36 protein-coding genes and 2 pseudogenes are annotated in these 53,999 nt (G+C 41.5%); 23 read left to right on the forward strand and 15 right to left on the reverse strand.

Translation table 11 applies throughout. From position 1 onward, the window contains the following. Positions 1 to 185 precede the first annotated feature (185 nt). On the reverse strand, positions 186 to 539 hold the full coding sequence (gene patD, locus V7K76_RS16515; RefSeq protein WP_334778751.1) for a heterocyst frequency control protein PatD: 354 nt from the start codon (positions 537 to 539) through the stop codon (positions 186 to 188). A 295-nt stretch (positions 540 to 834) separates the two neighbouring features. Here patD and V7K76_RS16520 point away from each other — a divergent pair, with 295 nt between their 5' ends. Further along, positions 835 to 3,102 carry a RelA/SpoT family protein gene (locus V7K76_RS16520; protein WP_334778750.1) on the forward strand — a complete coding sequence of 756 codons (2,268 nt, stop codon included), beginning with the start codon at positions 835 to 837 and terminating at the stop codon, positions 3,100 to 3,102. 344 nt (positions 3,103 to 3,446) lie between these two features. Here V7K76_RS16520 and V7K76_RS16525 read toward each other — a convergent pair whose 3' ends face one another. Further along, complete coding sequence (locus tag V7K76_RS16525) at positions 3,447 to 3,827, reverse strand: nuclear transport factor 2 family protein (RefSeq protein WP_334778749.1); 381 nt, start codon at positions 3,825 to 3,827, stop codon at positions 3,447 to 3,449. Positions 3,828 to 4,412: 585 nt separating this feature from the next. Between V7K76_RS16525 and V7K76_RS16530 the strand changes: the two genes are divergently transcribed. From V7K76_RS16530 to V7K76_RS16550, 5 genes are all read left to right on the forward strand, one after another. Further along, complete coding sequence (locus tag V7K76_RS16530) at positions 4,413 to 4,667, forward strand: TIGR02450 family Trp-rich protein (RefSeq protein WP_099103731.1); 255 nt, start codon at positions 4,413 to 4,415, stop codon at positions 4,665 to 4,667. Positions 4,668 to 5,670: 1,003 nt separating this feature from the next. After that, entirely contained in the window at positions 5,671 to 6,537 is an 867-nt protein-coding gene (bchL, locus tag V7K76_RS16535; RefSeq protein ID WP_012410753.1) for a ferredoxin:protochlorophyllide reductase (ATP-dependent) iron-sulfur ATP-binding protein, read from the forward strand. 32 nt (positions 6,538 to 6,569) lie between these two features. After that, positions 6,570 to 7,355 (forward strand): DUF5331 domain-containing protein, encoded by a 786-nt coding sequence (locus V7K76_RS16540; RefSeq protein WP_334778748.1) that lies wholly within the window; start codon positions 6,570 to 6,572, stop codon positions 7,353 to 7,355. 176 nt (positions 7,356 to 7,531) lie between these two features. After that, the gene (locus V7K76_RS16545; protein WP_094349187.1) at positions 7,532 to 8,935 is read left to right on the forward strand and encodes a ferredoxin:protochlorophyllide reductase (ATP-dependent) subunit N; all 1,404 of its coding nucleotides are present in this window, start codon (positions 7,532 to 7,534) and stop codon (positions 8,933 to 8,935) included. A gap of 377 nt (positions 8,936 to 9,312) precedes the next feature. Then, positions 9,313 to 9,960, forward strand: a complete 648-nt coding sequence (locus V7K76_RS16550) for a GNAT family N-acetyltransferase (RefSeq protein ID WP_334778747.1) — start codon at positions 9,313 to 9,315, stop codon at positions 9,958 to 9,960. Between the two features lie 151 nt (positions 9,961 to 10,111). Here V7K76_RS16550 and V7K76_RS16555 read toward each other — a convergent pair whose 3' ends face one another. Continuing rightward, the gene (locus tag V7K76_RS16555; RefSeq protein WP_334778746.1) at positions 10,112 to 10,294 is read right to left on the reverse strand and encodes a hypothetical protein; all 183 of its coding nucleotides are present in this window, start codon (positions 10,292 to 10,294) and stop codon (positions 10,112 to 10,114) included. Between the two features lie 5 nt (positions 10,295 to 10,299). On the opposite strand from V7K76_RS16555, the gene V7K76_RS16560 reads away from it, so the two are divergent. Continuing rightward, entirely contained in the window at positions 10,300 to 11,484 is a 1,185-nt protein-coding gene (locus V7K76_RS16560; RefSeq protein WP_334778745.1) for a DUF2252 domain-containing protein, read from the forward strand. 146 nt (positions 11,485 to 11,630) lie between these two features. Here the strand turns inward: V7K76_RS16560 and V7K76_RS16565 are convergent. Beyond that, a pseudogene (locus V7K76_RS16565) lies at positions 11,631 to 12,149 on the reverse strand (AIPR family protein); the annotation flags it as partial. A gap of 56 nt (positions 12,150 to 12,205) precedes the next feature. Here V7K76_RS16565 and V7K76_RS16570 point away from each other — a divergent pair. After that, positions 12,206 to 12,409, forward strand: coding sequence for a hypothetical protein (locus V7K76_RS16570; protein ID WP_334778744.1), 204 nt, complete (start codon positions 12,206 to 12,208; stop codon positions 12,407 to 12,409). 26 nt (positions 12,410 to 12,435) lie between these two features. After that, positions 12,436 to 14,190: an Rqc2 family fibronectin-binding protein gene (locus tag V7K76_RS16575; protein WP_334778753.1), complete on the forward strand. Its 1,755-nt coding sequence runs from the start codon at positions 12,436 to 12,438 to the stop codon at positions 14,188 to 14,190. Between the two features lie 429 nt (positions 14,191 to 14,619). Here V7K76_RS16575 and V7K76_RS16580 read toward each other — a convergent pair whose 3' ends face one another. Then, entirely contained in the window at positions 14,620 to 15,210 is a 591-nt protein-coding gene (locus tag V7K76_RS16580) for a response regulator transcription factor (protein ID WP_334778743.1), read from the reverse strand. Between the two features lie 143 nt (positions 15,211 to 15,353). Between V7K76_RS16580 and V7K76_RS16585 the strand changes: the two genes are divergently transcribed. The 4 genes from V7K76_RS16585 (at position 15,354) to V7K76_RS16600 (ending at position 19,965) form a co-directional block, all read left to right on the forward strand. Further along, positions 15,354 to 16,085, forward strand: a complete 732-nt coding sequence (locus V7K76_RS16585; protein ID WP_334778742.1) for a sensor histidine kinase — start codon at positions 15,354 to 15,356, stop codon at positions 16,083 to 16,085. A gap of 766 nt (positions 16,086 to 16,851) precedes the next feature. Further along, on the forward strand, positions 16,852 to 17,031 hold the full coding sequence (locus tag V7K76_RS16590) for a PEP-CTERM sorting domain-containing protein (RefSeq protein ID WP_334778741.1): 180 nt from the start codon (positions 16,852 to 16,854) through the stop codon (positions 17,029 to 17,031). Positions 17,032 to 17,033: 2 nt separating this feature from the next. Continuing rightward, positions 17,034 to 18,158, forward strand: a complete 1,125-nt coding sequence (locus V7K76_RS16595) for an O-antigen ligase family protein (RefSeq protein WP_335029876.1) — start codon at positions 17,034 to 17,036, stop codon at positions 18,156 to 18,158. 79 nt (positions 18,159 to 18,237) lie between these two features. Continuing rightward, on the forward strand, positions 18,238 to 19,965 hold the full coding sequence (locus V7K76_RS16600; RefSeq protein WP_334778752.1) for a hypothetical protein: 1,728 nt from the start codon (positions 18,238 to 18,240) through the stop codon (positions 19,963 to 19,965). Positions 19,966 to 20,043: 78 nt separating this feature from the next. Here the strand turns inward: V7K76_RS16600 and V7K76_RS16605 are convergent, their stop codons facing one another. From V7K76_RS16605 to V7K76_RS16645, 9 genes are all read right to left on the reverse strand, one after another. Beyond that, positions 20,044 to 21,270, reverse strand: a complete 1,227-nt coding sequence (locus V7K76_RS16605; RefSeq protein ID WP_334778739.1) for a hybrid sensor histidine kinase/response regulator — start codon at positions 21,268 to 21,270, stop codon at positions 20,044 to 20,046. 709 nt (positions 21,271 to 21,979) lie between these two features. Next, complete coding sequence (locus V7K76_RS16610) at positions 21,980 to 22,483, reverse strand: hypothetical protein (RefSeq protein ID WP_334778738.1); 504 nt, start codon at positions 22,481 to 22,483, stop codon at positions 21,980 to 21,982. A 913-nt stretch (positions 22,484 to 23,396) separates the two neighbouring features. After that, complete coding sequence (locus V7K76_RS16615) at positions 23,397 to 24,674, reverse strand: glycosyltransferase (protein WP_334778737.1); 1,278 nt, start codon at positions 24,672 to 24,674, stop codon at positions 23,397 to 23,399. Between the two features lie 409 nt (positions 24,675 to 25,083). Further along, on the reverse strand, positions 25,084 to 26,370 hold the full coding sequence (locus V7K76_RS16620; RefSeq protein ID WP_334778736.1) for a glycosyltransferase: 1,287 nt from the start codon (positions 26,368 to 26,370) through the stop codon (positions 25,084 to 25,086). 158 nt (positions 26,371 to 26,528) lie between these two features. Beyond that, positions 26,529 to 26,996, reverse strand: coding sequence for a DUF2141 domain-containing protein (locus V7K76_RS16625; protein ID WP_334778735.1), 468 nt, complete (start codon positions 26,994 to 26,996; stop codon positions 26,529 to 26,531). A 34-nt stretch (positions 26,997 to 27,030) separates the two neighbouring features. Then, on the reverse strand, positions 27,031 to 27,993 hold the full coding sequence (locus V7K76_RS16630; protein WP_335029878.1) for a glycosyltransferase family 2 protein: 963 nt from the start codon (positions 27,991 to 27,993) through the stop codon (positions 27,031 to 27,033). Between the two features lie 184 nt (positions 27,994 to 28,177). Further along, entirely contained in the window at positions 28,178 to 29,182 is a 1,005-nt protein-coding gene (locus V7K76_RS16635; protein WP_335029879.1) for an NAD-dependent epimerase/dehydratase family protein, read from the reverse strand. Between the two features lie 94 nt (positions 29,183 to 29,276). Then, a complete protein-coding gene (gene devC / locus V7K76_RS16640; RefSeq protein ID WP_335029880.1) occupies positions 29,277 to 30,455 on the reverse strand; it encodes an ABC transporter permease DevC in 1,179 nt (392 codons plus the stop codon). A gap of 106 nt (positions 30,456 to 30,561) precedes the next feature. Beyond that, positions 30,562 to 31,770, reverse strand: a complete 1,209-nt coding sequence (locus V7K76_RS16645; RefSeq protein ID WP_334778731.1) for an ABC exporter membrane fusion protein — start codon at positions 31,768 to 31,770, stop codon at positions 30,562 to 30,564. A 2,078-nt stretch (positions 31,771 to 33,848) separates the two neighbouring features. Here V7K76_RS16645 and V7K76_RS16655 point away from each other — a divergent pair. The 6 genes from V7K76_RS16655 to V7K76_RS16680 all read left to right on the forward strand — a co-directional run bounded on the left by V7K76_RS16655 (position 33,849) and on the right by V7K76_RS16680 (position 51,132). Then, on the forward strand, positions 33,849 to 39,305 hold the full coding sequence (locus V7K76_RS16655; RefSeq protein ID WP_335029881.1) for a beta-ketoacyl synthase N-terminal-like domain-containing protein: 5,457 nt from the start codon (positions 33,849 to 33,851) through the stop codon (positions 39,303 to 39,305). A 112-nt stretch (positions 39,306 to 39,417) separates the two neighbouring features. Further along, on the forward strand, positions 39,418 to 41,145 hold the full coding sequence (locus tag V7K76_RS16660) for an SDR family NAD(P)-dependent oxidoreductase (protein WP_334952165.1): 1,728 nt from the start codon (positions 39,418 to 39,420) through the stop codon (positions 41,143 to 41,145). A gap of 230 nt (positions 41,146 to 41,375) precedes the next feature. Then, positions 41,376 to 46,127: a PfaB family protein gene (locus V7K76_RS16665; protein WP_334952163.1), complete on the forward strand. Its 4,752-nt coding sequence runs from the start codon at positions 41,376 to 41,378 to the stop codon at positions 46,125 to 46,127. 200 nt (positions 46,128 to 46,327) lie between these two features. After that, positions 46,328 to 48,004: a PfaD family polyunsaturated fatty acid/polyketide biosynthesis protein gene (locus tag V7K76_RS16670; RefSeq protein WP_334778727.1), complete on the forward strand. Its 1,677-nt coding sequence runs from the start codon at positions 46,328 to 46,330 to the stop codon at positions 48,002 to 48,004. Positions 48,005 to 48,006: 2 nt separating this feature from the next. Continuing rightward, positions 48,007 to 49,521 (forward strand): thioester reductase domain-containing protein, encoded by a 1,515-nt coding sequence (locus tag V7K76_RS16675; protein WP_334778726.1) that lies wholly within the window; start codon positions 48,007 to 48,009, stop codon positions 49,519 to 49,521. An 807-nt stretch (positions 49,522 to 50,328) separates the two neighbouring features. Further along, the gene (locus tag V7K76_RS16680) at positions 50,329 to 51,132 is read left to right on the forward strand and encodes an SDR family NAD(P)-dependent oxidoreductase (protein ID WP_334778725.1); all 804 of its coding nucleotides are present in this window, start codon (positions 50,329 to 50,331) and stop codon (positions 51,130 to 51,132) included. Between the two features lie 114 nt (positions 51,133 to 51,246). Here the strand turns inward: V7K76_RS16680 and hetI are convergent, their stop codons facing one another. After that, complete coding sequence (hetI, locus tag V7K76_RS16685) at positions 51,247 to 51,966, reverse strand: 4'-phosphopantetheinyl transferase HetI (protein ID WP_334778724.1); 720 nt, start codon at positions 51,964 to 51,966, stop codon at positions 51,247 to 51,249. A gap of 93 nt (positions 51,967 to 52,059) precedes the next feature. On the opposite strand from hetI, the gene V7K76_RS16690 reads away from it, so the two are divergent. The 4 genes and pseudogenes from V7K76_RS16690 to V7K76_RS16705 form a co-directional block, all read left to right on the forward strand. After that, entirely contained in the window at positions 52,060 to 52,803 is a 744-nt protein-coding gene (locus tag V7K76_RS16690) for a PsbP-related protein (protein ID WP_334952159.1), read from the forward strand. Positions 52,804 to 52,828: 25 nt separating this feature from the next. Beyond that, positions 52,829 to 53,161 carry a hypothetical protein gene (locus V7K76_RS16695; RefSeq protein WP_334778721.1) on the forward strand — a complete coding sequence of 111 codons (333 nt, stop codon included), beginning with the start codon at positions 52,829 to 52,831 and terminating at the stop codon, positions 53,159 to 53,161. Then, entirely contained in the window at positions 53,125 to 53,520 is a 396-nt protein-coding gene (locus V7K76_RS16700) for a hypothetical protein (protein ID WP_334778719.1), read from the forward strand. The genes V7K76_RS16695 and V7K76_RS16700 overlap by 37 nt, the downstream gene beginning before the upstream one ends. 213 nt (positions 53,521 to 53,733) lie before the next feature. After that, positions 53,734 to 53,904 (forward strand): annotated as a pseudogene (locus tag V7K76_RS16705) (IS5/IS1182 family transposase); the annotation flags it as partial. Positions 53,905 to 53,999 lie beyond the last annotated feature (95 nt).

Consider the following 53,999-nt stretch of genomic DNA (forward strand, 5'->3'; position numbering starts at 1 on the left):
CCCAGTCCCCAGTCCCCAGTCCCCAGTCCCCAGTCCCCAGTCCCCAGTCCCCAGTCCCCAGTCCCCAGTCCCCAGTCCCCAGTCCCCAGTCCCCAATCCCCAGTCCCATCTTGTTGCCAAAATAACTTTCCACTATAGGTCATAAATGAGATGATGGAAAAATTAGAGAAAAAGGTAAACAATTGTTATTTTTCTCCTTCCGCTTCTGGTTGCAGAATAGCATCACAGTATTGAATGAGGGTTGTCAAGCGATCGCTAATCGTTTGAAGTCTCGTTTGTGCAGTCGATGCTTGCCGCGCTCCTTGCAAAAACATCACATCTATTGCCAACAGGCGCAATTGCTTGCTCATCTCCGTTTGATAAGACTGCACTCGCCAGTTTTCATCAGCCAAAGGCACAATCTGCTGTCCAAAAAATTGCTGCAACGAGGCTATACGCTGTCGCAGTTCGGGCGCAGCGATTTGGGTAGTTGTGGCATCAGAGCGTAATTGCTCTAGCAAGGTTACGAGTGCCAGATATTTCTCACGGTTTAAAGACATCCAGTGCTAGTTAAGATAGTATTAATGTCAAGTAATTTTTCTTCTACAATAAACTTCTCTTTTAGACTTATCACCATTAAAAGCCTCAAATCATGGTTTGAGGCTTTGTTTGCCATCAATGGATTTTCTTTTTTATGATCCTTGAAACCCAAACTGGAGACTACCATAAGCAATTGGAGAATCATCCTGACACTGCTTTTTCTACCCTTCTCTGGGTGACAGCATCTTCTTAAGGCAATGCTGCCAGTTTTATTTATTTTTCACTTATCTACCGATCCACTCTAAACCCTATTTTATGAGCAGTCTAGCTATTAATTCATCAGTTGATCTAGCCATTCCGGAATGGTTGAAAAAATGTTTGAAGGAGTCATCGACAAGTAGCGGCGCAGCTGAAGATGACCGAAGGCATAGTGATGCAGTATTAATTGGTCGCGCTTTTGAATTTGCTTACCAACTGCATCAAGGTCAATACCGCAAATCTGGAGAACCATATATTGCTCATCCCATCGCTGTAGCTGACTTACTGCGTGACTTGGGGGGTAGTGCTGCTATGATAGCAGCTGGATTTCTCCATGATGTCGTCGAAGATACAGAAGTCACAAGTCAAGAAATAGAAGAACGCTTTGGCCCAGAAGTACGGCAATTGGTGGAAGGTGTCACCAAGCTTTCTAAGATTAATTTCACCAGCAAAACCGAAAGCCAAGCCGAAAACTTCCGGCGGATGTTTTTGGCAATGGCGCAAGATATTCGGGTAATTGTGGTCAAATTGGCAGATCGTTTGCATAATATGCGAACTTTACAATATATGTCAGAAGCCAGCCGCCGCCGCAGTGCCCAAGAAACGCGAGATATTTTCGCGCCTTTAGCCAATCGCCTGGGGATCTGGCGGATAAAATGGGAACTGGAAGATTTGGCTTTTAAGTATTTGGAACCGGAAGCCTTTCGCCAAATGCAAGAGCATGTTTCCGAAAAACGGACGGCGCGAGAAGAGAAACTGGCCAAAGCTACAGACATTTTGCGAGAACGTTTGCAGCAAACCGGAATCGTCTTTCAGGATATCAGTGGTCGTCCCAAACACCTTTATAGCATTTATCAAAAAATGCATCGGCAGCAAAAGGAATTTCATGAAATTTACGATTTGGCGGCGCTGCGAATTATTGTCCAAACCAATCAAGATTGCTATCGGGCGTTGGCGGTGGTTCATGATGCTTTTCGCCCAATTCCTGGAAGATTTAAGGACTACATTGGACTACCAAAGCCTAACCGTTATCAGTCGTTGCACACTGGGGTGATTGGATTAACTGGCCGTCCTTTAGAGGTGCAAATTCGGACAATCGAAATGCATCACATCGCCGAGTACGGGATTGCCGCCCATTGGAAGTATAAAGAAACAGGTGGTTCTAGTATTAGCCATTTGACAGGGACAGATGACAAGTTTACTTGGCTGCGGCAACTGCTGGAATGGCAAACCGATCTCAAGGATGCACAAGAATATCTTGATAGCGTCAAAGATAATTTATTTGAAGATGATGTCTATGTCTTCACCCCTAAGGGGGATGTTGTTCCTTTAAGTCCTGGTGCTACAACTGTAGATTTTGCTTATCGCATTCATACAGAAGTCGGAAACCACTGTTCAGGGGCGCGGGTGAATGGGCGAATGGTGCCACTATCAACGCGGCTGCAAAATGGCGATATTGTCGAGGTTCTAACCCAAAAGAACTGCCATCCGAGTTTAGATTGGTTGAACTTTGTCAGGACTTCGGCGGCGAAATATCGGATTAAACAATGGTACAAGCGATCGCGCCGAGAAGAAAATATCGCCCGTGGACGGGAGTTGTTAGAAAAGGAACTTGGTAAAACTGGTTTTGATAGTTTGCTGAAATCGGATGCGATGCAAATTGTCGCCGAAAAGTGTAACTACCACAGTGTTGACGATTTACTCGCTGGTTTAGGTTACGGAGAAATTACCTTGAACCTAGTGCTAAATCGTTGGCGAGAAGTTGCGAAGGGACAACAACCAGTTGCCACTGTGTCGCCATTTATCCCTAAAGAACCAAGTTCAAAAGCTTTGCGAGATGCGCCTCCAAGTACTTCTCGCTCCACTGATTCGCCAATTGTTGGGGTGGAAGGGTTGATGTATTATTTAGCTGGGTGTTGTACCCCGATTCCTGGCGAACCGATTATTGGTGTGGTGACGCGAGGTAGGGGGATTTCAATTCATCGCCAAGGCTGCAATAATCTGGAGTGTGTGGAGTATGAACGCCTAGTACCAGTTAGATGGAACCCAGCCGCCGAAAATAGTGGTCGTCCGCACACGTACCCAGTGGATGTACAAATTGAAGCTCTAGATCGTGTTGGGGTGCTAAAGGATATTTTGTCACGGTTAAGTGACCAAGGGATTAACGTCCGCCATGCCCAGGTGAAAACCTCTATTGGTCAACCTGCATTGATGGACTTAGGAATAGATATACGCGATCGCTCCCAACTAGAGCAAGTGTTCGTCCAAATTAAGAAAATGAGCGACATTTTGAATATCCGCCGCGTTGGTCAAATTGACGAGTAGGTGTGCCAATTGGTAGGGTGCGTTAACGCAGTGTAACGCACCAATTTAGGAGTCGAACCGCAGAGGCGCAGAGGGCACAGAGGAAGAGAGGAGGGAATAACAATTCAAAATTCAAAATGACGCTCTCTACGAGACGCTAAAAGCGTAGCTTGCTTCCCTGTAAGGGTACGCGGACTCGCTCTAAGCGAAGCCATGCCGAAGGCTTTACGCTGCGCTAACAAAATTCAAAATTAAAGACAGCCACGCCACTTGCAGGCGTTAGCGCGTAGCGGGACGTACCCCTACGGGGAAGCAAGCTACGCGGTAGCGTCTCTAAGAGTTGTACGGTTTTAAACCAATATTCATTACCCAGTCGTACAGAATTCATGTGGACAGACTTCCATAGCTTGAATCAAGCCGTGTTCAAGGGTGAATCGATGACCCACGTGCTCATCGGCAAGAACTGCTCCAGCCTTGTCACGCACGACCTGATGCACATCGACCAAAATGCGCCCGGCTTCCTCCGAGTAAAAGGAAACCGGCTCGACATGCGGATTGATCTCGCTCCATTGCTCCGTCCAGTAAGCGCGAACTTCTTCAGACCCACGGACAAAACCGCCTTTGAACGCTTTCGGCCAAGCCACGTCCGGAGTCATGAGGGCAAGGGCAGCGTTAATGTCTCGCGCGTTGAAGGCTGCGTACGCCGCACGGAGCAGTTCGATTAGGAGTGCAGGTTGATCTGACATAAAAGGTATGGTGAAGGAGATGTAGTATGGATTTTAGATCAATACAAAAAAAAGAAACCTAAAGACCCGACAATTACTGAGAAATTCAATACATATTGCTTTGCAGATTACAAAGAACAGGTAATAGATTTACTACAAAGAGTCTGCACCGTCAGCGTGGAAACAATGCAGATTATTCAACAGATTCAGGTCAAAATCTCCCCCTGCTGTTCGCGCGATCGCAAATACTCTACTAAAACTTCCCGACTCTCTTTTCGCACTGGAACTAAGCGTGGTTCATTGGTTTTGGTGTCTGGTTTCTATTATTTATAGCTAACTCACAGCAAAATCTGTAATTTTTTTTGAGTTCGAGAAATTGCAGAAAAATAGAAAATCTAAGTGTAGTAATGGTTTTAGCCATTCCCCTAAATTTACCTTGAACTACTACCCTGCTCTAAAAACTCTATTTTTATGCGATGCCTACGGCGGTAAACTACGCGCAAAGCCAGTACAATAGTACTTTTGTATTACAGACTAGAACCCCTATTAAATCGTTCAGCTTTTTTCTAACTCATAAAAAAATGGGCGAACCGGGAGTAATAAAAAATGACTAAGAAACAAAAATTTCCTTACCTAGTTGGTTCTAAGTGGACAGCACAGCAAAAAGTTGATGGCTGGCGGCACTTCCAAGTAGTCAATCGTAAAAATCAGGCTAAGTGGGTTTATGCCGAAATGGTTGCTGCTTGCGATCCGAAAGTCCGTTTTTGGATAAATGCCAAATTATTACAAGATAACTCCCAGTGGCAAGCTGGCTGGCAAACATTACAGGAAATCCACGGACTTGAAACTGAGGTGTCCTGATTACCTTAAAATAACGTGAGTTCGACGAATCATATAGTGTCCATATAATTAGTAATTAGCCGTAAAAAAGACCTCTCCCTGGCTTTACTACGCAAAACCGTCCCTCTCCGACTCGGAGAGGGAGAGACTTGAACTTTAGTTCAAGGCTAGGGAGAGGTTTATCGAACTCACGTTAAAATAGCCCGACTGAAAGAAATTTTAGGACTTACGCACACTCTAAAATTGTTCTATTAGCCCACGGAGGTGGGCTTTGCTTTGTGTCGCCGCGTTCGCGTAGCGTGCCGGAGGCTCTATTCTATTCGCCTTGGCTCTTGGAGAACATTTGGCAAATTAATAATTTTTTACAAAATCACCCTAACTTACTCTCAAGCAGCAATTAAACAGTCTCAGCTATTGCCTGAAAACTTGTGATTTATCTGCGATACCTTCGGTGAGCTACGCTAAGAGACTTCCAACAAATAAATTACCCAATCTTGTAGGGTGGGCATCTTGCCCGCCCATATCCAAAGGCGGACAAGATGCCCACCCCACAAGAAGTAGTTGAGTATTTTTTTATTTGGAAGTCCCTAACGCAAATTCCAGTAGTATTTCCAGCATCAGGCTACATATACCTCTCTTTAGCCTTGACCCTGCGCCCCAACGCCTTGAAAACACGTTGTCATAACATCAGCTAATTCTATGAAAAGCATTCAAAAAAGCCAGTTTTAACTTTTTGTTTTTTGTAACTATTTTTATAAAAATAATTAATAAAAAGTTTTTATTATCTATTTTAAGAGTTTTTAAGGTCTTTAGGGTTGATAAAAACCTAAATAAACCTAATTAAGCTCTAATTCATCGGATAAGACCGTTTTACAGATTATGACCCACTTTCCTTTCTATGTAATTTGCCCAATAATGACATCAAGAATGAAATCAAGAAACCTCACGCATCGCCATCTCAGGAAAGGTGAAGGCAAATGTTTGAGCCACAAGTTTGACAAGAAGCTATAAGAGGGAAACAACAGTGAAACTAGCAGTCTACGGAAAAGGTGGTATCGGTAAATCCACAACTAGCTGTAATATATCCGTCGCCCTAGCTAAACGTGGCAAAAAAGTGCTGCAAATTGGTTGCGACCCCAAACATGACAGTACCTTTACCCTGACTGGGTTTTTGATTCCGACAATTATCGACACCCTCCAAGAAAAGGATTATCACTACGAAGATGTCTGGCCAGAAGATGTGATTTATAAAGGCTACGGCGGTGTGGATTGCGTAGAAGCTGGTGGACCACCTGCGGGTGCTGGATGTGGCGGTTACGTAGTTGGTGAAACCGTAAAATTACTTAAAGAACTCAACGCCTTTGACGAGTACGATGTAATTCTTTTTGACGTTCTGGGTGACGTAGTTTGTGGTGGTTTTGCAGCACCACTCAACTATGCAGATTACTGCCTGATTGTTACAGACAACGGCTTTGATGCTTTATTTGCTGCCAATCGAATCGCTGCTTCCGTCCGCGAAAAAGCCCGAACTCACCCACTGCGTTTAGCTGGGTTAATTGGCAATCGCACCTCCAAGCGCGACTTGATTGAAAAATATATAGAAGCAGTGCCCATGCCAGTTCTAGAGGTTTTACCTTTAATTGAAGATATCCGTGTTTCCCGTGTGAAAGGTAAAACTTTGTTCGAGATGGCAGAGCAAGATCCTTCCCTAGACTACGTTTGCGACTACTACCTTAACATCGCCGACCAAATTCTGGCGCGTCCCGAAGGTGTTGTACCTAACGATACACCAGATCGGGAGTTGTTCTCTTTGTTGTCCGATTTTTATCTAAATCCGGGTAAACCCCAGGTTCCTAATTCAGAAGAGGAACTAGACTTGATGATTGTATAAATCACCAAGTTCTCAGGATGGGGGACAATAATATGGCTTTCTTTCACAGTTTTACAGATTCAATAAAGCAAAAATGGTTGCAATTTTTCCAGAATAATCGAGACTGGATTACCCTGCACATGGAAGTGGAATCAGTGTACACCCCTGATGGCGGGAAGCGACCACCTTCTTACCTCATCCTGGGAGTTCTTAACGCCCTAGAGCCAAAGCTAGCGCAGTTAATGTTGCCATTTTCCAAACTCAATCCTGACGCCGATACCCTGATTGAAGTGCTGGATTTGCATTTTGACCCAGATTTAGCTCTCGGTAATCGCTTTGTTGGCAACCCAGATGTTGAGAGATACGTAGAAGAAGCAGCAGCTATCGTTGACGAAAAGCCTGAAGATGAAACATTGACACATTCTCATACAAATGGCTTTGCGGCGGCGGTAGTTCCAGAATTCGCAATCCTGGATTCCGATAATGAAAGTCTGGGGATTGGCGAGTTGGAGGAAACTGAAAATGCCTTTGGCGATACTTCCTTAACCAACGGACACGACTCAAAAGATGAGTCTCTCCAAACCTCTAGCTTAGAAGCAAATGAGTTTGGGGAAATTGCCTTCGATTCAACAGTTGCAATCGAAGTAAAGCTGGATGAAGACGAAGCGCTTGAAGATAGTCCACTAGATGAGAATGCGTTTAAAGACGTGTTATCAGATGTCTGGGGTGATGAAACAGCTTTGCAAAAGGCTGAAGAAAATAACGATTTTTTGGGGGAAGAACTGCCAGCAGGCGTTTTTGATGAATCAGAAATTGCCCGCCTCTTCCCCAATGCTTAATTATTGCCGTTCTTCGCAATTTTAAGTTTTAGATTTGGGGTTTTGGATGAGGAATTAGGGAAATTGTCGTTAGACAGAGGATACTTTTGTTGTCCCAGCCTTCAATCCAAAATTATCAATCTAAAATCTGAAATTGGTTGAACTGCCATTAAATATCAAGGGGAGAAAAAACCAAAATGACTGTCGCTCAACAACCAGAAGCTTTAAGCTTTGAATGTGAAACTGGAAATTACCATACCTTTTGTCCAATTAGCTGCGTGGCGTGGTTATATCAAAAAATTGAAGATAGCTTCTTTTTGGTAATTGGGACAAAAACTTGTGGCTACTTCCTGCAAAATGCGATGGGGGTGATGATTTTTGCTGAACCCCGCTATGCAATGGCAGAGTTAGAAGAGGGCGATATTTCCGCACAGCTGAGTGATTATGAAGAGTTAAAGCGGTTGTGTTTGCAGATTAAACGCGATCGCAATCCTAGTGTAATTGTCTGGATTGGCACTTGCACCACCGAAATTATCAAAACAGATTTAGAAGGTTTGGCACCGAAGCTAGAATCCGAAATCGGTATTCCCATCGTTGTAGCGCGCGCAAATGGTCTAGATTACGCCTTCACCCAAGGAGAAGACACCGTATTAGCAGCAATGGCTAACCGTTGTCCTGATAAGTCTCCGGTGGCGGAAACAGAGAAAAGTGAACGGAATGCGATCGCTAAATTACTCAACTTTGGTAAAAAGAAAGAAGATGTCGCCCAAGATGAGTCTGAGTACGTAGATCATCCACCCTTAGTTCTCTTTGGCTCCCTTCCCGACCCCGTAGTGACTCAGTTAACCTTGGAACTGAAGAAACAAGGCATCAAAGTTTCCGGCTGGCTACCCGCGAAGCGCTTCACTGAATTGCCAGTATTGGAAGAAGGGTATTATGTCGCTGGTGTCAACCCCTTTCTCAGTCGCACAGCTACTACCTTAATGCGCCGCCGCAAGTGTAAACTCATTGGCGCACCCTTCCCCATTGGCCCCGATGGCACCCGCGCTTGGATTGAGAAAATCTGCTCGGTGTTCGGTATTACTCCCAAGGGTTTGGATGAACGGGAAGCACAAATTTGGGCAGGTTTGGAAGATTACGTGAAACTGATTCGCGGTAAGTCTGTATTCTTCATGGGTGATAATTTGCTGGAAGTTTCCCAAGCCAGATTCTTAATCCGTTGTGGGATGACTGTTCATGAAATCGGCATTCCTTACATGGATAAGCGCTATCAAGCTGCTGAGTTGGCATTGTTGGAGAAAACTTGCCAGGAAATGAATTCACCCCTGCCAAGGATTGTAGAGAAGCCGGATAATTACAATCAACTTCAGCGGATTTATGCGTTGAAACCAGATTTGGTAATTACTGGTATGGCTCACGCTAATCCGTTGGAAGCACGCGGTATTAATACTAAGTGGTCGGTGGAGTTCACTTTTGCTCAAATTCACGGCTTTACGAATGCGCGTGACATGTTGGAGTTGGTGACTCGTCCGTTGCGTCGGAATAATAATTTGAAAGATTTGGGTTGGGATAAGTTGGTGAGAGAAGAAGCGAAGATTTAAATTTGGGTTTGGATTGAGCAACAGCATAATACTATGTTACGGGCGAACTTTTTGGGTTCGTCCTTTTTTTTTACGAACCGCAGAGGCGCAGAGAACACGAGGAAGAGGAGAAATTGGAATAATCAAAATTGAAGAAGATTCTAAAAGATTGCTCAATATTATGAACAGTTTGAAAAAATATAATAAATTTTTCAGATTACCTAGTATTGCATACGTAGAATTTGAAAGAGAAGAAGATAATCCTATACGACACAGTTACATCATAGGAGGAAGGCATAGGTACCTCATAGCAGCCGGAAGTGCTGTATGGGTAGAGTATTCTGAATTCTGAATTCTGTATTCTGACTCCTGTTTTATTATGATGAGAACAAAAAATCATGCAAGACCGAACTTGGCAGCCACCTGAATTTCTCCAACTTCAAGGTCAATTTGTCACACTCAGACCCTTCGTTCCTCTAAGAGATATAGATGCTTTGTATGCAGCTTCACACGGCACACCAGAAAAGGAACTTATATGGAAATACCTATTCTATGGACCATTTGATAGCCCTTATACAATGAAAGACTGGATGGAGAGAAATACATTAAATAAATCTGACACTCTGACTTGGACAGTCTTTGAAAACTCAGCAAATATCCAAGTAGGCACGGTGGCATTATTGGGAATTGTGCCAGAGCATGGTCGGGCGGAAATCGGCCATGTGTGGTTTGCAAGTACAGTCCACAAGAGTAAAGTCAATACAGAATCACAGTTTTTGCTACTACAACATCTTTTTGACCACCATCTTTATCGCCGAGTTGAGTGGAAATGTGATTCTCTCAACCATGCAAGCCGAACTACAGCAACGAGAATGGGATTCATTTATGAAGGTCGTTTTCGACAACATATGTTTGTGAGGGGAAGAAACAGAGATACTGATTGGTTTGCAATGACAGATAAAGAATGGCCGCGATGTAAAGGCAATTTTGAGAAATGGCTTTATTCCACCGCCAAAATTTCATTAATGGAACTAAATAACGGTTAGCTAAGTGTGTAAGCATCGCTCTGGTTCAGATATAATCGCCGGGGAGAGAAAGCGCCGTGTGTTGAATGGCGTTTTTGTTTCCTTTAGATTTCCTCTAAGAAACGTCACTAGCCATAGTTTAGATTGGGCTTGACCCGCGATCGCCTGTCTGCTAGGTTTCCTCTAAGAATTTAAATTCAACATCACTTAAAACAGACGTGTTTTGATTTGTGATGAATCTGACGACAATATCATCACCTTCTGAGTAGAATAAGCGATCGCTTAGTTGGTAGCTGGGGCAGCGATCGCACTGACCAATCAGGACTGAGTGTTGTAAAATACAGCATAAAGCCAAAAATTATGACAAACAATATCATTGACAGAATTCATCACTTTAACCTTGGACGCAACCCAAAATTACTTGAATTAAAATACAAGGCAATGCGTTCTGATGTTTTTACTTTTTATCGTGGCACATGTCATTTATTTTACGAAGACTTCCCTAAAGATTCCCCACTGAATGCAGCCCCGCCAGTATGGATTTGTGGTGACTTGCACCTGGAAAACTTTGGTAGTTATAAAGGTGATAACCGATTAGTTTACTTTGATCTTAATGATTTTGACGAAGCATGTCTTGCTCCTTGCACTTGGGATGTGGTGAGGTTTATTACCAGTGTGATAGTTGGCTCTCACGCGCTGAAGGTGAATGAATCAGAAGCATTGCATTTAAGCAATTCCTTTCTTGATGCTTACAGCAATGCTTTAGCTAAAGGTACTCCTAGAAGTGTGGAAAAGGAAACCGCTTCGGGCTTAGTTAAAGATTTATTAAGAAGTTTAAAAAACCGCCTTCGCCCAGAATTTTTAGATCAGCATACCAAGGAAAAGAAAGGTAAGCGGCACTTAATTATTGACAATAAACGCGTTATGGAAGCCACAGAAGCAGAACAGCAAAAAATCACAAAACTCATCTCCAATTGGCACAAATCTACACAAAAAGATGCTAATTTTTATCAAGTTTTAGATGTACAACAGCGAATAGCTGGTACAGGTAGTTTAGGGTTAGAACGTTATGCAGTTTTGGTAGAAGGTAAAGGTTCTCCTGATGGCAATTATCTCTTAGATTTGAAGCAAACAAAAACTTCCTCATTACAACCCTATTTAACACTACCTCAGCCGGATTGGTCGAGTGAATCTGCACGGGTAGTAGCTATCCAACAACGGGTGCAAGGAACCCCACCTGCTCTTTTAGGGGTAATAGTTGAGGGGAATAAATCTTATGTTTTGCGAGAGTTGCAGCCAGTACAAGATCGGGTGAGTTTACAGGCGTGGGATGGAAAGCTGGAACGTTTAGAGAAGTTGATGCAGACAATGGGTGAAGTGACAGCGTGGGATCAATTACGCAGTGGTGGTAGACAAGGTTCTGCGATCGCAGATGATTTAATCAAGTTTGCTCACTCATCTGATTGGCGTAATCAAATCCTAGAGTATGCAACCAGCTACTCTTTACAAGTAGAACTAGATTACCAAGAATTCTGCAAAAAATAATCAATTTGATTTGACTTTTTACTTCTTAAAAGTTAGGCTATCAGTTAAAATCTAAGGACTTTACGAGTTTACTGATAACTGTTTACTGTTCACTCTTAAAAGCATCGCCCATCCAAAACAAATCTCTCAATAGAAACCTTGTACTATTATTTCTTAGCTGCTTGCACACGCCCTTTTGTACCTTGTGTCACCTTCGCTTCTTTTTGCTTACTAGAGTTGACCATTTTCACCAAGTGCTGATTTAGATAACTTTGCGCTGAGATATACAAACTTTCCCAAATCTCTTGATTGCGGCTGATTTTTGTGCCGACTGTATTTCCTGCTGTTTTCTCCGACACCAAGTATTTGCGGAAGTAGTTAGTCCACAGGTGTTGCAGAAAATCTTCGGCGAATTCGTTAAATGGCAGAATCCATTTATACTCTTTATCTAGAAATACCCGATAGGACGCAATTATCGGTAGTGCCAGGTCGGTTGGCGCACCAAACCCAAATGAATACTTGCTGTCCGGCAATAACGTCGTTTTACGTATATCTATTGATGCTAAGTCGTTGACTCCCTTTCTTCTGGGGTTGCTGATATGTTCTTGGATTATTTCGTACAGTCTTTGCTCTATCCACAAAGCCTGAGATAGCAGAGGCAAAAGTGCAGTTAATCTTTCCCGTAAGGATTCAGGTCTGGGGGTATTGACAAGTGTGACATCCTTGGCACAGTATCAAAATTATGGAAAAAGACCTGCCTCTACAACTAGACCGTGAAATCCTTGGACAGTTGGCTACCGAACAACTGGTGGATATGATTATCGAGCAGGCGATCGCTATAGTTCAGCTAAAATCCAGAGTAATAGAACTAGAATTGTTCATGCTGAAAATAGGGTTGCTTAAATCCAATTTCACAACCGGACTATGTGATTTGGAACTATACTGAGCATCGACCTTTGAACGCGAATGGCTATGCAACCAGTTGACTTCACTACTCTTACAGCTACCTGTAGCGAAATCCGCGCTAACTGGCTGCCCTCGCGGACAGAACAGGTTTATCAACGCGATCGCTACACTATTGCTATAGCATTACGCACCCTGAAACAACGGGATTGGCTACAAATTTCTTGGCATCCCCAAGCGGCACATATTTGTATTGGCGATCCACCACCGCGATCGCCAGATACCTTTACCTTTAGCCAACAATTGATACACCAATTGGGTGGTTTGGCACTGATAGGAATTGAAGCGATCGCCCCTTGGGAGCGGGTTATTGATTTGCAATTTGCCCGTCGTCCTGGAGAAAGCGCCCTATATCATGTCTATGCAGAAATCATGGGCAAGTATAGTAATGTGATTCTCACCGACGCTAACAATATAATTATCACCGCCGCCCATCAAGTCAGTCAGCAACAATCTAGTGTCCGTCCCATCCAAACCGGACAACCTTATGAAACACCGCCAAAACTGACTGGAACTGTGCCCAGTTTGAACGAATCTCAAGAACGTTGGCAAGAACGGGTAAGTTTAGTGCCAGGAGCAATTAAGCGGCAATTGCTCAAAAGTTATAGTGGTTTGAGTGCAGCGCTACTGGAATTAATGCTGCTAGAAGCAAATATCACACCAGAAACATCCACCGATACTCTTAACCCCGACGACTGGCGACGGCTGTTTGAACGTTGGCAAGAATGGCTGCAAGCCTTGGATTCCAAGAAATTTCAACCCGCTTGGACAAAAGATGGTTACACCGTAATCGGTTGGGGTGCAGTTGAAAAGGTCAAAAATATTCAGGAGTTACTCAACCACTACTACAGTAACCAGATTGATCAACAGTTATTTTCCCAATTGCGCCATCAATTGAGTCAGAAATTGAATAATATTCTGGCGAAATTACGCAATAAAGCTCAAACCTTTAAAACGCGCTTGCAGCAATCAGATCAAGCCGATGAGTATCGGCAAAAAGCAGATTTATTGATGGCTCACCTGCAAAACTGGGAACCGGGGATGAAAGAAATTATCCTTGCAGATTTTGAGACAAATTTACCAATTGCGATCGCACTTCAGCCAGATAAAAATGCCGTCCAAAATGCCCAGAGTCTTTACAAACAGCACCAAAAGCTGAAACGCGCTCGTGCTGCCGTGGAACCGCTACTATTGGAAGTACAGACAGAAATTGAGTATTTAGAGCAAGTAGAAGCTGCGATATCTTCGATGGGCTACGCCAACGGGCAAATAGACACCTACCAAACAGCAGAAGATTTGCGAGTTTTAGAAGAAATCCGCGAAGAATTGATTGGACAAAAGTATCTAGAAGATCCAGAATACCGCAGCCGCAGTGCAAACGAACCCCCTAGTACCAACTTTCATCGTTACCTTACTCCCAATGGCTTTGAAGTATTAATCGGTCGTAACAATCGCCAAAATGACCAATTAACCTTTCGTGTAGCAGGGGATTATGACATCTGGTTCCACACTCAAGAAATTCCAGGAAGTCATGTCTTACTACGTCTAGAACCGGGTGCTGTGGCAGAAGAAGCTGATTTACAATTTGTAGCTAATCTTACTGCCTACTACAGTCGCGCCCGTCAAAGTGAGCAAGTGCCAGTAGTTTATACTCAGCTAAAACACGTCTACAAACCCAAAGGAGCAAAGCCGGGAATTGCCATTTACAAGCAAGAAACCATACTTTGGGGAAAACCGCAATTAACAATTCAAAATTCAAAATGACCGAAAATGAAAAGGATACAAGCCCCTAAATTTATTTATGGAGAAGCAAAAAAAATGTATGTATAACGATAGCGCAGCGTTAGCGAGTCCGCGTACCCTTACAGGGAAGCAAGCTACGCTTTTAGCGTCTCGTAGAGAGCGTCATTTTGAATTTTGAATTCGGAGCGTTCGCCCTTGGCGTCTCGTAGAGAAGCGACGTGACACTCTCTACTTCACCAAAACCTAATAAGTGCTTAGTACTGAAACTAAAAACTTTTAGTGATAAAAATTGACATGACAATCGATGGGTTAAATAAAATGAAGAGTGCTGAGTTAAAAGACCGCCCACAAGGGGCGGGGTATCAACCTTCTCCTTGATAAAAAGATTCCGCCCACAAGGGGCGGGGCTTTTACCCAGTGCGAAAGTACTGAGTACTCAATCTTCTTTACTCAGCACTCAGCACTCAGCACTGAGTCTTGTAAAGCTAATACTGCTGCTTGGGTGCGATCGCTTGCACAAAGCTTGTTCAAAACCCCACGCACATATACTTTTACACTTCCCAAGCTGAGATAGAGTTTCTGGGCAATCTCGTTATTGCTATAACCTTGGACAATTAACTCCAAGACTTCCAGTTCCCGATTTATCAATGGATCTGCTTGCAGAATGCTTGCTTGCTCTGGATCAATTGCAGAGATCGTTACCGTCTGAGTAGCATTCGGTTTCACCATAGCCGCCGCTCCTTGACGAGTATGCTTGAGAACAATACGAGCGATCGCTGGATCAATCCACGACTGACCTTCATGGGTGATATGCAGCGCTTCCAGCAACAACTCGAACTTAATTGTTTTCACACAGTAAGAGTCTGCCCCAGCTGCAAACGCTGCCAGTACCATCTGCTCTTTGGCAAACGAAGTAAGCATCATTACTTTAGTTTGTGCAGCAGTTTCTGATACTAAAGATTCCCGAAACTGCTGCACCAGCCATATTCCGTCTCTATCCGGCAAACCAATATCGATCGGTATACTGCGAACGGGTAACAACGAGACTTTTTAAAAAATGGCTATAAGCTTGGCACAAACAAGCTTTTGGCGATTATTCAAAAGTCAAGTTCTCAGCCGTTTTTAGTATAGATAAGAAGGAATTACTGGCCAGGGTGCGGGCTTTGTTGAGACTGAAACACAGTATGGACGAACAACTGTTCCTCATTCAGCGACGGGAAGATTTTGTGACCCGCCTCACTCACGATCTGCGAACTCCGTTGATAGCTGCTGACCAATTCCTAAAGTTGCTGCAAAGAGGTGTTTTTGGCAATACCTTATCAGCAATGCGTGAATCTTTAGAACAAATGGCTCAGAGTAACCAAACTTTGTTGTCAATGGTCGATACCTTGTTAGAAGTTTACCAGTATGAAGCTGGAGGCAAAACTTTGGATTTTTTTGTAGTTAACCTGTGGGAATTATGTCAGCAAGTAGTGCAAGAACTAATGCCTTTGGCTGATGTTAAACATTTAACTCTCAAAGCTGTCTTGACAAAGGATACTGAAGCTTCTTTAGTTAGAGTTAAAGGCGATCGCCTGGAACTACGCCGACTCCTCACTAACTTAGTTGCTAACGCCATTCGCTTCAGCGATGCTGGGTCAGTAGAAGTTCGCCTCAATTCCACTGTTCAAGGGGTAACGATTGAAGTAGAGGATACAGGTATTGGCATGAATCCAGAAGAACAATTACTTTTATTTGATCGCTTTCGACAGGGCAAGCATCAACGTCAGGGGAACGGTTTAGGATTATATTTGTCCCGTCAAATTGTTGAAGCCCATCAAGGGAATATCTCTGTTTCATCGACTGTAGGGAAAGGCAGTATCTTCACAGTTTATTTACCTGTGCAAACACCTTATTCAAAAATGTTATCAGCATAAAAAATTTGGGAAATCGAGCTTAAGAATTTGTACTAAAATAACTTTCGCTTTAATATAGGATTTCTATATAGCCTTCCGTTCCATTAACCCGAATTCTCTGTCCGTTATCGATGGTGGAGTAGGAGCTTATATTGATATAAAGTATAATCCCAAGAAAACAGACCCAGAACCAGGACAAGGAAAAATCCATTGGATTCAACATATAGTTAACAACCATGCTTCATTTGATGAACACCAAAGCACTTCCAGTGAAGGTTTACACGGTGTTCCTTACGACGGAATAGATATTCGCCCATTTCAGAACGTTAACCCATATTATCCCGGTGGAACCGAATTTTCCTTCTATGACAGACCTTATAGACCTGATGCCAAAAACCCTCACACCTGGTTTGCTGAACTTTACTTAGTTGAGGAAATAGCAGAAAGAGAAGTAACAATTTACAACGGAATCAGATGGGGTTGGATAAACAGAGTATATCGTCGTAAAAATCCTGTACCTGCACCTATACCTATACCTGTAATACCTATTCCTATACCTGAGCTAATACCTATTCCTATTCCTAAAATTCCTGTACCTATAGTTTGTAACCCCGGTAGTGGTGGTGGTGGGTGTAATAGAACACAAACTGACGGAATATTTGATAACGACAGTATCGAAAATATAAATCAGGAAATTTCTTATTCCAACATTGATGAAACCAACTGGACTGAAGACTTTGATTTTGATATCAATGACCCAGACTGGATTGAAGAACAAGACCCATCAGTGCTTGAATTTGAGAATTGGGATTGGGCTTCTGACGAAGAACCGATTCTTGACGAAAACCAGGAAGAAGATAATTCTGAATCTCCTGTCTCCGTACCCGAATCCACATCTGCACTAGGACTATTAGCACTTGGCGTATGGGGCATAATGAAGGCGATGAAAATTCGCCTTGAAAAATAACCGTGAACCGTCTCTACACCCTGCTATTTTCCCTCAGCATCATTCTCATTAACCCAATTGGTGCAATGCGCGGGGAAATCTGGACTCAACCAAAAGTATTTGCCATTAGCCTTATCTGCATACTCAACTTTTTAATGCTCTGGGAAGACAGAGAAAGCTTGAAACTGACCCAAAGCTGGAAAATTAACAGGTTGCTGTGGGAAATATTTTTGGGAATTGGGTTGATTTCAACTCTCGCTAATCCCTTCCCCTGGCGTTCCCTACTCGGTCAAGAACAGATGGGAGACGGCTTACTCTACTGGCTGCTCATCGCCATCTTCACCCTCAGCAATAACCTACTACTAAGACTGCACCCAGAACTAGCCCGTTCTCAACTGCAAGGTTTAGTCATTGGCGGTGTCATCCTAGCAGCAGTGGCAGTTATGACACTTGTCGGTTGGCAATGGCAATGGATAAACACACGTCTGGCTGCAACTGCTGCCATGTTAATTATCCCAGCTTTGCTGCTCACTCAAACCAGAGCGGGAATATTAGCCTTACTGGTAGCCACTATCTACTTATTAGGACGCCAGCATTATAAGCTTTTAGTCCCCGCAATATTGGTATGTCTGCTCATAATTGGCATCGCTACCAGCACTAGGCAGATGAATAATTTACCCCTGATTAAACAAATCACATCAAACCGCGTTGATCTGTGGCAGATGGCCAACTATAGAATTAGTCAGCGTCCCTTACTCGGATGGGGAATGGATGGTTTCGGCACCGCTTATTCCTATGTGCGCCCCCGAAAAAAAATAACTAAAGTAATTCGCTTGGGTGATTTTAGTTTCGACTACCAAGACGAAAATGGGCAAATAAAAACCGCACAACTACCCACAACCAAAGCACATAATCTAATTTTAGATACAACTTTATCAGTAGGCTTACTGGGGATGGTATCGTACCTAGCCCTGTTAGGATGGTGTCTGTGGCAGGTGATCAAATCACCTTACCGTGGAATTGAAGCAGTCTTCATTGCCTACCTCGCTTTTACCTTCACTTGGTTTGAGTGCGCCCAATTTACCCATCTAGCTTGGTGGTCGCTCAGTATATCTGGAATATCCCGTGTCCCGAAAATCATACCTTAAAACCGCCACCATCATCTGTCTGCTGTGTCTATTACTAGGCAATACCCAGTCTCAGCCAGAGTCACAATGGACGCCACAGATGGAAGCAGAATTTCAGCAGCGTTCCCAAGCCGCAATTACTCAACTCGCAGGTAAGTACTATGGGAATACAGCCTTCGAGAACGAGAAGAGATCCTATCCCAGGGCGATGATTGACTTTCTCGCAGGTAATCGAGAAAAAGCGATCGCATTTCTGCAATCAGAAGACGCTGATGCAGATAGAAATGCTCACACCTTGGGAATTGACTTTTACTCTGGTTTTACCCTCAAAGAGCAAGTCCGCAAATACTTCTATTTTGGCAAATATCTTGACCCAAAATATCGCCAGCGCATGAAAGAAGCAATGGGGATTTTGACTCAAAAAGACCCGCTCACACGTACCTTTCCCGAACCTCGCAAATTTTGGGAACAGTCAACCGATAACTGCAATACTTGGGTAGACTGCCGCAATACTGATAATTTAAAAGCAATGCGAGAAGTTGCCGTCTATTTGTTTGCTGAAGAAACTGGGAACGAAGAGACACGCAAAATATATAAAGAACGCATCCGCCGCAATGTTCGCACTCTCTACCAAATTGGACAAGGAGAATGGGATTCAGAAAACTACTTGGGACACGCTGTCACGACTTATGTAAATCTTTATGACTTTGCTCAAGACCGAGAAGTCAAGTCACTTGCTAAATCTGCACTCGATTGGTTTTTTACTTCCGGTGCGCTGAAGTATTGGCGGGGTGGATTTGGTGGGCCCAGTAAGCGCGATTATAATCAGGGGAATTGTGTTTGGTGTTCCCTCGCTACCCATGAATTAGGGTTGTATTTTGATGATTCACCCTTACCAGATCCCAAGCCGGACTCCGATGAAGTCCACCTATTGACTAGCAGCTACCGTCCTCCGATAGCTGTTGTGGCTTTAGCGCGTAAGCAATTCAAAAAACCTGTGGAACTGCTAAATTCTAAACCAACTTACGAAAACTGGAAACCCGGTGGAGATAAAGCACCTCAGTTTCACGAAACCCTCTATTTTGGTAATTCCTTCCAGCTTGGCACATTAGCTCAAGGTTCCGGTGGAGACTGGAATGGCTTTAAGTTGATGGCATTTAATCAAAAACGCGGTGTTGATTACTTTATTGTATCAACAGGAATAGACCCCACTAAGATGTCTACTTCTTCTATTGGTGGTGATAACATTGCCCAGTATCGCAATTTGCTTATCTGGCTCAACGATAAACCTAAAGCGCCATTTCAATTTTTCTTGCCCAAGTCTGCCAAGTTGGAAACTCACAATGGTGTAACTTTTATTAGGTACGAAAAAACATGGCTGGCGTTGACACCAATTAATTTGCTCCTAGAGGGAATTAACACAACAGCAACCCAGAAAATTCACTCAAGATATCCCGATGACCAAATTCTCACTGCGGTGGGTACTGGGAAAATAGTAGCCGGATTTGCTCTAGAAGTCGGTGAACAAGAAACCTATGGTAGTTGGGAACAGTTCCAGCAGTCGATAGTAAATAAGTCGCTCTTAAACCTCAAGCAGGTTAATCGGGGAGTGGTTGAGTATCAAGGAGTTTTTGGTCAGGTAAAACTCCAATATCAGAGTTCTGGTTTACCAAAAGTTTGGCGCAATGGACAGTACCACGACTGGCAAAAGCATTTTGCTGTTTACCAAAGTACTGATGGTAATAAAATCCCCATTGATCAGGGATGGAAGGAAGGTAAGCTTAGAGTTGAGGCGGGTGGGTATCAGTTCCAAAGTCAAAGCAAATAATATAAGAGTAGCCTTTTCAAGGTGACTCGTAAAATCTCTTTTTTCCTATTTATGTATTGAGAGAAATACAATATTCGCTTAAGATGGTAAATCTGACAGGCTTAATGGTAGTAAGACTGTGAATATTGTCCAATCTTCAATATTGCTAATTTCTATCGTACCTTGGAGGCATTCTACAAGCTTCTTAACTAATGTCAAGCCCAATCCTGCGCCGCCAATTTTCCAGAAATTGTTGTAAGGAATTCGATAAAATGGCTCGAATATTTGAGATTGCTCTTTTTTAGGAATTATTACGCCAGAGTTGCTAATTGTAATTTCAAATAAGGGCACTTGAGAATTAATTTTCATACCAGATTGTTCATCTTTATTGATTACACTTTTTGTAATATAGATCATCTGGACAGTTAATCTAATCACTTCATCAGGAGGAGAATATTTGCAGGCATTGTTGAGTAATTCGGAGATAATTTTGGTAACAGCCTCTATGTCTGAAACCATAGGTGGTAGATTGTGGGGGATACTAACCTGGAAAATCTGTTGCTGAGATTGAGCAAGTTCTCGAAAATATAAAGTTAGATGAGGAAGCCAGTCTTGAAGTTGAAATGAAGTTAATTCTAATTGATATGCATCTGTGTCAATCATTTGCAGAGACAGCAAAGTGTTCACCGAATTTAGCCCTTCTTCACACTGTTGATGCAGAATAGTTACGTAGCCAGCTACAGATTCAAATGGAGAAAGTAGCTCTGAATTTAAAATGCCCTCTCGCTCCAGAAGATTTTCTAACACCGAAATTGTCATTTTCATGTTCAATAAAGGCATTCGCATTTCATTAGAGGCGGTTGCTAGAAAATTATTTTTAAATCGGTTTATCCGTTGAGATTGTGATAATTGCTCACGTCGATAGCGATTGAGTGCTGTTTGAATAGCAACATAAAGTTGTTGTTCTTTGAAAGGTTTGAGGATGTAACCAAAAGCAAATGTCATGTTAGCCCGTTCCACAGTGCTTTTGTCAGAATGTCCGGTAATATAGATAACAGGGATTTGAAAACGATTCCAAATTAGTTCCGCCGCCTGAATACCGTCCATTTCACCCCGCAATTGGATATCCATCAAAACCAAGTTTGGCAGTAGTTCTCCAGTTTTCTCAATTGCCTTTTCTGCCGAATCGATAATATCTAAAACAGTGTATCCCAGCAATTCTAAAATTCCTTGTAAATTTATAGACAAGATATACTCATCTTCAACAATTAGAATCCGAACTTTCTCTGTTGTCTGTGTGTTTGATAAAATGCCGGTCACGTTCATAAGCTACTTTTTATAAAAGAAATTTTGAGATATCTACAAATAATAAGAGACTATTTATAAAGTAAATCTTAAGTAGTGGCGTAGCAAGGCTAAAATGTTGTAAAAAAATTGTAGGTTGGGGAGCCACTGCGTTGCGCGGGCTCCCCGCGTTGTAGCAAGTGGCGTTGGAGGTTTTGCGTAACCCAACATCTTGATATATAGGAGTGCGATTTGATCTCTGAAAAAATCTAAGTATCTGTAGGGTGTGTTATGGCGTAGCCTAACGCACCTAAATTGTTAACTGGTGCGTTAGCCTTTGGCGTAACCCACCCTACGTATATTTCAGTAATCAAATCGGATTCCCATATATAGGATTTGTATTTGATTTTTGAAATAAAAAAATATTCAATTAACTCTTGTGGGGTGGGCGACACGAGAGCCGTATCAACTGGGCGCTCATGTTGTCCACCCCACAATATTGGATAATTTATTTCTTGGAGTTCCCTTAATTTAGATGAAAAGTATATTAGAGAAGAGAATCCACACCGCTATCTGGTAAAATAACTTGCAAGATTCCTTACCTCAGCTTGGTAAAGAAAAGTTCAATAAAAATAATCTTAAAATAATCTTAATAAAAGAATCTTATAAAATAACACGAGAAAATAATAACTGAGGTTTTTCTTGGCTCAACCTAGCGTATACAAGATTTTGAAAGTAATCTCAGGTAATATTAGGCGCTGATGGCTTGTTGTTCAGATTCAACTAACTGATTATTAGGTACATCAAATCTAATAGTGCTGGCTGCCCAGTCTTTGAAATCGGGTGCTAGCCAGACTAGCTTAGACAAAATTTCATCATTGACCCACAATACCAAGGGGAAGCGAAACTGTTTCCGAAACTCATCTCGCATGATATTGGTACTGATGATTAGTTGGTTTATTGCCACTACAGATTCTAAACCCCTGACCATCAAAGCATCGGGTTGAGTAGCACCAATTTCAGTTGTAATCGCTGTGTACAGTTTGTCAGCCGTAGGTGAGAGCAAAATTTCGTGGATATCTGCTGATGAAAATTCTGTTAACAAATTCAGCACTTGCTCCTGTCTTTGAACGCAGTTACAACATGCTAATAACAGTGAAAACTCTCCACCAGAAACCATCATTGCCCTTGCCAGCCTCTTAGTGGCTGCTATGCTGCTAACTGTGCTGTTTTCCGAATTACTTAAGCTAATCATTGCAAAATCCTGCTTTTGATTTTAAAACTAGTTGAGCTATATTCAGTGATTCTACCCTATTAATTTTTATGCAAAAGTGTTAAATGGGTAAGTTTGATGACCTTTTCTCTGTAATACTAAGTATTATATAACGAACAATGATTTGGTGTATTATCTCATTTTTATAATTAAGGGAGAATGTAAAGGTAGTATCAACACAATATCTGTCAAAGGGGGCAGGCGAAAAATTAGCAATTGAATTATCACTGTATTCTCATAGATTTTCGCATCTGCCAGCGATTAAGTAATTTTTTCTTAATATATAGTTAAAAAAATACTCAGTAAAAGTTTAACAGTAAAGATTAGGAAGTGGGAAAAAACCTATAGAAATTTTCAATTGCGTTCCTACTTTGACATGGGGTTTCTCCGATTCTCCCTTCTCCTGTAGGATTTCTAATCCCCCTGCTCCCAGTAAGAACTGCCTAAACGAAGCAAGGCATCTCACAAAATCGCATCGCTGACAGGTATTGAGAGTGGAGTAATGAAATGGTATCAGCCCAAGATGCAAAATTTTAGCTCATTACAGCTAATTCATCCCTTTGATAGAACTTTAGATTGAAGATGTCGCTCTATCAGTCATTAGTTATTGGTGCTAAGGAGGCGGAGCCTCAATGACGGGCATTCCCAGTCTCCGACTGGGAACGAGGCAATCTAAAAAAAAGCTGGTTCTATTCTAGGCTTGCTTTCACGTTAAGTTGACACTCATGGACATACCGTGCCCCTACGGGTGTACCTCACGTAAACGAGAACCGCTATATGTTTATTTTAGTGCGATGCCTACGACGGGCTATGCCTACGCACGATTGAACTAACAGTCTTAGTAATTAGCGATCGCCAGTACTATAAATACTAGCGATCGCTGTGTTAATAATTGTTATGGTTTTATACTGCCTGTACCTACCTCCACCTTCTGCGATCCTTCAACGATTTGGTAAAGTTTGTGTTCAAATTTCTGCATACATGCCGACCAATCAAAGTCAAGTATAGAGGGGCGAGCGTGTCTAGTCATGTCTGCTTTCAAATCAGGATTTTCCAGAATCGTAATTACCTTTTGGGCGAAATCTGTGGGGTTGTTAGGTTGGGCAAGAAAGCCGTTATGACCGGGAAATACCTGTTCTGAGGTTGACGGTGCAACAACCGCAACTAGAGGGGTTCCAGATGCTAATGCCTCGTTATTTGTAGTGCAGAAGTTCTCAGTGACAGAGGGGTTGACAAAAATATCTGCTCTGGCAAACCAACCTAAAAGTTCTGTACCATGAGACTCACCCCATATAGTAATACTCGATCCAAACTTTTTCGCACGCTCGCGGATCTCTTCATCTAGTGGGCCACTACCAACAATCACCAGATGGACATCAGGAATTTTGGCAGCGATAACTGGAAAGATATCAAGCAATTGGTTGACATTCTTTTCGGGTGTGATGCGTCCGACAAACAAAAGAGTTGGTCGGTGATCATTAGGAATTGGGTCGTAACAGATATTTCGCGGGTGAAATTTTTCGCAATCGATGCCTTGATAAGCGACATATTCGGCGCGTTGGCATTTCAGTTCTTCGTATTTAGTCAGTTGTTCTTTAGAAGAGAAGTAATTGAAGTCATAAGACTCACTAAATTGCTTGACTAAAACGGGAATGATCGGACGAACCAAATTGAAGAAGCGATCTCCAAAGTAATATTTGATATATGCAACGATATCTGTATGGAAGAGTGATATTATGGGCGTGCCTGTTCGTTTTGCGTATTTAGTGCCAATTGGACGACCGTAGCCTTGCAAGAAAAATGAATATAAACCTCTCATTTGTGCGGCTTCTTCAACCACAATAATGTCGGGTTTGAATTTCTCCAGCAACTTGGTATCACTCCAATGCCGATAGCTCAATGGTTGAGGAAGAGACTTGTAGAATACTAGTGGTTGTGTGGGGAATGCGTAAGCAGAGAAATTGGGGAAAGACTGAATTTCCTCTAAACCTGGCATGGGGCGATCGCCAACATTTTTGGGGTAGCGATCGTTGATTTGTGGATGGATTAGAAAAACCTCATGTCCCTGCTCTAGCAACCAACGAACCCGTTGATGTACGGCGACGGAAACTCCAGTCAAAAAAGGGGCATACAACCCTGTAAATAGTGCAATGCGAAGTTTTTGCTTAGTCATAAAAAAGGGGAATATTTTACGAAATTGCTGGTTTTGAACTTAGAATTTACGCAGCAAATGTTCCATGAACATCCTGATTTTTGGCTCATAAATTCCCACTAATATACTTAGACTAAGGATTTACACATTTTCAACTTGCCTAAATTATCAATAGTGAAAAGGATGTTTTTAATCAAGTTTGCAAACTATTAAATCATCCAGAAGGCTAGGTCAAAATCCCCCTTGATATATTTTTCTAAATTCTTGTAATCAATGCAAATACATTTTGCTAACCAACAAGTAAAAGCGTGTACTTTGACAAGTGTTATAGCTAATATATTTTTACTAAATATAAGATAATATAATTTGAAGACTAGGGAATGTTTAGTGTAATAACTTTCATACCCTAGTTCATATCTAGCGATGAAATTCAAAGAGAAACTTTGTTATCAATAGGTTGATCTAACCATTGATAAGGGCGATATTCCACTAGCCGAATATTCCAGGGCCCTTGAACGCGATAGCTGACACCGCGCCAGGTGACTGTTGAAACCCACAGGGATGATAGCATTGCTAACCCATAAACCCACTGTGTTAAGGGAATCCCAATTAACATTCTGATAATTGTAGCAGCTGATAATTTTGCGTAGACGTGCAACGGCTTGGCCATTGGCATCGCTTGGTCATTAGAACGAACCACTCGCTGTATTTCTAATTCCAACACCAGCATTATCAAGAGTAATCCGACAGTATAAACTCCATAGCAAACTAACAACAAAGCCGCAGCTTGCCACTTTGCCTCTAACAACGACTCTAAAACTAAAATGATTAGTAAAGTTGGAAACAAAATGCCAGAAACAGCTTCACTAACAAGAGCTAACCAACGTGGGTGATAGAGTCGAGAATAAAGGATAAGGCGTTTGAGATAGTCTACTAAGTTGAATAAATCAGTCTCTTCACGATTTACAATCAGCAGCGAAGGTACAAACTTTACCTGAAAACCATGTTTTTTCAGGATATCGTGCATCATAAAATCTTCGCCTAAAGCTTGTCCCCACTTATCTAGGAGTCCTGTTTGGCGAAGTACTTCAGTTTTCACAGCCAAAGTTCCACCCCAAGGAATCTGGAAGATAAACATTTGCACTACTGTAGATACATTGCCGACGTAGCGCACTAAAGAACCCCAATATCGACCTGTCGGTACGTACCAACGATTACCTGTTGTCGCCCCGACTTTAGGATCGCCCAGAGGACTGACTAATTCTCGCAGCCAATTCAGATGAACGATAGTATCAGCATCGACTAAGGCAACCACCTTGTAGGAGTCGTCTAACTCACGGATAGCTTGGATTAAAGAACTGCATTTGAGACTACAACTGTTGCGGACTATTCTCAAAGGGCTGATTTGAACGTTGGTTGCTTCTTGTTCTGTGATCGTTTCACTAGCAATTTTCCAGGCGGGATCTTCGTGACTATCAACGATTAACTTTAAATCATACTGTGGATAGTTTTGATTTAGGAGCGATCGCAAACATCTAGGCAAAAACGGATCGGCACCGCGTAGACAAAGAATCACTGCGGTTTTGGGTAACTGATCATCTGGTAATAAGTTTTTTTTAGATGACCGCAGATACCATATAAAGACAAGCGTAAAACACACCTGAATAACCAGCCAACCCATCAAAGACTTAGACAGAAATATTGCCAAATCTTCCATTAAATTTTTAATCTCCGACAGAATGAGGGATTGGGGATTGGGGATTGGGGATTGGGGATTAGGGATTAGGGATTAGGGATTAGGGATTAGGGATTAGGGATTAGAAATATCTTTTAGAAAGCCAGTCCCCAGTCCCCAGTCCCCAGCCCCCAATCCCTTTACGAATCAAGCGAATATTTCATGATGATGTTGACTGTTGTATTTTTGTTTACAACAAAACTGGCATCACGAAACTTTGGTGTACCTGTTTGTATGGACACAGTTGGATTTTTGGAAATTCCAAAACCTTCTGTAGGAATACCAAAAAAGTCTTTATTGAGTTTGCGATCGCCATTTTGATCATCAAGCACGCTGACAGCATAAGTTCCAGGCTTCAAACCGGAAAATTCTTTTTTTACAGAAGTGCCAGTAATCTTAACGCAGCCACTTTGAGAGCCACTAGAGTTATTCGTCGGAAATCCTTTTTCATTTGCGTAAACTCTGAAGCAAATCTCGCCTTTTTGGTGATGTATTCCATTTACTACAACAGTTAGTGTCGCAGTTGGTTCTGCATTGACTGTTTTTGCAAAGCTGATGCTCACTAAAGCAGCAAGCAAAACATGAGATAATTGAGATAGTTTCAGCATAGTTTTGTAGTTGCAATAAATTATTTTGATTCGTTTAAAATGTGACTTGCTGTTGTTTGATTGATGTTGGTTGCCAACCTTTTCCAAGTCCTTGCAGCACCTTGAGAATATCTTTCAGCAAAAGATATTCTGTTCTTTTTAATTGCTGATGTAGACTTTTATGACTCAGGGAACTACGCCAGATGGAGAGTATATACTCCCAGATTATTCTCCAATGTGGCAATAAAGTTTTCCCTTTCTTTGCTGAATCAAACCACACTGCATACCCATAAAAATCAGGCAGAATATTCAATGAGGATTTTTGATTTTTCTTTCCTAACAATAAATAATTAGGAAAAAACATACTCATTGATTGTTGTGGATGACTTCTGGCAAAAAACAGGTATTCAGGGATTTCATAGAATCTACCAAGAATACCAAGTCTTAACAAGAGAATTCCATCTGCATTACCATAACCACCCATCGGTGGTATCTTTCTCAAGGCACTAGCGCGAATTACTCCATAACATTGATAACATAAATGCTTCGTCAGCAATTCGTGAAAACGCTCGTGCGGTTTTAGTGCATCTGCCTTGAGTTTGATATCGTAGTTTTGGAGAAAATCCCCCTGTTCATCAATGAAGTATACCTGGGAATGACACAAGATTATCGTAGGATCTTGGTCAAGCACCTCAATACACTTCTTGATAAAATCTGGAGAATGTAGGTCATCATAAGCTGCCCATTTAAAGTACTCACCCGAAGACAATTCAAAAACGCGATTGAAGTTACGCGCGCAACCAATATTTGTATCATTGCGGTAGTAACAAATACGTTGGTCTTGCTCGGCATAAGCTCTACAAATTTCTTCAGTTTTATCTGTAGAAGCATTATCTGAAATAATTAGCTCAAAATCTTCAAAAGTCTGAGCCAAGAGTGAATCTATGGCTTCTTTGATAAATTTTTCACCATTATATACAGGTAATCCGATGCTCAATCGTGGCTGATTGCTACTCATAGAAAACAAGTATTTGGAAAATGGTGGATTATTTTATGCTTAATTACAGCGAATTTTTAGGTAGATGCAATGTAATAGTTTAGAATTCAGAATAATTTGTGGTGTCCAGATCCCCGACTTCTTTAAGAATTCGGGGATCTAATTTTTCAGTTACAATCCAACAATGATTTAAAAAATCTGTGAACTATTTCACCAAGCTTTGAATATCTGTTTTTTGCAGCCATTCATGTGTTAGCTGCATTCCTGATTCTAAGTCAATTTTTGGTTTATAATTTAACAGACTTTGGGCTTTGACAATAGAACAAGCGTAAGGACGAGTCATAAAATCTATAGACTCTGGTAAGATATCAACTTTTTTCCGAAAAAGTTTTTGCCCTTGAACACGTAGTTTGAGAAACAACTTAATTTCATCCTTCGGTAATGAAAGGGGTGCTTGTAACCCTTCCATTGCTGCTAAACGCATAAAATACTCTTTCCACGAAGTTTCTTGTCCGTCGGTGATATTAAATATTTCACCGTAGGTTTCTTTTTCCATCGCCAGAAAGATGCCATCAATCAGGTTATCTATATATACATGATTGATTACTCCTTTACCATCATTGGCACAGGCAAATAACTTTTGACGCATCATCAGAATTGGTCTGACTATCCAAGGGATACTTCCAGGGCCATAAACATCTCCAGCCCTAATAACAATGATGCCAAAATCTGAGGGATTATTTAGTTCTAAGACTGCTGTTTCAGCTTCTATTTTCGTTTGACAATAAGGATTATTCTCGCCAGATAGTGGCCCGGCTTCTGTAACACCATTAGGATAGTTGAAACCGTAAACCATCACACTGGATAGATGCACAAATGTTTTGACACCAGCCTGTTTAGCAGCTTTAGCCATGTTGACAGCACCGCCAACATTAACATCACGAAAATGGCTAATTGCACCCGCTTCTTCAGCAATTTGATCTGTATGTAAAACGATATCTACACCTTGACAAGCTTTTTGAGCAATAGCAGAATCGGTGATGCTACCAATAATTACCTCAACACCTAAATCCTGTAATTGTTTGTTCTTTGCTGTAGAACTTTGTAATCCACGAACTTTCATTCCCTGCGCTATTGCTAACTCTGCTGTACGCAAACCGACAAATTCATCAATTGCAGTAATTAGAAGAGTTTTGTTGTTGAGGTTCATATATTAGTGGGGATGCCAATTTTGGATTTTGGATTTTGGATTTTGGATTAAAATAAAAGCCTAGTAAGCTGTGGAGAAAGTTTACTTGTCTTTTTTAGAAAATATCTCCCGGATCTGCGGAGCGGAGTTTGTTGATAGCAAGTGCCCCAGATGTGATGCACATCAAAACTGTTGAGGTTAAAACAAGCAGTGCATTATTATTAGTCATTACTATGGGTAGCTTAGTTGCATCTGCCGCAAAACTATACAACAACACAGAAGTAATAAATCCTGGAATATAACCTAATATTGCCAAAATTAAAGCTTGTTGAAATACCACATTCAACAAATATCTATTGGCATAACCTATGGCTTTTAAAGTTGCATAAGCAACGAATTGGGTAGCAATATTGCTGTAAAGAATTTGATAAACAATTACTACACCAACAACCGCAGCCATTGTCAACATCAAGTTAAGTATAAAACCAATGGGTGTTCTAACAGCCCAATATTTTTTCTCAAAATCAATGAAGCCCTGACGTGTAAAAATTTGGACATCATTAGGTAAACTTGCTTGCAAATTTTTTAGTACTGTTTCTGCATTAGTGCCAGGTTTGAGGGAAATCAAACCGATATCGATCATATCTGCCGGACGAGTATTGGGATTTATTCTTAAGAAAGTTGAGTCACTGACAAGTAAATTGCCATCTACCCCAAAGGAAGGCCCTAAGGTGAATAAGCCACCAATTCTAACTTTATAGCCAATTAATGAATTGAAGGGAAATATTTCAACTGTTTGTGTAGTATCTCCCGCATTAAATTTTTCAGCTATTGGGCCAAACTCTGGACGAGAACCCCGATCAAAAAGCATGACATCGGGAATTTTGAGTTTATCTAAATTTTTCTCAACTTCCGGGAGATTTATCACAGGTTTACCTGGATCGAAACCAATAACGTATATTGAATATTTCTCACCAGTTGCCGGATTTTTTAGTTTGGCAAATTGCAAATACATCGGGCTAACTGACTCTACGCCATCAAACCCTAAAGATTGGTACAAACGAGTCCGCGAAAAGCTTTGATTTGAGGTCAAAGATTTATATTGCGAACTAACTAAAAATAAATCTCCCTTGAGATTTTGATGTACTGCGGTTGCGCTGGAATAGAGAGCATCTTGAAAACCAAGTTGCACAAACATGAGCAGCACAATAAAACCAATCCCGGCTACAGCTACTAGTAAACGAACTTTTTGCTGGGCTAGCTGTAGCCATCCTAAAGGAATTTTGAAAATCATGGATTTATTTGTTATTTGTCATACCCTGCGGGAAGGCAAAGCGCCTATGTCATTTGTCATTTGTCATTGGTCATTTGTGAATGACTAATAACTAATGCCTAATAGACTAAATATGAATGGCAACATCCACTTGTAAATTGGTTAAACGAGCGACCTTTTCACTATCTGCGGCATTATCGATGGAGATTTTGACCTCAATTATTCTGCGGTCTGTATCTGAACCAGGGTTAAGGCTGAAGATGCTTTGCTTATCAACTTGCCAACCAATCACTTTGACAGTTCCTTTTAATGTTCCAGTAAATGCAGTGCTGGTAATGGTGGCTTTTTGTCCTACACGCACTTTTTGAATATCGGTTTGATACACCTCTGCAATCACATACATTTGAGATGTCTTACCTATCTCAGCAAATCCTCTGCTGGTGCTGATGACTTCTCCAGTTTTGGCGTGAATTTTCAAAATTTTCCCATTGATGGGAGATTTGATATAACTTAAATCCAAGTCGGCTTTTGCTTGTTGCACAGAAGTTGTTGCACTGTTGACTTCGGTTTGTGCAACTTGAACATCTACGCCACGCACTTCGCTTATACTCTTGAGTTGCGCTTTTGCTTGCTTGAGTTGTTCTTGGAATGTGTCTTGAGTCCGCTTGAGGGTGGCTTGCGCTTCTGTTAGCTGCTGTTGTGTAGTCTTTAGTTGCAAAGCTTTGGTATCTGCTATGGAAGCCGCGATCGCACCTTGTTTATATAATTGCTGATAGCGATTATTCTCGGCTTGAGCGTTGTCTACTTCCGCCTGGATGCGGTCGATTGTCGCCTGTTGGGTAGCAACGTCCCCTTTATATTGTGGCTCTAAACGGGCAATTACAGCCTTTTGAGCATCGACATCTCCGGTTTTACCTCCAGATTTCACCTGCGCTAATTTCGCTTTGGCAACTTGCAGTTGGTCTAAAGCCTGTTGTAATGCGGTTCTAGAACGACCATAATTTTCTAAATAGGCTAATATTTGCCCTGCTTTAACCGCATCTCCTTCTTTCACCAACAGTCTGTCTACTCGTACCCCATTATTAGAAGTAGGAGCAGTCAAAGTAGTAACTTCGCCTTCTGGCTCTAAACGTCCCAAGGCTGTCACCGCAACTTTTGCAGGCGTGGCAGCTTTTGGAGGATTTGTTGGCTGTGTCACAACTTTCGGTTTAGACCAATAGGGTGTCAAACTATAGAAAGCGATTAATCCAGCCGCTAAAGTCAGAGAAGCTGCTAAAATTAGTTGCGATCGGCCTACAGGTTTTGTGAATAATCGACTTTCTTTATTTACTGCCATATTTTCATTCCAATTCTGCTTTTGTAGGGGATAACCTGGTTATATTTAGTCGATTACAATAGACTCATCCGCAAATTACCAAGAGGCTTTTCCTCTAGATTTTCTACCTTAATCAAGTGGATGAATCTAAATTGGTTTTATATGATTTTTGTACGCTTTTACCGCCCAAACTTACTATTGTGGCGTGAAAATTAATGGCGTGTTACTTCAAAGCTTCCTAAGTTATATCCTAATTTGTTATCTCTTCCAGTAGCGTAAAATACAATCGCGCTAGCCAGAAAACCTAATTCTCAAAAACAACGAAGCGCTAATAAAAATGAACTCAAAGGTTGGATAAACTTGTTATTAAGTATGGCGTTAAAATTGAGCTTTGTCAACCAATTAAATTCGCATAAGTCCTGATTCTCTCACTAAAATTTTCATCATGGTTGGATTAGAGACTAAAGTATTTACTCATTACTAATTTATTGTCTAGCAATTGAATACCAACCAATAGTTAGTTATTAAGCAGATTTGATATTCCTAACAGATTATTATTAACAAGGTTGTGTACTATAAGACATTCTTGTAGCGATTCGTAGTAGGGGTAATACCCTGCGGTAAGCCGCTTTGCGTCTACATGAATTACCCCTAGAACACTACAATTGATTGATTGCAGAGCCGGTAGATGGAAACCCTGAGCTTTGTTTTCGGTTAACTTTTTACTGGAGACTCATCTTACCCATATTATGTTTAGCAAGGAACATACTAAAAATTAACATTTGCTTTATAAATAACCGCTTTACTTCTTGACTTGACTTATATTGAAAAATGACCAACAACTTTAGTTCAATTATGAGCCGGGAATTGAAATTCCCGTCTCATAGCTAAAATCATCTGAAGATGACTAAATATCGCCAAAAATCTCCAGTCTACTTCAGTAGACTTTAGCCTACTAGCCCGGAAATTTATTTTTGAAGTAATAAGTAATACCCATTACTTATTACTTATTACTCATTTATTTATTACTCATTTATTTATTTCCGGGCGGGCATGGAAGCCAACAGTTAAGCTATTTCCAGCTTAAGTTGACACCAATGAACAATGTTGCGCCCCTACCTGTGTACTAGATATCTCCGAAAATGAATGTAGAGACGTAGCAGTGCTACGTCTCTACAAGGATTCGGGATAACGCATATTTAATTTCTGGAGATGTCTACTTCATCTACCTGAAAAATGCCGTATCACACATTTCTAGAGTCATAAATTATACTTTTCTGCTGATTTTTATTCAAAATTCAAATCAGTAAGAGTATCGGGTTATTTATAAAATAACTTTAAAGGAATGATTTAGTTTCTGTAAAGTGTGTTATTGTTTTTATTAATTCAATGCCTTAAAGTAGTTATACAAACTAGTTATTTAATTGATATTTTGACATTAAAAATAACTAAAGATAACTGCTTTGTCGTCATCTTACGATCGTTTAATTACTTTTTCAACTTGCATAAACTCGGATTAAAGGTGGTGTCTTTTCTGTAACAAACTTGTCAACTTTACTGGGTCAAATACCATAAAATATGTTATCCCGGACGTTGAAACTAGCTATGACATTCATCAAGATACAGAACGTTGTCATTAACACCAGCTATATTGTTGTGGTTGGGCTAGATAATCAAACGGTTTCGGGTGAAAAAACGCTTCTGTTCTCTTAGCTACTCCTCAGTTTTCATCGCTCCAGTAGGATACCATTGCTCAAAACATTTTAGATTTTGGATTTTGGATTTTTTTGGTTCGTCCTGCACTCATTGTAGGTGAAACAAATCTAAAAGACACTTTAAGACTCGCTAACACAAATCTAAAATCCAAAATTGATTGACCTATTGCCACAATATTAAGAGTCTAGCGTTGTATAACATTTTTTCGCGATTGCTGCGTACCAAAATCGCCTTCTAAGGCTTTATGAGGGCAGTATGTATCGTGTGGTGTCGATTTGGAGGCAGATAGGATAGCTAGCTGCTGACAAGACGAGAGATTTTGATTATTTAGTAGGCAACAGAAATTACTGTAGCTACACAATCCACAGTACTAACTATGCCCTATGTCTGCTTATTCAATTGATACTGCCTTAGCGGAGTTAGAAAGCCTTGTCAATAATTGTGAACAGGCTGTGATGAGGTCTATTGAGGAAAAAAAGATGAAGTCAGATAAGCCAAATAAATCAGTGTCAATCAACAAAATTAACAGACAATTACAACACAATCCTATCGCCATCGTTGGGATGGCTTCTCTATTACCTAAAGCTAGAAATTTACGGGAATATTGGCAAAATATTGTAAACAAAATTGACTGTATTACTGATGTTCCTTCCACTCATTGGAGCGTCGAAGATTATTACGATTCCAATCCCAGAACTACTGAAGATAAAACTTACTGTAAAAGAGGCGGGTTTCTTCCAGAGGTTGATTTTAACCCGATGGAATTCGGTATACCACCTAGTATTTTAGAAGTCACAGATGTATCGCAACTATTAAGTTTAGTGGTTGCGAAAGAGGCGATGGAAGATGCAGGTTATGGCGAAAAACGTGAGTTTAGCCGCGAAACTGTTGGCGTAATCTTAGGCGTGGCTATGGCCAAGCAATTAGGAATGCCACTTTCTGCGAGATTGGAATATCCAATTTGGGAAAAAGCACTCAAAAGCAGTGGTTTATCTGACGAAGATACCCAAAAAATCGTTGAGAAAATCAAAAGCGCTTACGTTAAATGGGATGAGAACGCTTTCCCTGGAATGTTAGCTAACGTAGTCGCAGGTAGAATTGCCAATCGCCTAAATTTTGGCGGGATGAATTGTGTAGTTGATGCTGCTTGCGCTAGTTCCTTTGGTGCTTTAAAAATGGCAATTAGTGAGCTAGTTGAGCATCGTTCTGACATGATGCTGACTGGTGGTGTTGATACCGATAACACCATCATGGCTTACATCTCATTTAGCAAAACACCGGCGGTTTCTCCTAGCGAAAATGTCAAACCTTTCGATGCTAAATCTGATGGGATGATGCTGGGTGAAGGTATTGGAATGATTGTCCTCAAACGCTTAGAAGATGCGGAACGGGACAACGATAAAATATATGCCGTAATTAAAGGTATTGGTACTTCCAGCGATGGGCGTTACAAGAGCATTTATGCTCCCCGCAAAGAAGGCCAAGTTAAAGCCTTAGAACGTGCTTATGAAGATGCCGGCTTCTCTCCCGCTACTGTTGGTTTGATGGAAGCACATGGCACCGGTACAATGGCTGGAGATCCGACAGAATTCGGTTCTTTAAAAGACTTTTTTGATGTGCATGATGAGAAAAAACAGCACATCGCTTTGGGTAGTGTGAAATCACAAATCGGACACACAAAAGCGGCTGCGGGTGCGGCAAGTTTGATTAAAACTGCTTTGGCTTTACATCACAAAGTATTACCGCCCACAATTAACATTACTGAGCCAAACCCCAAACTCAACATTAAAAATTCATCCTTTTATTTGAATACCGAAACCAGACCTTGGATTCGGGCTGAAGGTGAAGCACCAAGACGTGCGGGTGTAAGTTCCTTTGGCTTTGGTGGTACTAACTATCACGTCGTTTTGGAAGAATATGAAGCCGAGCAAAATGAGGCTTACCGCTTACACAGTGGTGCTAGTGAAGTGCTGTTGTTTGCTCCCACGGTAGAGCAATTGTTGAGCAAGTCGGAAGAGATTTTAGGTAAGTTGCGTTCACGAAGTGACTCCGCAGGAGTATCGCCAGATGCACGTACACATTACGCGCAATTAGTAAATGAGTGCAAATCGCCACAGATTCCCCTCTCTGCTCCCCGATTTGGGTTTGTAGCTGAGAATCTCGAAGAAGCTTGCAAGTTGCTGCAAACTAGCATTGACTGGCTAAAACTCAAAGGGTCAGCAGCATCTTGGGAGCATCCCCAAGGGATTTATTACCGCGCCTCTGGTATGGAGTTAGGCGGAAAGGTTGTCTCATTATTTTCTGGACAAGGTTCGCAATACTTGGAGATGGGACGCGAACTGGCGATGAATTTTCCTTTGATGCGCCGTCTTCATGGTTATATGGATAGCCTGTTGCTCAAAGATAATTTGCAGCCGCTTTCAGAAATCGTTTTCCCTCATCCTGTGTTTGGAGAGGCAGAAAAGAATGTCCAAATTGCTGCCTTGCAACGCACAGAATATGCTCAACCAGCCATCGGGGTGTTGAGTGCAGGGATGTACAGCATATTGCAACAAGCTGGATTCAAGTCAGATTTTGTGGCGGGTCACAGCTTTGGTGAACTGACAGCGCTATGGGCTGCGGGGGTTTTGAGTACAGAAGATTACTTGTTCTTAGTGAAAGCTAGGGGTCAAGCAATGGCTGCACCCGAAGACCCAGATCATGATGCGGGTAGTATGCTGGCTGTCAAAGAAGACATCAGCAAAGTGGAAGCAGTGTTGAAGCAGTTTCCGCAAGTTGCGATCGCTAATCAAAATTCTCCCACTCAATTTGTTTTGGCTGGCCCTACCGCAGAAATAGCGAGAGTTAAAGAGGCTTTACACGAGAAAGGATATACAGCTGTATTGCTACCTGTATCAGCAGCTTTCCATACACCGCTAATCGCCTTTGCTCAGAAATCCTTTGCGATCGCTACCAAGTCTGTCAAGTTCCAAACTCCCAAAATCCCTGTTTACAGCAACGTTACCAGTAAGCAGTATCCCAAGGAAGCCCAAAATATTCAAAAAATCCTGGAAACGCACCTTTCCAACTCAGTGCTGTTTAAGCAGGAAATTGAAAATATCTATGCGGAGGGTGGTACTTGCTTTGTGGAATTTGGGCCGAGGAGAATTCTTAGCAACTTAGTGAAAGAGATTCTTGGCGATCGCCCACATATTACCGTATCTTTGAACCCCAGCACGCAAAAGAATAGCGATCGCTCTTTACGAGAAGCAGTTGTGCAATTGCGCGTGATTGGTTTGGCTTTGAATGACCTCGATCCTTACCAACTTCCCCAAACTATCCCCCCAATTGAGACGAAGAAGACATTAAATGTGCGTTTAAACGGCATCAACTACAGATCCGAAAAAACGAAAAATGCCTTTGCTCTTGCTTTGCAGGATGGGCATAAAGTCACATTACCCGCCCCCGAATATTCTGAAGCGGCTCCTTTATTTAGCAGCCCCGGTGTAACTCCACCTGTAGCAGTGATAGAGACTAACGGACATAAAAAACTTACCCCAGTAATGAACGGTGTGACTGCTAGTATCATCACCCAGCCAGAGCAACAGATGAATCCTGTTACCCTGTCACAACCAGCCCAGGAATCTAAGATGCAACCAACACCAGAAAAACTCACAAATTACGAACAACTTTTAGCAAGTTTAGAATATCTCCTGACACAGTTCCAGGAAAATCAAGCCGAGAATTTACAAGTTCACGGTACTTATCTCAACCATCAAATGGAATACGCTAAAGCGTTTTTCCAACTGATGCAGCAGCAGAATTCCTTGTTGAGTGAAAGTAAATCAACAGCCGAAACTGCCAAAATGAAGCTAGTTGTCATGGAAAGCTTAGAGCGTAGCATGATGCAGTTTCACTCCCAACAAGGTGAAACTCTACGCATTCATGAGCAATACCTCCAAGAGCAACTGGAATATACCAAAAGCTTTTTCCAACTCATCCAGCAAGAGTATTCTCAAATCATCTCTGGTGAGGGAGCAACTCAACTTACAGAGAAACTCAGCAATTTTACTCCATTCACCACAGAAGCACCAGTACCCGCTACTACAAAGATAGTAGAAAGCCAGTCTTTGCCTGTAACTGAGCCTGTAGCTAAAAATGGCTTAAATGTTACCCAAGCACCTCTGGCGGCTGCTGTAGAGCCTGTAGTTGAAACTCCTGTATCCACAGAGACACGAGCGATCGCGTCTCTACTACCCACACCGCATTTCGCAACTGTCGAGACGGTAGAGCCTGTAGTCGCGCCACCTGTCCCAGTAGTAGAACCCCAAGCTGAGGTTGTAGTCAAAATTAGCTCACCTCCAGTCAACGACGTTGTTGCATTCAAAGCAGAACCAGCACCCACAACTGCTGCACCTGTATCTGGCGCAACCATCGATATTGTTGACTTGGATAAAAACCTGTTAGCCATCACCAGCGACAAGACCGGCTACCCAGTCGAAATGCTGGAAATGGACATGGATATGGAGGCTGATTTAGGAATTGACTCCATCAAACGGGTGGAAATTCTAGGGGCGCTACAAGAGATGTACCCCAACCTACCCAAGCCCAATTTAGAAGAACTTTCAGAAAAACGCACCATCGGTCAAGTTGTCGAGTATCTGCAATCCCACGCTTCCAAAAGTGTTTCGGTAGAAATTGCAGTTCACGAAGTACAACAAGTAACCGAGATTCCAGTAGAAACTGCACCAGTAGTTGAGGTAGTTACTACACCGGAAGTAAGCGTAGTTGTCGCCTTCACCCCTGAACCAGAACCCGCTATAAGTGATGAATTTGCAAACTTAGGTGAAACCCTGTTAGCCATCACCAGCGATAAAACTGGCTATCCAGTGGAGATGCTGGAACTGGAAATGGACATGGAAGCGGACTTAGGGATTGACTCGATTAAACGGGTAGAAATCTTAGGGGCGATGCAAGAAACCTACCCCAACTTACCCAAACCGAATATCGAAGAACTCGGCGACCTCCGCACCATCGGTCAAATAGTCGATTACCTACAGCAGTTGGCTGGAGGTGAAAAAAAAAAGTCTGAACCTGAGTTTGTCCAACAGCGGCCACCCCAATTAGAACATGAACTAGAGCATAATATCCAGCGCCATCTCGTCAAACTCAGAAGTTTACCACAGCCTGATTACTTGGATTTCACGTTACCAGAGGGACACATCGGTTTAATTACCGATGATGGTTCCCTCACCACTTATAAATTAACTGAATCCTTTATCGAGAAAGGCTGGAAAGTAGTAGTTATCAGCTTCCCCCAATCGCTTATCGCCCAACAAGCGCCCTTACCCACAGGAGTAACCCGCGTCACCTTAGCAAACTTGAGTGAAGAACATCTTCAACAACAATTACAAGCGATCGCATCTCATTGTGGAGCGATCGGGGCTTTCATCCATCTACATCCGATGTTTGTAGCAAATCACACCGGGAGTATTTCTTATAACGAAGTAGAAAAGGCGATCGTCAAGCACGTATTTTTGATGGCGAAACACCTTAAACCTTCCCTCAACGAAGCTGCAAAGCATGGACGTAGTTGTTTCTGCACAGTTGCTCACCTTGATGGAGCCTTCGGTTTAGAGTACAAAGTCAACTTCGGTGCGATCGGCGCTGGTTTATTTGGATTAACCAAAACTCTGAGATGGGAATGGCCAAAGGTATTTACTCGTGCGATCGACTTAAGTCCCAGACTTGACGCTAAACAGTCAGTACAAAACATCATCGCCGAACTTCACGACCCCAACCTTTATATTAGTGAAGTTGGCTACGGTTCACAAGGAAGAGTCACCATTATCGCCGATTAATCTCTCTCTCTGCGCTCTCTGCGTCTCTGTGGTTCGTTTAAAAAAAACCGCAGAGGCGCAGAGGACACAGAGGAAGAAAAAACCCAATTTATGCAGGTATTCACGAGGATTTATGACACAAATAGCCCAGCTTAGTCCATCATCTGTCTTTGTCGTGAGCGGCGGTGCAAAAGGGATTACGGCTGAGTGTACTATCAGATTAGCCCAACAGCAACCCTGCAAATTTATCCTCCTCGGTCGCTCCGAATTATTAGAAACCGAGCCAGATTATGCTCAAAATTCTGATGACTCCGCATTGAAAAAATGCATCATGGAAAATCTTCTTTCTCAAGGAGAGAAGCCCATACCCATGAATGTGCAAAAAATATATAACAAAATAACCTCCAGTCGCGAAATTAAAAAGACACTAGCAGCAATTGAAAAAACCGGAGCTAAAGCCGAATATATCAGCGTCGATGTCACAGATACGCCAGCTTTACAAGAAAAACTTGCCACTGCTGTGCAACATCTCGGCCCAATTACCGGAATCATCCACGGCGCGGGAAACTTAGCCGATAAGTTAATTGAAAAGAAAACAGAAGAGGATTTTGAAAAAGTTTACACCGCCAAAGTTCAAGGCTTAGAAAACCTGCTAACTTGCGTCAACCCTAATCAGCTTCAGCATTTAGTTTTGTTTTCTTCCGTCACAGGCTTTTACGGAAATCCTGGACAATCTGATTATGCGATCGCTAATGAAATTCTGAACAAATCAGCCCATATATTTAAGCAAAGTTATCCTTCATGTCATGTAGTCGCTATCAACTGGGGCGCTTGGGACAGTGGGATGGTGACAGCAGAATTAAAGAAGATTTTTCAAGAGCGAAAAATTGATATAATTCCTATTGCAGTTGGGGCGCAAATGCTCGTTAAAGAAATGGATAATACCAATCACGCAACCTCACAAGTTGTTATTGGTAGTCCACTCGTTCCACTGGCGACGGAGTTAGATTCAGAATTACGAACCTATCGTATCCGTCGCCAAATGACATTAGAGGCTAACCCATTTTTACACGATCATACTATTGCTGGTTCTCCCGTTTTACCAGCAACTTGTGCAATGACCTGGATTATTAATGCTTCTGAACAATTATATCCTGGTTATCGGTTGTTCAATTACCAAGATTTTAAAGTTTTGAAAGGAATTACTTTCAATGAAACATTAGCGAAAGAACATATTTTAGAAATTGAAGAAATTTCCAAGGTTAATTTTGAAAGTATCGAACTTAAAGCCAAAATTTCGAGTAAAAACCCTGAAGGGAGAATCCATTTTCACTTTAGCGCTCAACTCAATCTCCAGCGAGAAATCCCAACTGCACCCATTTATGAATCTCTCAATCTCGAACCAGATAATATCATCACCGCTACAGGAAAAGCATTTTACCAAAATGGTGGGGCTACATTATTTCACGGCCCCGGTTTTCAGGAAGTTAAGAGAGTTTTAAACATCAGTCCTGAAAAAATCACAACAGAATGTCTGTGGCCAGAACTCACCCCACAGCAACAAGGACAATTCCCTGTCCAATGGGTAAATCCTTACACAACAGACTTAAGTATGCACGCCTTATGGATTTGGACACAACACTTTCATGAAGAAGGTTGTTTACCTGGAAAAGTCGAAAAATTTGAACAGTTTGAAGCCATACCACATAACGAAACATTTTACGTTTCTTGTGAAGTACTAGCTAAGACACCAAGTAGTGCGATCGCAAACTTTATCATACACGATCGCCAAGGTAAAATATACTCACGAATGCTCGGCGCTCATGCTATTATTTGGTCAATGAAAATGCTCAGAAGCTAATAATCCTCCTTTACCACTCAACATCCATATAGCAATCCTAAATTAGTTGTAAAAATCTCTCTTCATTTTTCTCTCCGCGCTCTCTGCGCCTCTGTGGTTCGATTAAAAAAAGTAAATTTCACAACTCAAATAGGATTGCTATAACTTGCCACTTCAAAGTTTGGGGAACAGCGTAAATCCTGCCTGTTAAATATCTCTTGCTAAATACCCAAACTCGGAGCATATAAATCGTGGAAAAAATAGCCATCATCGCATTATCATGCCTATTCCCCGATGCCAAAAACCCTGAAGAATACTGGCAAAACATCGTTAATCAAAAAGATTCCACATCCTCTGCAACCCTCGAAGAAATCGGAGTAGATCCGACAATATTTCACAATCCAGTTAAAGGTACACCAGACAAAACCTATTCCCTCAAAGGCGGATACATCCGCAACTTCCAGTTTAATCCATCTGAATACAATCTACCATCAGAATTTGTTGCTGGTTTAGATAACACCTTCAAATGGTCATTGTATGCAGCTAAACAAGCAATTGAACAAAGTGGTTATTGGGGTAATCAAAATGTTCTGGCAAAATGCGGCGTAATTTTAGGTAATTTGTCATTCCCGACAAAATTATCTAATCAATTATTCTCTCCAATTTACCAGCAAGCTATTACCCCTGCCGTCAGAGAACTTTTGCAGGATGAAGATTTTGATTTAGCTGCTTTACCAAGTGCAACTAAAGCGTCTTTATACAATGCGATGATATCTGGTTTACCAGCATCTATCGTTGCTCAAGCTCTCTCTCTATCCCAGATTAATTTATGTCTGGATGCTGCTTGTTCGTCATCATTTTATGCGATTAAACTAGCATCCCATTACTTATGGTCACATAAAGCTGATGTCATGTTAGCTGGAGCCATCAGTTGTGCAGATTCCCTATTCGTGCGGATGTTATTTTCTGGTGTTCAAGGGTATGCAGAAAACGGCATCAGCCGCCCCTTAGATAAGTCATCTAGAGGATTAATCCCCGCCGATGGTGTTGGCATGGTGATGCTGAAGAGATATTCTGATGCTGTTAGAGATGGTGATAATATTCTCGCCACTATCTGCGGTAATGGACTCTCAAATGATGGCAAAGGTAAGCATTTATTGAGTCCGAATCCTAAAGGGCAAGTTTTAGCATTTGAACGAGCCTATAACGAGGCGAAATTTAGCCCCAAAACCATCGATTATTTAGAGTGTCACGCCACAGGCACATTACTAGGAGATACAACCGAATTCAACTCCATAGAAACATTCTTTGGTCAAAATCAAGCTGCGCCTCTAGTGGGTTCTGCTAAGGCAAATACAGGTCACTTGCTAACTGCTGCTGGCATGGTTGGCTTGACTAAAGTAATTTTGAGTATGTCTCATGGTGTAATTCCAGCAACCATGAATGTTTCGGAACCTTTAACGTCAGAAAAAGGTACAATTTCCGCCGATAAAATTGTTAGAGCAGCTACGACATGGCCGAATAATAACACACCAATTAAACGAGCGGCTATCAGTGCTTTTGGTTTTGGCGGCACTAATTCTCATCTGATTTTAGAACATGGAAATACAATAGAATCAGTTGAATCAACTCCACCTGTTCCACCTACCAAAATTGCCATTGTCGGCATGGATGCCTTTTTTGGTAACTGCAATGGCTTAGATGCTTTTGAACGGAGTATTTATGATGGAACCCAGCATTTTACTTCCTTACCGCCTCAAAGATGGCATGGGATAGAAAATCAAGAAAATGTTCTGAAAGAGTACGGTTTAGCAGATGGAAAAGCGCCAGTTGGGGCATATATCAAAGATTTTGAAATCGATACTTTATCGTGCAAAATCCCACCGAATGAAATAGAGAAGTTAAACCCACAACAGTTATTGCTCCTGAAAGTTAGCGATCGCGCCGTTAAAGATGCGAAACTACAGGAGGGCGGTAATGTAGCAGTTATAGTCGCCGCCGAAACAGAATTTTCCGTGCATCAGCTACAGCAAAGATGGAATTTATCTTGGCAAGTTAAAGACGGCTTACTCAACCAAGGAATTTCTCTACCTACTGAACAACTGGCGCAACTGGAAACCATTGTCAAAGATAGCATTCACCAACCAGTAGAAATCGGCGAATATGTAAGTCACATCGCCAACATCATGGCAAGTCGGATTTCGGCTTTATGGAATTTCACTGGCCCTGCATTCACCGTCAGCGCTGGCGAAAATTCTGCCCTCAAAGCCTTGGAAATTGCCCAAATGCTACTCGCTACTGGCGAAGTAGACGCGGTGGTTGTAGGTGCGGTAGATTTGGCAGGTGGTGTAGAAAACGTCTTGTTCCGCAGCCAATTTGCCCCAATTAATACGGGTGTCAACACGTTGGGTTACGACCAACAAGCTAATGGCTGGACAGTTGGCGAAGGTGCGGGTGCTGTCGTCCTTAAGCGTTACGAAGCTGCTAAGGAAGACAATGAACGCATCTATGCAGTAATTGATGCCATGAGTTTCGCACAAAGTAATTCTACTTTGAGTGACGCTTTGGTAAAACCTGATGCCTCAGCTATCAGTGATGTCTGCAAACAAGCTTTCGAGATGGCAGATATTCAACCCACAGAGGTTAACTATGTAGAAGTCTTTGGTAGTGGCGTTCCTCAAGAGGATGAAGCGGAAATCACAGGTTTACTGCAAGCTTATCCGAAAGTCGGCAATGGTTTGCATTGTGCATTGGGCAGCGTCAAAGCCAATATCGGACACACCTATACAGCATCGGGAATTGCTAGCTTAATCAAAACCGCTCTCTGTCTTTATTACAGGTATATTCCTGCCACACCCAAATGGTCTGGTGTCAAAACACCGCAAGTATGGGAAGGTAGCCCCTTCTATGTGGCAATGGAATCAAGACCTTGGTTTGTCGATAAAGGCGGCACACGCAGAATAGCAGCAATTAATAGCATGGGTATAGATGGCAGTTACGCCCATTTAATCTTATCGGAGGAACCCAGCCAAGAGGAGCGTGACAACAGATATTTGCAACAAATGTCTTTTCATCTGTTCCCTATTGCAGTTAGCGATCGCACCACTATACCCGATCTTCTCAATAATCTCCAAAATACCATAGAAGCGAGTTCTTCTTTATCAGCTACCGCCAGCCAAACATTCGCTACTTTTCAACAGCATTCTAATCCAAAATACGTCTTATCAATCACAGGACGTAACACAAAAGATTTACTCAAAGAAATTGAATCTGCCCGCAAAGGTATAAACAATGCCTTTGAAAACGGTACAGATTGGCAAACACCTTTAGGAAGTTATTTCACAGCGAAACCATTGGGTAAAACTGGAGCAGTTGCTTATGTTTATCCCGCAGCAGTCAATTCTTATATTGGCATTGGTCGCAGCGTCTTCCGCTTATTTCCGAAAGTTTTCGAGGACTTAAAAAGTAACAATCTCTACAACCGGGCTGCCGATGTTGAAAAGTTAGTTTATCCCAGAAGTTTACCTAAATTGACAACCAGGCAACTGGAAACTCTGGAAAAGCAATTGTTAGATGATTCACTGGCAATGTTTGAAAGTGAAATTGCCTTTGCTAGATACATGACAGCAATTTTTAGAGATGATTTTCAAGTCAAACCGCAATCGGTATTTGGGTATAGCTTGGGTGAAACTAGTATGATGGTTGCCCAAGGGGTTTGGAGTAATTTTGAGGGCGGAAGCAACACCTTAAATTCATCACCTCTATTTGGCGATAAGTTATCTGGGCCAAAAAATGCTGTGCGGGAATATTGGGGATTAACCGATTCACCAAACAACAATCTTTGGAATACCTATGTTCTCATGGCTACTCCATCGCAAGTTAGAGAATGCCTGAAACATGAGAATCGCGTCTACTTAACTCAAATTAACACACCAGAAGAAGTATTAATTGCTGGTGACGATGCCGCCTGTAAGCGAGTGATTGAAACTCTAGGCTGTAACGCCTTCCCCGCTCCCTTCGACCATGTGATACATTGTGAAGCGATGCGATCGCAGTACGAGGAAATCAAGAAGGTAAACACCTTACCATCCCAAAATCTCCCTGGTATTGTCTTTTATTCAGCCGCCGATTATCAACCAATTACACTTGATAGCAATACCATTGCCCACAACATCGCCAAAGGATTGTGCCAAGAACTTGATTTTCCGCAATTAGTTAATCGTGTCTACGGTGATGGAGTCAAAATATTTTTAGAAGCAGGCGCAGGTAATGTCTGTTCGCGATGGATTGACAAAATTCTCGGCAACCAAGAACATATCACAGTTTCTCTGAATCGTAGAGGAATGGATGACCATGCTGCAATGGTCAAAGCATTAGCAAAACTACTCAGTCATCAAGTGAACGTGGATTTATCACCACTGTATAGCAAAGCCCAAGAAACCGCTAATTCTAATAAAGCAACATTGAGAACAGTTACCTTGGGTGGAAAAGCGATCGCTGCTATAATTTTGAGTGATAAAAATCGTAAACTTGTTGAAAATTTCGCTGGGGATCTTAGGAGCGATCGCTTCAAAATACAGCCTCTAAATATACCTGATGCCCAACAAGCTGAAATCACAGATTCTCTTAATACTTCCAACCAAATAACCCAACAAGAAACTTACTCCCCTAACATCTTGCCTCAGCCAGAAGAAGTAAAACCGAAAAATATCATTGATAACGTTTTTGAACCGAGAGAACAATTACAATCTTCTGAGTCAAGCGCAATTGGGCAGCAAATTTCTCTTTCTTCGCCACCTGTCATCACTAAAAAAATTAGTAGCATCATCAGCATGTTCGATTTAAATAAGACACAGTATCAAAAGCTCAATGCGAATAATTCAAAGATAACTAAAGCACACACTGCCTTCTTACAAGCTAGACAAGATTACAGTCAGCAAATGAGCGAAATCATTCAATTGCAACTAGCTTGCGCCCAAAACTTGCTTAACGAAGAATCTTAATATCTCATACCAATTCTCTCTCAACTTCCTCTTCTTTTGCGCCCTTTGCGTCCTTTGCGGTTCATTTAATAATTATTACGTGCATCTCCTAAAGAATTGGTATTACTCTCTTACTCTGTGCCCTCTGCGCCTCTGCGGTTCGTTAACAGAGTCCACACCCTTCATATCATCCATTGCTTGTAATCCGAGGGATAACTGCCGTGACAACCGTAGATACGGTACTAAGTAAACACGATAATGGCCTTAACTTCTCCGCTTGGTCATATAACAAAAACCAAGTTTGGAAAGGTTCTTTAGAAACTGTATCTTTCGAGAAACAAACCATCAAAGATAAATTGATGGTGTTAAATAAACCCTGCTACATCGTGAAAGTTGCCGGAAAAATCGGTGTCACGAATGAAGGGTATTTATCCCCTGGTGATAATGGCACAACAGCACAAGTAGAACTGCTAACATTTGCAGCCCCAATCCGTATTCAACAGTTTGGAGATCCGAATTTTCTCTCCTCTCATGGAGTGAAATATGCCTACGTTACCGGCGCAATGGCTGGCGGAATTGCTTCCGAAGAAATGGTTATTGCACTCGGAAAAGAACAAATTTTGAGTTCATTTGGTGCAGGTGGTTTAACTCCAGAACGTTTGGAAGCAGCCATAAATCGCATTCAACAAGCTTTACCTCAAGGGCCCTATGCATTTAATCTAATCCACAGCCCGAATGAACCAGCGAATGAACGCCGGGCTGTGGATTTATACCTCAAATATCAAGTGAGAACAGTAGAAGCATCAGCATTTCTCGACTTGACCCCCAACATTGTTTATTACCGTGTTGCTGGATTGGGTTTGAATAGTGCCAATCAAATTGAAATCAAAAATAAAATCATTGCCAAAATTTCTCGTCGAGAAGTTGCTACTAAATTTTTGCAACCAGCACCAGCGAGAATAATCAAAGAACTTCTGGAACAAGGATTAATTACTGAGTTACAAGCAACCCTTGCAGCTAAAGTTCCGATGGCTGATGATATTACCGTCGAGGCTGATTCTGGAGGACATACAGATAACCGTCCTTTGGTTTGTGTGTTGCCTTCTATTATTGCCTTGCGGGATGAAATTCAAGCCCAATATCATTACCAAACACCCATTAGAATCGGCGTTGCAGGGGGAATCGGGACACCACAATCAGCATTAGCAGCTTTCATGATGGGTGCTGCTTATGTAATGACCGGTTCCATTAATCAATCATGTGTTGAATCTGGGGCTTGTGAACATACCAAAAAGTTACTAGCCCAAGCAGAAATGGCTGATATGATTATGGCCCCAGCAGCAGATATGTTTGAAATGGGAGTCAAATTGCAAGTTCTCAAACGGGGTACGATGTTCCCCATGCGAGCGCAGAAATTATTTGAACTCTATCGCGCTTATGATTCCATTGAAGAGATTCCTTTAGCAGAAAGAGAGAAATTAGAAAAACAAGTTTTTCGTAAAACTATTGCTGAAGTATGGGAAGGAACTGCGGCTTATTTGTCCCAAAAAAATCCTGAGAAACTTGGGAAAGCAGTCAATAATCCTAAACTGAAAATGGCGTTGATTTTCCGTTGGTATTTAGGATTATCTTCTCGCTGGTCTAGTTCTGGTGAAAAAGGTAGAGAAGTCGATTATCAAATTTGGTGTGGCCCGGCAATGGGCGGTTTCAATGACTGGGTACGCGGTTCCTACCTGTCTGAACCAAATAATCGTGGTGTAGTTGATGTTGCTAATCAAATTATGACTGGTGCAGCCTTTTTGTACCGTGTCCAAAATTTGAAAATTCAAGGGCTGCAAGCTGACGATTATTACAGTCAATATCACCCTGTTCGTTCTACATCCTTGTTGGAGATTTAAAAATGACTATAAAACAGTCTTTCACCGCAGACGATATTCAAATATTTTTGGTATCTAACTTAGCTAAGTTGCTAGGAGTTGCAACTGATGAAATCGATGTCAAAGAACATTTAGAAAACTATGGGTTGGATTCAGCCCAAGCAATGATTCTAGTCAGTAACTTAGAAAAGTTGCTAGGATTTCAACCATCTCCATTGCTTCTGTGGCATTATCCAAATATTGAAGCTCTTTCACAGCGTTTAGCTGAAGAAGTGCAAGAAGGTTCACCAGTTCAAGATACAAAGGTAGTAGCCTCTAATGCTAACACTGCACCCTCTGTTCTAGATTTAGGTGCTGAGGCTGTTCTTGACCCCACCATCCATCCTGGTGCTGCATCTAATGTGCTGGTGGGTGAACCTAAGAACATCTTTTTAACTGGAGGAACAGGCTTTTTAGGAGCTTTTCTCATCCGGGAATTGCTACAGGAAACCAATGCGGATATCTATTGTTTAGTGCGTGCTGCTAATGCTGAAGAAGGCAAAAGCAAACTTCAAAAAAATCTGGAGCAGTATGCAATTTGGCAGGAAGAATTTAACTCCAGAATTATTCCGATTGTCGGTGATTTATCTCAGCCTTTATTAGGTATTGCTTCAGAACAATTTCAAATCTTAGCTGCCAATATTGATACTATATATCATAGTGCTGCTTTATTGAATTATGTTTTTCCATACTCAGCATTGAAGGCAGCCAATGTTTTAGGTACTCAAGAAGTTTTGAGATTGGCTTGTCAAGTTAAAGTCAAGCCTGTACATTACGTTTCTAGTGTTGCTGTTTTTGAATCTACTGCTTATGCTGGTAAGGTTGTTAAAGAGCAGGATGATTTCAATCATTGGGAAGGTATTTATCTTGGTTACTCACAAACAAAATGGGTAGCTGAAAAATTAGTTAAAATTGCTCGTGACCGTGGACTGCCTGTAACTATCCATAGACCACCACTGATTTCAGGTGATAGCAAAACAGGCATTTGTAACACTCATGACTTTATCAATTTGATGACCAAGGGCTGTCTACAAATGGGATATTTTCCCGATGTAGATTATATGTTGGATATGTCACCTGTAGACTATGTAAGTAAAGCGATCGTTTATCTATCACGGCAAAAAGAATCTATAGGTAAGGCTTTCAATTTACAACATCCCCAACCCGCCGCTTTAAAAATGCTAGTTGAGTGGATACGCTCTTTTGGTTATTCAGTTGAAATGATTCCTTACGAAAAATGGCAATCAGAGTTAATCAATAATGTGACTTCTGCTGACAACCCTTTGTATACTCTGCGACCATTTTTACTTGAGCGCTGGTCTGATGAACAACTGACTATTCCCGATTTGTATTTACAAGCTAGAAGACCTCATATTAGCTGCCAAGACACTCTTCATGCACTCGCAGGTAGTTCTATTGCTTGTCCTCCCATTGACTCTCAATTGTTTATGACTTATACCGCCTACTTGATTCAAAGTGGCTTCTTGAATCTCGCTTAGTAATTCACAACTTTCGTAGTAGTCTGGCAAGCTTAAAACAAATCGCAAGTCGCAAGTCGCAAGTCGCAAGTAAGTTTTGTGACGGGGATTTAGACCCCGACCCAAAACTTACTGGTTATTGAACCGGGAGACTTAAACCCACCGTACTCTGTTAAAATGAGGCATTAGAATTTTCTTGTGGGATGGGCGTCTCGCCCGTCCGTTGCGGGCAGGATGCCCACACCACAAGAGACAGAATTTTATGCACTATTTAGCCTTGCCACGCCAGTAGGATGTGTTAGGAACGTAACGTCCCGAATACTTTTGGTGCTACGGAAGCTGTAACACAGCCTACAAAATAATTTTATTTAGTCCATGTTTTTTAAAACTCAGTACTACTGAATAGCCAATATTTCCGATGCCAGCAACAACTCATGCATTAACAGCGGTAATATAATTGCCCTGTTTTTTTATGCTCAATCATGTAAATTTTTAGTATTCACCCCTTGACAGAAGCAATTGAGGATAGAATGGTTAATGTCGGGCATAAAAGTTTGATTTTACCCCCTGGCTTTTGTGAGCGAGCAAAAGCCAAATGCTAGCAGTCTGAAATAACCGAACTTATTTAATGCCTAACTTCTTCGATGCATAAGTCCTAAATTTGCGTTTGGACTGCTACATCTATTCAATGCACCAAACAAGCATTTGAAAGGCTAATAACTCAAGATATTTCTTGTAGGTTGAGATATTACGCGTACTTAATTGTAGAGCGAGAATCACTGTAAATGCAACGCAGCCTCATCAAGTTGAATTCACCAACATTCTTACATGAACACAAAACATCAAAATCAGAACAGAAAAACTGCTTTTATTACTGGAGCAGCTGGTGGAATTGGCTACGAATTAGCATGTATTTTTGCTGTTCATAATTATAATCTTGTCTTAGTAGACAGAAACGGGCCAAAGCTTGTAGAAATTGCAGTTAAATTTCAAAAAGAATTTGGTATTTTTGTCAAAACTATTGTTAAGGATTTATCTATATCAACGGCTCCTGAAGAAATTTTTACAGAGTTACAACTCGCCGATATTAATGTTGATGTGCTGGTAAATAATGCCGGATTTGGTATCTATGGATTATTTCACGAAACAGACTTAGCTGCTGAATTGGAAATGCTACAGGTAAATTTGGTCTGTCTCACCCATTTAACTAAGCTATTCGTGAAGGGCATGGTCAAGCAAGGTGAAGGAAAAATCTTAAATGTTGCGTCGGCTGCTGCCTTTCAACCTGGGCCTTTGATGGCGGTTTATTTTGCGACTAAAGCCTATATCTTATCTTTTTCAGAAGCGATCGCTAATGAGTTAGAAGGTACAGGTGTCACTGTGACAGTTCTTTGCCCAGGCTCAACCGCATCCGCTTTTCATGAAAGAACCGGAATGGCTGACTCTAAGTTGCTCAAGGGCAAGAGGATGATGGATGCACGAACAGTGGCTGAAGTTGGTTTTCGTGCCTTAATGAAGGGTCAAACCATTGTCATTCCTGGTTTACTCAATGCAATACTGGCAAAAAGCGTCAGATTTGTACCTAGAAACCTGGTGACAAAAATTGTGCGAAATATGCAGGAGGATAAGTAATTTGTCATTTGTCATTTGTCATTTGTCATTTGCCATTTGCCATTTGCCATTGGTCATTGGTCATTTGTCAACAATATCTGTCTTGTTTCATCTAGGAGATGAGCTTAGTCAACATCAGTATTGCCAACACTTCAAATTCCAGCCAAGATTCTCTACAGCAACAGCAGCAACATAATTGTTAGCGGGTACTAGTTCAAAAAGACTCCAGTCTTCAGATATCTCTAACTTGGCTGGTTCTGTGGGAGTTAGCGACACTTCAATTTGCTCTAACTGGGATAGTCCGTCTCCAGTTGCTTTTAAATAAGCTTCCTTACAAGTCCAGTAACGGAAAAATACTTCTTGCTGTTGGTTTGGAGATAGCGATCGCAACTTCTCATATTCTCTCGGTAAAAAGAACCGTTTGGCAAGAGCTTCAATATCAGACATCAGGCGAATATATTCTAGGTCTACACCAATTGGGCGAGTACAATTCACCGCACACAAACCCAACCCTTGGGAGTGAGACAAGTTAAACTCCAGTCCACTATCGGCAAATGTATCTGCTAATACTGGTTTGCCACGCTGTTGATAATTAAACTCTACTTGTGATGGCTTGATACCCAAATAGCGCCCTAATATAGTTCTGAGAATACCGCGACCTGCGATGAAACGCTGCCGATGTTCCTGAAAATAGAACCGTTCAGCACGAGCCATTTCATCACTGGAAAGAGTTGCAGCTAAATTTTGTAGCTGTGATTCTGGTTGGTTAAGGTCTATGCGCCAGACATGAATCTCATCCGGTAGCAAAGTGAAATCCGTGGGTGCAGGTAGCCAAATATGATTAGAGGCGGTCATTGAGTCAAAAAGTCAAGGGAGTTGTAATTTAATAGTTTGTTTAATTACGACGATTACGGTGGATCTGGTTTGATTCTTTAGCGCTACTATACTATGCGCCAGACCAATGCGGGGGAGATTGTCTGGCGCGATGCCTACGGCGGTAAACTACGCACCCACGTTAGCCCTAAACTAGCAAATATCATCGATAAAATGGTGCTATATGACTACCGCCAGCGTTATGGTTCAGCAAATGAAGTATTGCAAGCTATCAAAACACTATCACCTAAACCGCGATCGCGGAAACTGTGGCTAAGTGTGGGTACAGTCGCAATAATCACCCCTATACTTTTATGGATTTTATACCAATTTATTAATCCCCAACCTCAACTTCAAACTTACAGAGATCCTAATTCTCCCATCACAATCAAATATCCATTAGACTGGCAGCCAATAAAAGAAGCTTTTCCTGATGAAGTAATTCGATTCACACCTAAAAATCAAAAAACAGTTTATTCTTGTATCTTAGAAATAACAACTAATATCAATGAATTATCACCACAATTGTTATCTCTAGAGGAATATAAAAATTCGGCGATTCAAAAAATAAAAAATAATAATCCAAATCAACAAGTTAAAGATGATTCTCAACCATCAACAACGTTATCAAACTTTAATGCTTATAAATTAACCTATACCCGCCAAGACGGACAATGTAAGCTGAAAGTGATGGAAATTGGCACAGTCAGAAATGGTAAAGCATATTTTATTAGTTATACTGCTGAAGAGAAAGAATATAATAAGTATTTAGAACTAGCGGAAACAATGATTAATTCATTTGAAATTAAGGTTGAATAAAACTAATAATTTTAAGGCAGAGGTTATGGCAACAGTATCAATTAAAGATGAATACATTGAAGTTTTAGCCGCTCTAGGAGATTTACAAGAATCAATGGATTTGGCTCTTAAACAATATACTCTCGACAAAATCGCCGCCAAAATCACCGAACTTCGTCAACGAGATACCAAGTATCAGGAAAAATATCAACTAGATTATTCTAGCTTTTCTAAGAAAGTGTCTGAGGATGAAGCATTTATCAAACAGATAGAAAATTCTGTAAATAAAGTATGGGAGATTGACTTAGCCGATTGGGAATTCTGCCATAAAGGAGTTGAAGATTGGATACAAAAATTACAGACTATTTTACTAACATAGTAACAATTGCTCAGGCTGATTTTGAGCAGATTAATTATACAACAGATATAACTCCAAAACGTTCCATTCTGCGTCTAGAAGCTCAATATGGACAATATCGGGTGCTGATTACAGAATTATTTAGCGATGAGCTACGAAAATATAGATACTATATTTTGCGAGGTGACTGGGTTGAAGCAGGTTTTGATAATAGTCCAGACCCTCGTGCTATTCGCTTAAAGTATGGTCGTATTGGCAAGGAATATACAAATCAATATATTCCTCACTTGCATCGAGATGATAAAAATCAGTTATTCTTAACTGAAGAAATTACAGTCTCAGATTTTATTAATTGGATAAAAATTAATATAGATAAGTAATAGACCTCTTGCGTAAGTCGAATAGACCCCCCTTAATCCCCCCTTATAAAGGGGGGAAACTGGAAATCTTGCTCCCTCCCCTTTACAAGGGGAGGGTTGGGGAGGGGTGATTCAAGGATTTTTGCAAGAGGTCTAATGGATTAGAACTCTTGCAAAAGTGTTTTGTGGTATAATAAGAAACTTGGCAATTTGTGATTAGGACTTTGAGTAGCAGTGAAAATAGAGAAAGCCAAACAGCTTACTGCAAAAAAATTTAAGCGAATGACTGGAGTGAGCCGTAAAACCTTTGAATTAATGGTTGATATAGTTAAAGCTGATGCTCAAAAGAAGAGGAAGCCAGGTCGCCCTCCTAAACTAATTATTGAAGACCAAGTTTTAATGGTTTAGGACTTACGCATTGACAGAAAACATCATCTATGAGTTCTAGATAATGATACCATGACCAAGATTTGTAAAAATATGCTCACGGATAACAGAAG

Origin of the sequence: Nostoc sp. (assembly GCF_036917975.1) — a bacterium.
In the GTDB taxonomy this organism is placed as follows: domain Bacteria; phylum Cyanobacteriota; class Cyanobacteriia; order Cyanobacteriales; family Nostocaceae; genus Nostoc.

Bases quoted from the DNA above. Each gene is read 5' to 3' on its own strand.
- patD (WP_334778751.1), bottom strand. From the start codon at position 539: ATGTCTTTAAACCGTGAGAAATATCTGGCACTCGTAACCTTGCTAGAG.
- V7K76_RS16520 (WP_334778750.1), top strand. From the start codon at position 835: ATGAGCAGTCTAGCTATTAATTCATCAGTTGATCTAGCCATTCCGGAA.
- V7K76_RS16525 (WP_334778749.1), bottom strand. From the start codon at position 3,827: ATGTCAGATCAACCTGCACTCCTAATCGAACTGCTCCGTGCGGCGTAC.
- V7K76_RS16530 (WP_099103731.1), top strand. From the start codon at position 4,413: ATGACTAAGAAACAAAAATTTCCTTACCTAGTTGGTTCTAAGTGGACA.
- V7K76_RS16540 (WP_334778748.1), top strand. From the start codon at position 6,570: ATGGCTTTCTTTCACAGTTTTACAGATTCAATAAAGCAAAAATGGTTG.
- V7K76_RS16545 (WP_094349187.1), top strand. From the start codon at position 7,532: ATGACTGTCGCTCAACAACCAGAAGCTTTAAGCTTTGAATGTGAAACT.
- V7K76_RS16550 (WP_334778747.1), top strand. From the start codon at position 9,313: ATGCAAGACCGAACTTGGCAGCCACCTGAATTTCTCCAACTTCAAGGT.
- V7K76_RS16560 (WP_334778745.1), top strand. From the start codon at position 10,300: ATGACAAACAATATCATTGACAGAATTCATCACTTTAACCTTGGACGC.
- V7K76_RS16570 (WP_334778744.1), top strand. From the start codon at position 12,206: ATGGAAAAAGACCTGCCTCTACAACTAGACCGTGAAATCCTTGGACAG.
- V7K76_RS16575 (WP_334778753.1), top strand. From the start codon at position 12,436: ATGCAACCAGTTGACTTCACTACTCTTACAGCTACCTGTAGCGAAATC.
- V7K76_RS16585 (WP_334778742.1), top strand. From the start codon at position 15,354: ATGGACGAACAACTGTTCCTCATTCAGCGACGGGAAGATTTTGTGACC.
- V7K76_RS16600 (WP_334778752.1), top strand. From the start codon at position 18,238: ATGGAAGCAGAATTTCAGCAGCGTTCCCAAGCCGCAATTACTCAACTC.
- V7K76_RS16605 (WP_334778739.1), bottom strand. From the start codon at position 21,270: ATGAACGTGACCGGCATTTTATCAAACACACAGACAACAGAGAAAGTT.
- V7K76_RS16610 (WP_334778738.1), bottom strand. From the start codon at position 22,483: ATGATTAGCTTAAGTAATTCGGAAAACAGCACAGTTAGCAGCATAGCA.
- V7K76_RS16615 (WP_334778737.1), bottom strand. From the start codon at position 24,674: ATGACTAAGCAAAAACTTCGCATTGCACTATTTACAGGGTTGTATGCC.
- V7K76_RS16620 (WP_334778736.1), bottom strand. From the start codon at position 26,370: ATGGAAGATTTGGCAATATTTCTGTCTAAGTCTTTGATGGGTTGGCTG.
- V7K76_RS16625 (WP_334778735.1), bottom strand. From the start codon at position 26,996: ATGCTGAAACTATCTCAATTATCTCATGTTTTGCTTGCTGCTTTAGTG.
- V7K76_RS16630 (WP_335029878.1), bottom strand. From the start codon at position 27,993: ATGAGTAGCAATCAGCCACGATTGAGCATCGGATTACCTGTATATAAT.
- V7K76_RS16635 (WP_335029879.1), bottom strand. From the start codon at position 29,182: ATGAACCTCAACAACAAAACTCTTCTAATTACTGCAATTGATGAATTT.
- devC (WP_335029880.1), bottom strand. From the start codon at position 30,455: ATGATTTTCAAAATTCCTTTAGGATGGCTACAGCTAGCCCAGCAAAAA.
- V7K76_RS16645 (WP_334778731.1), bottom strand. From the start codon at position 31,770: ATGGCAGTAAATAAAGAAAGTCGATTATTCACAAAACCTGTAGGCCGA.
- V7K76_RS16655 (WP_335029881.1), top strand. From the start codon at position 33,849: ATGTCTGCTTATTCAATTGATACTGCCTTAGCGGAGTTAGAAAGCCTT.
- V7K76_RS16660 (WP_334952165.1), top strand. From the start codon at position 39,418: ATGACACAAATAGCCCAGCTTAGTCCATCATCTGTCTTTGTCGTGAGC.
- V7K76_RS16675 (WP_334778726.1), top strand. From the start codon at position 48,007: ATGACTATAAAACAGTCTTTCACCGCAGACGATATTCAAATATTTTTG.
- V7K76_RS16680 (WP_334778725.1), top strand. From the start codon at position 50,329: ATGAACACAAAACATCAAAATCAGAACAGAAAAACTGCTTTTATTACT.
- hetI (WP_334778724.1), bottom strand. From the start codon at position 51,966: ATGACCGCCTCTAATCATATTTGGCTACCTGCACCCACGGATTTCACT.
- V7K76_RS16690 (WP_334952159.1), top strand. From the start codon at position 52,060: ATGCGCCAGACCAATGCGGGGGAGATTGTCTGGCGCGATGCCTACGGC.
- V7K76_RS16695 (WP_334778721.1), top strand. From the start codon at position 52,829: ATGGCAACAGTATCAATTAAAGATGAATACATTGAAGTTTTAGCCGCT.